The organism is Amorphus sp. MBR-141 (assembly GCF_053628695.1).
This window is the reverse complement of the sequence record NZ_JBRJGW010000009.1, coordinates 1-57671: the sequence shown is the minus strand read 5'-3', so window position 1 is coordinate 57671 and position 57671 is coordinate 1. Positions and strand designations below refer to the sequence as shown.

48 protein-coding genes and 3 pseudogenes (1 of these 51 running past the window's edge) are annotated in these 57671 nt (G+C 66.4%); 30 read left to right on the top strand and 21 right to left on the bottom strand.

Annotated elements, in window-relative coordinates; genetic code table 11:
- The 3 genes from ACSSVZ_RS13690 to ACSSVZ_RS13680 all read right to left on the bottom strand — a co-directional run.
- Positions 1–1170, bottom strand: partial view of a glutamate--cysteine ligase gene (locus tag ACSSVZ_RS13690; protein ID WP_453970845.1) — the 5' portion only. It extends 201 nt beyond the left edge of the window; only the first 1170 of its 1371 coding nucleotides appear in the window; the start codon lies at positions 1168–1170; its stop codon lies off the left edge, out of view.
- Positions 1171–1308: 138 nt separating this feature from the next.
- Positions 1309–2058 (bottom strand): 16S rRNA (uracil(1498)-N(3))-methyltransferase, encoded by a 750-nt coding sequence (locus ACSSVZ_RS13685; protein ID WP_453970843.1) that lies wholly within the window; start codon positions 2056–2058, stop codon positions 1309–1311.
- A gap of 153 nt (positions 2059–2211) precedes the next feature.
- Positions 2212–2907, bottom strand: coding sequence for a TetR/AcrR family transcriptional regulator (locus ACSSVZ_RS13680; protein WP_453970841.1), 696 nt, complete (start codon positions 2905–2907; stop codon positions 2212–2214).
- A 124-nt stretch (positions 2908–3031) separates the two neighbouring features.
- Between ACSSVZ_RS13680 and ACSSVZ_RS13675 the strand changes: the two genes are divergently transcribed.
- The 8 genes from ACSSVZ_RS13675 (at position 3032) to ACSSVZ_RS13640 (ending at position 15818) form a co-directional block, all read left to right on the top strand.
- A complete protein-coding gene (locus tag ACSSVZ_RS13675; RefSeq protein ID WP_453970839.1) occupies positions 3032–4147 on the top strand; it encodes an efflux RND transporter periplasmic adaptor subunit in 1116 nt (371 codons plus the stop codon).
- Positions 4144–5232, top strand: a complete 1089-nt coding sequence (locus tag ACSSVZ_RS13670) for an efflux RND transporter periplasmic adaptor subunit (RefSeq protein WP_453970838.1) — start codon at positions 4144–4146, stop codon at positions 5230–5232. Before ACSSVZ_RS13675 ends, ACSSVZ_RS13670 begins: the two co-directional genes overlap by 4 nt.
- Positions 5229–8327 (top strand): efflux RND transporter permease subunit, encoded by a 3099-nt coding sequence (locus tag ACSSVZ_RS13665; RefSeq protein ID WP_453970836.1) that lies wholly within the window; start codon positions 5229–5231, stop codon positions 8325–8327. The genes ACSSVZ_RS13670 and ACSSVZ_RS13665 overlap by 4 nt, the downstream gene beginning before the upstream one ends.
- Before the next feature lie 153 nt (positions 8328–8480).
- Complete coding sequence (gene xseA / locus ACSSVZ_RS13660; RefSeq protein ID WP_453970834.1) at positions 8481–10055, top strand: exodeoxyribonuclease VII large subunit; 1575 nt, start codon at positions 8481–8483, stop codon at positions 10053–10055.
- Positions 10056–10209: 154 nt separating this feature from the next.
- Positions 10210–11364 carry an acyl-CoA dehydrogenase family protein gene (locus tag ACSSVZ_RS13655; RefSeq protein ID WP_453970832.1) on the top strand — a complete coding sequence of 385 codons (1155 nt, stop codon included), beginning with the start codon at positions 10210–10212 and terminating at the stop codon, positions 11362–11364.
- A gap of 144 nt (positions 11365–11508) precedes the next feature.
- Complete coding sequence (locus tag ACSSVZ_RS13650) at positions 11509–12336, top strand: universal stress protein (RefSeq protein WP_453970831.1); 828 nt, start codon at positions 11509–11511, stop codon at positions 12334–12336.
- 216 nt (positions 12337–12552) lie between these two features.
- A complete protein-coding gene (locus tag ACSSVZ_RS13645; protein WP_453970829.1) occupies positions 12553–15273 on the top strand; it encodes a GNAT family N-acetyltransferase in 2721 nt (906 codons plus the stop codon).
- Positions 15273–15818 (top strand): DUF1499 domain-containing protein, encoded by a 546-nt coding sequence (locus tag ACSSVZ_RS13640; protein WP_453970828.1) that lies wholly within the window; start codon positions 15273–15275, stop codon positions 15816–15818. Before ACSSVZ_RS13645 ends, ACSSVZ_RS13640 begins: the two co-directional genes overlap by 1 nt.
- On the opposite strand, the gene ACSSVZ_RS13635 is transcribed toward ACSSVZ_RS13640, so the two are convergent.
- The 3 genes from ACSSVZ_RS13635 to ACSSVZ_RS13625 all read right to left on the bottom strand — a co-directional run bounded on the left by ACSSVZ_RS13635 (position 15815) and on the right by ACSSVZ_RS13625 (position 19176).
- Positions 15815–17353 carry an ArnT family glycosyltransferase gene (locus tag ACSSVZ_RS13635; RefSeq protein ID WP_453970825.1) on the bottom strand — a complete coding sequence of 513 codons (1539 nt, stop codon included), beginning with the start codon at positions 17351–17353 and terminating at the stop codon, positions 15815–15817. The two genes, ACSSVZ_RS13640 and ACSSVZ_RS13635, sit on opposite strands and share 4 nt — an antisense overlap.
- Before the next feature lie 2 nt (positions 17354–17355).
- On the bottom strand, positions 17356–18678 hold the full coding sequence (locus ACSSVZ_RS13630; RefSeq protein WP_453970823.1) for an NCS2 family permease: 1323 nt from the start codon (positions 18676–18678) through the stop codon (positions 17356–17358).
- A gap of 63 nt (positions 18679–18741) precedes the next feature.
- A complete protein-coding gene (locus ACSSVZ_RS13625; RefSeq protein WP_453970821.1) occupies positions 18742–19176 on the bottom strand; it encodes a PaaI family thioesterase in 435 nt (144 codons plus the stop codon).
- A gap of 50 nt (positions 19177–19226) precedes the next feature.
- Between ACSSVZ_RS13625 and ACSSVZ_RS13620 the strand changes: the two genes are divergently transcribed.
- From ACSSVZ_RS13620 to ACSSVZ_RS13605, 4 genes are all read left to right on the top strand, one after another.
- Entirely contained in the window at positions 19227–20069 is an 843-nt protein-coding gene (locus ACSSVZ_RS13620; RefSeq protein WP_453970820.1) for a 23S rRNA (adenine(2030)-N(6))-methyltransferase RlmJ, read from the top strand.
- Between the two features lie 84 nt (positions 20070–20153).
- Positions 20154–20621 carry a hypothetical protein gene (locus ACSSVZ_RS13615; protein ID WP_453970818.1) on the top strand — a complete coding sequence of 156 codons (468 nt, stop codon included), beginning with the start codon at positions 20154–20156 and terminating at the stop codon, positions 20619–20621.
- Positions 20567–21328: a ribonuclease T2 family protein gene (locus tag ACSSVZ_RS13610; RefSeq protein ID WP_453970816.1), complete on the top strand. Its 762-nt coding sequence runs from the start codon at positions 20567–20569 to the stop codon at positions 21326–21328. The genes ACSSVZ_RS13615 and ACSSVZ_RS13610 overlap by 55 nt, the downstream gene beginning before the upstream one ends.
- Positions 21329–21333: 5 nt before the next feature.
- Entirely contained in the window at positions 21334–21891 is a 558-nt protein-coding gene (locus tag ACSSVZ_RS13605; RefSeq protein WP_453970815.1) for a hypothetical protein, read from the top strand.
- Here the strand turns inward: ACSSVZ_RS13605 and ACSSVZ_RS13600 are convergent.
- Positions 21873–22487 carry a hypothetical protein gene (locus tag ACSSVZ_RS13600; protein WP_453970813.1) on the bottom strand — a complete coding sequence of 205 codons (615 nt, stop codon included), beginning with the start codon at positions 22485–22487 and terminating at the stop codon, positions 21873–21875. The genes ACSSVZ_RS13605 and ACSSVZ_RS13600 overlap by 19 nt on opposite strands.
- Before the next feature lie 123 nt (positions 22488–22610).
- Here ACSSVZ_RS13600 and ACSSVZ_RS13595 point away from each other — a divergent pair, with 123 nt between their 5' ends.
- From ACSSVZ_RS13595 to ACSSVZ_RS13580, 4 genes are all read left to right on the top strand, one after another.
- Complete coding sequence (locus tag ACSSVZ_RS13595) at positions 22611–23810, top strand: site-specific integrase (RefSeq protein WP_453970811.1); 1200 nt, start codon at positions 22611–22613, stop codon at positions 23808–23810.
- 85 nt (positions 23811–23895) lie between these two features.
- Positions 23896–24267 carry a type II toxin-antitoxin system RelE/ParE family toxin gene (locus ACSSVZ_RS13590; RefSeq protein ID WP_453970810.1) on the top strand — a complete coding sequence of 124 codons (372 nt, stop codon included), beginning with the start codon at positions 23896–23898 and terminating at the stop codon, positions 24265–24267.
- Positions 24267–24632 carry a helix-turn-helix domain-containing protein gene (locus tag ACSSVZ_RS13585; protein ID WP_453970808.1) on the top strand — a complete coding sequence of 122 codons (366 nt, stop codon included), beginning with the start codon at positions 24267–24269 and terminating at the stop codon, positions 24630–24632. The genes ACSSVZ_RS13590 and ACSSVZ_RS13585 overlap by 1 nt, the downstream gene beginning before the upstream one ends.
- Positions 24633–24807: 175 nt before the next feature.
- A complete protein-coding gene (locus tag ACSSVZ_RS13580) occupies positions 24808–25032 on the top strand; it encodes a hypothetical protein (protein ID WP_453970806.1) in 225 nt (74 codons plus the stop codon).
- A gap of 720 nt (positions 25033–25752) precedes the next feature.
- Here the strand turns inward: ACSSVZ_RS13580 and ACSSVZ_RS13575 are convergent.
- The 3 genes from ACSSVZ_RS13575 to ACSSVZ_RS13565 are packed head-to-tail and all read right to left on the bottom strand — an operon-like array spanning position 25753 to position 27754.
- Entirely contained in the window at positions 25753–26805 is a 1053-nt protein-coding gene (locus ACSSVZ_RS13575) for a replication protein RepA (protein WP_453970804.1), read from the bottom strand.
- An 11-nt stretch (positions 26806–26816) separates the two neighbouring features.
- Positions 26817–27098: a hypothetical protein gene (locus ACSSVZ_RS13570; RefSeq protein ID WP_453970802.1), complete on the bottom strand. Its 282-nt coding sequence runs from the start codon at positions 27096–27098 to the stop codon at positions 26817–26819.
- Positions 27095–27754, bottom strand: coding sequence for a nucleotide-binding protein (locus ACSSVZ_RS13565; RefSeq protein WP_453970801.1), 660 nt, complete (start codon positions 27752–27754; stop codon positions 27095–27097). Before ACSSVZ_RS13565 ends, ACSSVZ_RS13570 begins: the two co-directional genes overlap by 4 nt.
- 438 nt (positions 27755–28192) lie before the next feature.
- On the opposite strand from ACSSVZ_RS13565, the gene ACSSVZ_RS13560 reads away from it, so the two are divergent.
- The 6 genes and pseudogenes from ACSSVZ_RS13560 to ACSSVZ_RS13535 form a co-directional block, all read left to right on the top strand.
- Positions 28193–29404, top strand: coding sequence for an ABC-three component system protein (locus ACSSVZ_RS13560; protein WP_453970800.1), 1212 nt, complete (start codon positions 28193–28195; stop codon positions 29402–29404).
- Positions 29405–29407: 3 nt separating this feature from the next.
- A complete protein-coding gene (locus ACSSVZ_RS13555) occupies positions 29408–29920 on the top strand; it encodes a three component ABC system middle component (protein WP_453970798.1) in 513 nt (170 codons plus the stop codon).
- A complete protein-coding gene (locus ACSSVZ_RS13550; protein WP_453970796.1) occupies positions 29917–31863 on the top strand; it encodes a DUF3732 domain-containing protein in 1947 nt (648 codons plus the stop codon). The genes ACSSVZ_RS13555 and ACSSVZ_RS13550 overlap by 4 nt, the downstream gene beginning before the upstream one ends.
- A gap of 634 nt (positions 31864–32497) precedes the next feature.
- A complete protein-coding gene (locus ACSSVZ_RS13545; RefSeq protein ID WP_453970794.1) occupies positions 32498–34054 on the top strand; it encodes a type IV secretory system conjugative DNA transfer family protein in 1557 nt (518 codons plus the stop codon).
- 32 nt (positions 34055–34086) lie between these two features.
- Positions 34087–34464 (top strand): hypothetical protein, encoded by a 378-nt coding sequence (locus ACSSVZ_RS13540; RefSeq protein ID WP_453970793.1) that lies wholly within the window; start codon positions 34087–34089, stop codon positions 34462–34464.
- Between the two features lie 373 nt (positions 34465–34837).
- Positions 34838–35459, top strand: a pseudogene (locus tag ACSSVZ_RS13535) (IS3 family transposase); the annotation flags it as partial.
- 512 nt (positions 35460–35971) lie between these two features.
- Here ACSSVZ_RS13535 and ACSSVZ_RS13530 read toward each other — a convergent pair.
- The 4 genes from ACSSVZ_RS13530 to ACSSVZ_RS13515 all read right to left on the bottom strand — a co-directional run bounded on the left by ACSSVZ_RS13530 (position 35972) and on the right by ACSSVZ_RS13515 (position 40042).
- Positions 35972–37285 (bottom strand): TRAP transporter large permease, encoded by a 1314-nt coding sequence (locus ACSSVZ_RS13530; protein WP_453970792.1) that lies wholly within the window; start codon positions 37283–37285, stop codon positions 35972–35974.
- Complete coding sequence (locus ACSSVZ_RS13525; RefSeq protein ID WP_453970791.1) at positions 37285–37797, bottom strand: TRAP transporter small permease; 513 nt, start codon at positions 37795–37797, stop codon at positions 37285–37287. The genes ACSSVZ_RS13530 and ACSSVZ_RS13525 overlap by 1 nt, the downstream gene beginning before the upstream one ends.
- An 80-nt stretch (positions 37798–37877) precedes the next feature.
- Positions 37878–38855 (bottom strand): TRAP transporter substrate-binding protein DctP, encoded by a 978-nt coding sequence (dctP, locus tag ACSSVZ_RS13520; RefSeq protein WP_453970789.1) that lies wholly within the window; start codon positions 38853–38855, stop codon positions 37878–37880.
- Between the two features lie 299 nt (positions 38856–39154).
- A complete protein-coding gene (locus ACSSVZ_RS13515; protein ID WP_453970787.1) occupies positions 39155–40042 on the bottom strand; it encodes a DMT family transporter in 888 nt (295 codons plus the stop codon).
- Between the two features lie 173 nt (positions 40043–40215).
- On the opposite strand from ACSSVZ_RS13515, the gene ACSSVZ_RS13510 reads away from it, so the two are divergent.
- Positions 40216–40707 (top strand): MaoC/PaaZ C-terminal domain-containing protein, encoded by a 492-nt coding sequence (locus tag ACSSVZ_RS13510; RefSeq protein WP_453970785.1) that lies wholly within the window; start codon positions 40216–40218, stop codon positions 40705–40707.
- Positions 40708–40779: 72 nt separating this feature from the next.
- Here ACSSVZ_RS13510 and ACSSVZ_RS13505 read toward each other — a convergent pair whose 3' ends face one another.
- Positions 40780–41775 (bottom strand): 4,5-dihydroxyphthalate decarboxylase, encoded by a 996-nt coding sequence (locus tag ACSSVZ_RS13505; RefSeq protein ID WP_453970784.1) that lies wholly within the window; start codon positions 41773–41775, stop codon positions 40780–40782.
- Between the two features lie 799 nt (positions 41776–42574).
- Between ACSSVZ_RS13505 and ACSSVZ_RS13500 the strand changes: the two are divergent.
- The 7 genes and pseudogenes from ACSSVZ_RS13500 to ACSSVZ_RS13470 all read left to right on the top strand — a co-directional run.
- Positions 42575–43168: pseudogene (locus ACSSVZ_RS13500) on the top strand (aldehyde dehydrogenase family protein); the annotation flags it as partial.
- Between the two features lie 172 nt (positions 43169–43340).
- The gene (locus ACSSVZ_RS13495) at positions 43341–44108 is read left to right on the top strand and encodes an alpha/beta fold hydrolase (protein ID WP_453970782.1); all 768 of its coding nucleotides are present in this window, start codon (positions 43341–43343) and stop codon (positions 44106–44108) included.
- A 27-nt stretch (positions 44109–44135) separates the two neighbouring features.
- Positions 44136–44945, top strand: coding sequence for an enoyl-CoA hydratase/isomerase family protein (locus ACSSVZ_RS13490; protein WP_453970780.1), 810 nt, complete (start codon positions 44136–44138; stop codon positions 44943–44945).
- Positions 44945–46111 (top strand): thiolase family protein, encoded by a 1167-nt coding sequence (locus tag ACSSVZ_RS13485; protein ID WP_453971067.1) that lies wholly within the window; start codon positions 44945–44947, stop codon positions 46109–46111. The genes ACSSVZ_RS13490 and ACSSVZ_RS13485 overlap by 1 nt, the downstream gene beginning before the upstream one ends.
- Before the next feature lie 25 nt (positions 46112–46136).
- Entirely contained in the window at positions 46137–47678 is a 1542-nt protein-coding gene (locus tag ACSSVZ_RS13480) for a bifunctional 3-(3-hydroxy-phenyl)propionate/3-hydroxycinnamic acid hydroxylase (RefSeq protein ID WP_453970778.1), read from the top strand.
- A gap of 4 nt (positions 47679–47682) precedes the next feature.
- Positions 47683–49347, top strand: coding sequence for an AMP-binding protein (locus ACSSVZ_RS13475; protein WP_453970777.1), 1665 nt, complete (start codon positions 47683–47685; stop codon positions 49345–49347).
- A 192-nt stretch (positions 49348–49539) separates the two neighbouring features.
- On the top strand, positions 49540–50451 hold the full coding sequence (locus ACSSVZ_RS13470) for a PaaX family transcriptional regulator (protein ID WP_453971066.1): 912 nt from the start codon (positions 49540–49542) through the stop codon (positions 50449–50451).
- Between the two features lie 264 nt (positions 50452–50715).
- Here ACSSVZ_RS13470 and ACSSVZ_RS13465 read toward each other — a convergent pair.
- The 6 genes and pseudogenes from ACSSVZ_RS13465 to ACSSVZ_RS13440 form a co-directional block, all read right to left on the bottom strand.
- A pseudogene (locus tag ACSSVZ_RS13465) lies at positions 50716–51814 on the bottom strand (IS630 family transposase).
- 79 nt (positions 51815–51893) lie between these two features.
- Positions 51894–52648 (bottom strand): IS5 family transposase gene (locus ACSSVZ_RS13460; RefSeq protein WP_453970775.1). Its coding sequence is split into 2 segments (ribosomal slippage): positions 51894–52315 and positions 52315–52648, totalling 756 coding nucleotides; the frame shifts between segments, so codons are not numbered across the junction.
- A 109-nt stretch (positions 52649–52757) separates the two neighbouring features.
- A complete protein-coding gene (locus ACSSVZ_RS13455) occupies positions 52758–54506 on the bottom strand; it encodes a relaxase/mobilization nuclease domain-containing protein (RefSeq protein ID WP_453970773.1) in 1749 nt (582 codons plus the stop codon).
- A gap of 18 nt (positions 54507–54524) precedes the next feature.
- A complete protein-coding gene (locus ACSSVZ_RS13450; protein ID WP_453970771.1) occupies positions 54525–55208 on the bottom strand; it encodes a plasmid mobilization protein in 684 nt (227 codons plus the stop codon).
- A 536-nt stretch (positions 55209–55744) separates the two neighbouring features.
- Positions 55745–57178 carry an alkaline phosphatase D family protein gene (locus tag ACSSVZ_RS13445; protein ID WP_453970769.1) on the bottom strand — a complete coding sequence of 478 codons (1434 nt, stop codon included), beginning with the start codon at positions 57176–57178 and terminating at the stop codon, positions 55745–55747.
- Between the two features lie 233 nt (positions 57179–57411).
- Entirely contained in the window at positions 57412–57564 is a 153-nt protein-coding gene (locus tag ACSSVZ_RS13440; RefSeq protein ID WP_453970767.1) for a hypothetical protein, read from the bottom strand.
- Positions 57565–57671: the final 107 nt, after the last annotated feature.

Here is a 57671-nt window from a genome sequence, read left to right as displayed (position 1 = left end):
GGCGACCTCCAGCACCGTCCGCCCGGCGACGGTTGCCTGCAGCCCCTCGCGCGGAACGGCGTCGCGCAGCGTCTGCCGGTCTTCCTCGGTCCAGTCCTTCACCAGCTGCCAGGTCTGGTCGAGGATGCCGTCGTCGTAGAGAAGACCCACCCAGAGCGCCGGCACCGCGCAGATCCGCCGCCAGGGACCGCCGTCGGCGCCGCGCATCTCCAGGAACTTCTTCAGCCGGACCTCGGGGAAGGTGGTGGAGATGTGGTTGGTCCAGTCGCCGATGGTCGGAAGTTCGCCGGGCAGCATCGGCAGCTTGCCCTCCATGAACTCCCGGAACGTGTGGCCGGTGACGTCAACGTAGCGGTCGCCGCGCTTGACGAAATACATCGGCACGTCGACCACCCAGTCGACGTACTGCTGGTAGCCAAAGCCTTCGTCGAAGGCGAACGGCAGCATGCCGGTGCGGTCGGGATCGGTGTGCTTCCAGACCTCGGAGCGGAACGACAGGAAGCCGTTGGGCCTGCCGTCGAGGAAGGGCGAGTTGGCGAACAGCGCGGTGGCGATCGGCTGCAGCGCCAGGCTGGTGCGCAGCTTCTTCACCATGTCGGCTTCGCTGGAGTAGTCGAGGTTCACCTGGATGGTGGCGGTCCGGTACATCATGTCGAGGCCGAGCGTGCCGACCTTCTTCATGTACGCGGTCATGATCTCGTAGCGCTGCTTCGGCATGCGCGGCATGTCCTCGCGCGACCAGGTGGGCGCCACGCCGATGCCGAGGAAGCCGAGGCCGAGCGGCTTGGCGATCTCGCGCACCTGGGCGAGGTGCGCGTTGGCCTCGCGGCAGGTCTGGTGGAGCGTTTCCACCGGCGCGCCGGAGAGCTCGAACTGGCCGCCCGGTTCCAGGCTGATGGCGCCGCCGCCGATCGGGTCGACGAGGCCGATGATGGCCTCGCCGTCGTGGATCGGTTCCCAGCCGAGCAGCGATTCCATGCCCTTCAGCAGCTGCGAGATGCCGCGCGGTCCGTCGTAGGGGGCCGGCTTCAGGGTGTCGCGCACGAACCCGAATTTCTCGTGCTCGGTGCCGATGCGGAACGCCTCGGGCGCCTTCTCGCCGTCGGCGATCCAGGCGGCAAGGGTATCCCGATCCTGGATCGGCGTGTCGTCAGTCGTGTCGCGCGCCATCTAACTTCCGGCCATCTATCGATTTGGCGCCGGACATTAGCCGGGCCGATCCATCGAAACAAACGAGTTCTCGCGCACCGATCCGTGAGGAAATCCGATCGGTCGCGAGAGCGGAAAGACCAAGCAGCAAATCCGGCGTCAGCGCCAGTCCCCGAGGGCGGTCTGTACGATCGCAAGGGCTGCTACGGCTGCGGTGTCGGCCCGCAGGATGCGCGGGCCGAGCGAAATTGCGGTGACGGACGGGTGCCCCAGGAGCATGGCGCGTTCGTCCTCCGAAAAGCCGCCCTCCGGACCGATGAGCAGCGCCAGTGGCCCCGCTGCCAGCCCCGACAGCGCCTCGACCGGGTTGGCGACGTCAGTGCCTTCGTCGCAGAAGATCAGGCGCCGGCCGGGCTCTTCGGTGTCCCAGCTGGACAGAAGGCGGTCGAGGCGGGCGGGCTCGACCACCTCGGCAACGGCGATCACGCCGCACTGTTCCGCCGCCTCGATGACGTTCGCGCGCATCCGCTCCACGTTGACGCGGCTCGCCTGGGTATGGCGGGTGAACACCGGCATCAGCCGCCCGGCGCCCATCTCCACGGCCTTCTGCACCATGTAGTCGAGCCGGGCGTGCTTCAGCGGCGCGAACAGGTAGGAGAGGTCGGGCAGCGGCTCCTGGGCACGCAGCTGCTCCTCGCAGGCGAGCGTCGTCGCCTTGCGGGCGATCGAGGCCACGCTCGCGCGCCATTCGCCGTCGCGGCCGTTGAACACGAGCACCGTCGCGCCCTCGGCGAGCCGCATGACGTTCTTCACGTAGTTGGTGCGGGCGGCATCCAGCGCGATCCGGGCATCGGGCCCGAGCGGATCGTCGACGAAGAGGCGCGGCGTCGTGAAGTCGGTGCGGGCCATGGCGGACGTTCCGGGTCCAGGGGGGATCGATGCGGGCGGCCGGCGCCCGTGCTTGCGCGCCGTCATATGCCAGAGACGGCGGGGGCGGAAAGGGCGGGCGATCCGAAGCCGTTTCTTATCCGTCGGCTCGAACGGATCCGAGCGGGACATGCTCTAGCTTGCCGAAGCGGCAGGCCGATATCCGCGCACGAACAGCGCCACGCCGCTCTCGATCATTTCCGAAATCTGCCGTTCGGACAGCGGCGCGAATCCCAGCAGCCCGCAGAGCTGGATGTCGGTCGACACCAGCTGGAGAAACTGCCGCGCCGCGAGCGCCGGATCCGGGACCACCAGATCGCCGCGCGCGTCGGCCGCCCGCAGCAGGTCCTCGAGCTTCTCGTGGGCGAGCTTCGGACCGGATTCGTAGAAGATCTCGCCCAGCTCCGGAAACCGCGGGATCTGCGCGATCAGGCTGCGATAGAACGCCAGCCCGTCGCACGACGCGAACACCTGGATGAACTGCCGGGCGACCGCGAGAAGGACCTCGGCGATGTCCTGGGAGGGGGGCAGCGACGACCAGATCAGATGCTCGGTCTGCCGGCACTTGTCGCTCACCAGCGCCGCGAACAAGGCCTCCTTGCTCGGGAAGTAGACGTAGAGGGTGGCCTTGGAGACCGCCGCCGCCTTGGCGATGGCGTCGGTGCTGACGGCGTCGTAGGGCTGGCTGAGGAACAGCTGATAGGCGGCGTCCATCAGCTGCCGGACCTTCGGGTTGTTCCGGTCCAGCTCCGCCAGGTGCCGCATGTACTCGGGCGCGCTGCTCGGTCGGGGTTGTGCCTCGGGGCTCCGAGGATCCGCAAGATTGGCCATCGAGGATCGCCTCCCAAAAATTATTGAACTAAACCGTTTAGTCAGAGATTGACACGGCGCTCCGGAGTGGTCAACTAGATCCAGACTAAACGGTTTAGTTCGATCCTGGACTGGAGACGCCATCATGCGCTTGGGGAGACCGCACCGGAACGGCGCCCGCCGACGGCTCGGGCGCACGTGCGCCGTCGTGGCGAGCGTTGCGCTGCTCTCCGCCTGCGGGCCGGAAGAGGCCGCGGCGCCGCGAGCGCCCGAGCGCGTGGTCGTGCAGGTGGTCTCCTACCAGCCGGTGTCGCGAACGATCTCGCTGGTCGGCACCGTGACGGCCCGGTTCGAGAGCAATCTGTCGTTTCGCACCGCGGGCCGGATCGCCGAGCGGGACGCCGGCGTCGGCGACCACGTGAAGAAGGGCGACGTCCTGGCCAGGCTCGAGACGAAGGAGCAGCAGGCCGATCTCGACATCGCCCGGGCGACGCTGAAGGCCGCCGAAGCCACCCTGGCCCAGGCGCAGAGCAGCTTCAGCCGGCAGCAGACGCTGATGAAGAAGGGCTTCACCACCCGCAGCAGCCTCGACGAGGCGCAGGAGCGCCTGCGGGTTGCCGAGGGGTCGGTGGAGTCCGCCAAGGCCGACATCGGCACGGCCGAGAACGAGCTGTCGTTCACGACGCTGAAGGCGGACGCCGACGGGGTGATCACGGCCCGCGACGCCGAGGTCGGCCAGGTGGTGTCCGCCGCCCAGGCGGTCTTCACCCTGGCGCCGGACGGCGACCGCGACGCAGCCTTCGACGTCTACGAGGCCCTGGTCACCCAGCCGCCGCCGGAAGGCCCCATCGAGATCCGGCTCCAGTCCGATCCCGAGGTAAAGGCCACGGCGACGGTGCGCGAGGTCTCTCCCACCCTGGACCCGGACACCGGCACGATCCGCGTGAAGATGTCCCTGACCGATCCGCCCGCGGCCATGGGGCTCGGCGTCGCGGTCATCGGAACCGGCCACTGGCCCCCGCAGCAGCTCGTGTCGCTGCCGTGGACGGCGCTGACGTCGAGCGGGGGCGCCCCCGCCGTGTGGGTCGTCGATCCCCAGACGGCCCGCGTTTCGGAGCGCCAGGTCGTCGTCGAGCGCTACCGGACGGGCGAGGTGCTGCTCAGCGGCGGCCTGAACAGCGGCGAGACCGTGGTGATCCGCGGCGGCCAGTTCCTGCGCGAGGGACAGACCGTCCTGACCGAACCGGAGGCTTCCTCATGAATCCAAGGCACATCCTCGTCGGTCTCGTCGCGCTCTGCGCGGTGGCCGGCCTCTTCGGCTGTTCGGAGGGCGACGCGGACCGGGAGCCGGCGATCCGTCCGGTCCTCTCCGAGCTGGCGGCGCTGCAGCCCGGCGACGTCGAGAGCTTCACCGGCAAGGTGGAGCCGCGCTTTTCGCACGAGCTCGGCTTCCGGGTGCTCGGCCGCGTCGTCGCGCGCAACGTCGAGGTCGGCCAGCAGGTGAAGGCCGGAGAGGTCCTGGCTTCGCTCGATTCCCGGGCGCTCGAGCTCGCCGTCCGGCAGCTGGAGGCGGAACTCGCCAAGGCCAGGGCGCAGCTCGACAACGCCGCGGCCACGAAGGACCGCAAGACGGCGCTGTTCAAGGTGAACGCCGCCTCCCAGGCCGAAGTCGACACGGCCGAGGAGGCGCTGGCCGCCGCGAATGCCTCCGTCGTGCAGGGCCAGGCCCGGCTCGACAAGGCGAACGAACAGCTCTCCTACACCCAGCTCAGGTCGCAGACGGACGGCATCGTCACCGCCGTCAGCCTGGAGGTCGGGCAGATCGTCACCCAGGGGCTGACGGTGGTCACCGTCGCCCAGGCCGACGTGCGCGAGGCCGTCGTCGACGTCCCCGACGAGATCGCGCAGACCATCCGGCCGGGCGACGCCTTCACCGCGCGGCTGCAGGCCGATCTCGACCTCTCCGCGTCCGGCCGGGTGCGCGAAATCGCGCCCCAGGCCGACGAAGCGACCCGCACCCGGCGGGTCCGGATCACCCTGGACCAGCCGGCACCGGCCTTCCGGATCGGAACGAACGTGCGGGTGACGCCGACCCATGCGTATGTCTCGCATGTCGGCCTGCCGCGCTCGGCGCTGCTCACCGAAGACGGCCGCACCTTCGTCTGGATCGTCGACGCGAAGGCCCTGACCGTGTCCCGGCGGCCGGTGGACATCGCCGGAGATCCGGCCGGCGGTCCGGTCCGCGTGACCCGCGGCGTCGACGTCGGCGACAGGGTCGTGACGGCGGGCGTCCATTCGCTCAGCGAGGGCCAGAAGGTCCGGATCGATGCGGGGATGGTCCTGTGAAAGGCTTCAACCTCTCCGACTGGGCGCTCCACCACCGCTCGCTGATCTGGTTCTTCATGATCATGGCGTCCGTTGCCGGCGTGCTCGCCTACTTCAATCTCGGGCGCGAGGAAGATCCCAACTTCACCATCAAGACGATGCTGGTGTCCGCGGCCTGGCCCGGCGCGTCGCTGCAGGAGATGTCCACCCAGGTCACCGACCGGCTGGAGAAGAAGCTGCAGGAGATCCCGGTCCTCGACTATACCAAGAGCCTGACCTCGCCGGGCAGCACGACGATCTTCGTCAACCTGCTGGACACGGCCCAGGGCCGCGTGGTGCCGGACACGTGGCTGCGGGTGCGCAACATCCTTTCCGACATCAAGGGCGACCTGCCCTCGGGCGTCCAGGGTCCGTTCTTCAACGACGACTTCGGCGACGTCTTCGGCAACATCTATGCCTTCACCTCCGACGGGCTGACCCAGCGCCAGCTGCGCGACTACGTCGAGGCCGCCCGCACCGAGATCCTCAACGTCCCCAACGTCGGCAAGGTCAATCTCGTCGGCGCCCAGGACGAGGTCATCTACCTGGAATTCTCCACCCAGCAGATGGCGGCGCTCGGGCTCACCCAGGACACCATCGTCACTGCGCTGAGCGCGCAGAACGCGGTGGCGCCGGCCGGGACGATCGAGGCCGACGGAGAGCGGGTGTTCGTGCGGACCAACGGGCAATTCGCGTCCGAGAAGGATCTGAGCAAGGTCAATCTCTGGATCAACGACCGCTTCTTCCGGCTCTCCGACGTGGCGACCATCCGGCGCGGATACGAGGACCCGCCGAGCTCCCTGTTCCGCTACGACGGGCAGCCCGCGATCGGTCTCGCCATCGGCATGAAACCGGCCGCCAACCTCCTGGAATTCGGCGAGGCGCTGACCGAGAAGATCGCGAAGATCGAGTCCGAGCTGCCGATCGGCGTCACCATCAGCAAGGTCTCCGACCAGCCGCAGGTGGTCGAGGAAGCCGTCGGCGGCTTCGTCAAGGCGCTCATCGAGGCGATCGCCATCGTGCTCGCCGTCTCGTTCATCAGCCTCGGCTTCCGCGCCGGGCTGGTGGTGGCGCTGTCGATCCCGCTGGTGCTCGCCATCACCTTCGTGGGGATGGAATATCTCGACATCTCGCTGCAGCGGATCTCGCTCGGTGCGCTGATCATCGCCCTCGGCCTGCTCGTCGACGATGCCATGATCGCGGTGGAGATGATGGTGTCGCGGCTGGAGGTCGGCGACACCCTCGAGAAGGCGGCGACCCACGTCTACACCTCGACCGCCTTCCCGATGCTGACCGGCACGCTGGTGACGGTGGCGAGCTTCATCCCCGTCGGCCTCAACGACAGCGCCGCCGGCGAATTCACCTTCACGCTGTTCGTGGTCATCGCGATATCGCTGATCGTGTCGTGGATCGTCGCGGTGGTGTTCACGCCGCTGCTCGGCGTGAACCTGCTTCCGAAGACGATGAAGAAGCATCACGACAAGCCCGGTCGCGGCGCCCGGGTGTTCCGCTGGCTGCTGACCTTCTGCGTCCGCTTCAAATGGCTGACCATCGTCGCGACGCTGGCGATGTTCGCGCTCGCCATCTTCGGCATGGGCTTCGTCCAGCAGCAGTTCTTCCCCTCCTCGGACCGCCCCGAGGTGATCGTCGACTGGACCGCGCCGCAGAACGCCTCCATCAACGAGACCAGGGCGCAGATGGACCGCTTCGAGACCTCGCTCGAAGGCGACGACGACATTCTCTTCTGGTCGTCCTACGTGGGCGAGGGCGCCCAGCGCTTCCTGCTGTCCTACGACGTGCAGCCGGCCAGCCCGAACTTCGGGCAGATCGTCATCATGACGAAAGGCGTCGAGGCCCGCGACCGCGTCATCGCCCGGCTCAGGGATCTGGGAGAGACGGATTTCGTCGGAACCGACGTCTTCGTCCACTCCCTCGATATCGGGCCGCCGGTCGGGCGCCCGGTCCAGTTCCGGATCAGCGGTCCGGACATCCCGAAGGTCCGCGCCTACGCCCAGCAGGTGGCAAGCATCGTCGGCGAAAACCCCAACACCGACCGCGTGACCTACGACTGGAACGAGCCGGCGCGGGTGGTGAAGATCGACATCCGCCAGGACAAGGCCCGCCAGCTCGGGGTCACCTCCAGCGACATCGCCTCGGTGATGAACGGCATCGTCGGCGGCTCGACCGCCACCCAGATCCGCGACCAGATCTATCTCGTCGACGTCGTCAGCCGCGCCATCTCGTCGGACCGGTCGTCGATCGAGGCGCTGGAGAACCTGCAGATCCCCACCAAAGGCGGCCAGTCCTTCCCGCTCGCCGCGATCGCGACGTTCCACTACGAGCAGGAGCAGCCGTTCCTCTGGCGCCGCAACCGGATCCCCACCCTCACGGTGAAGTCCGCCATCTCCACCTCGGTGCAGCCAGCGACGGTCGTCGCGCAGCTGGAACCGAAGCTGAACGCGCTGAGGGCGGAGCTCCCCGACGACTATCGGATCGAGACCGGAGGCGCGGTCGAGGAGAGTGCCAAGTCGCAGGGGCCGATCGCGGCAGTCGCGCCGCTCATGCTCATCATCATGGCCACGCTGCTGATGGTCCAGCTCCAGAGCTTCCAGCGCATGTTCCTGGTGGTGGCGGTGGCGCCGCTCGGCCTGATCGGCGTCGTCGCGGCGCTTCTCCCGTCCGGGGCGCCCCTCGGGTTCGTGGCGATCCTCGGCGTGCTCGCCCTGATCGGCATCCTGATCCGCAATTCGGTGATCCTGATCGTGCAGATCGAGCACCTGATCAGCACGGGCGAGGAGAAGTGGGACGCGGTGATTTCGGCGACCGAACACCGGATGCGGCCGATCATGCTCACGGCGGCGGCGGCCTCGCTGGCGCTGATCCCGATCTCCCGCGAGGTGTTCTGGGGGCCGATGGCGTATGCGATGATGGGCGGCATCATCGTCGGCACGGTGCTGACGCTGCTCTTCCTGCCGGCCCTCTACGTCGCCTGGTTCGGGATCAAGGACCCCAGCCGCGGCAAGACACGCCGCGGCGAGGTGGCGTCCGCCGATCACGCCGACCCGGCTTCGGCCTGATCGGCCCGGCGGCCCGCCGGAGGGGAGAGGAACGACCGGCCGTGCGCGCCTGCGCCGGCCGGAGGCATCGCTCTCGCCGCAAAGTCCGCTAGGCTGGGGGCGGGTCGGATCCCCGATTCGCCCGTTGAGCCCGACCGATCGCGGAAGAAGCCGATGGCGCCTGAAAGCCCGACAACGCTTGCCTCGAACGCTGCAGAATTCACCGTCTCGGAGATCTCCGGCGCCATCAAGCGTTCGGTGGAGGACAATTTCGGCTACGTGCGGGTGCGCGGCGAGATCTCGGGCTACCGGGGTCCGCACTCGTCGGGCCACGCCTATTTTTCGCTGAAGGACGAGCGCGCCCGGCTGGAGGCGGTGGTCTGGCGCACGGCGTTCTCCAAGCTCAAGTTCAAGCCCGAGGAAGGCATGGAGGTGATCGCCACCGGGCGCATCACCACCTTCCCGGGCGCCTCCAAATACCAGATCGTCATCGATGCGATCGAACCGGCCGGGGCCGGGGCGCTGATGGCGCTCCTGGAAGCGCGCCGCAAGGCGTTCACCGAGGAGGGCCTGTTCGACGCCGAGCGCAAGGTCAGGCTGCCGTACCTGCCGCGGGTGATCGGCGTCGTCACCTCGCCCACAGGCGCGGTGATCCGCGACATCCTGCATCGGCTCACCGACCGGTTCCCGGTGCACGTGCTGGTCTGGCCGGTGCGGGTGCAGGGCGAGGAGTCGGCCGGCGAGGTCGCGGCCGCGGTGGCCGGCTTCAACGCGCTGGCCCCTGGCGGCGCGATCCCGCGGCCCGACGTGCTGATCGTGGCGCGCGGCGGCGGCAGCCTGGAGGACCTCTGGGGCTTCAACGACGAGAAAGTGGTGCGCGCCGTCGCGGCGTCGACGATCCCGGTGATCTCGGCGGTCGGCCACGAGACCGACACCACGCTGATCGACTTCGTCGCCGACGTGCGCGCGCCGACGCCGACGGCGGCCGCCGAACTCGCCGTGCCGGTGCGCTCCGAACTCCTCGCCGTCGTCGACGACCGGGCGCGGCGGCACTTCGCGGCGCTGCGGCGGCTGCTCGACGGGCGCCGCTCGGAACTCAGGGCCCTGTCGCGGGCGCTGCCGGGCCCCGCCGACCTGGTGGCGCCGTCGCGCCAGCGCTTCGACCTGGCCAGCACGCGCCTGTCGAACGCCCTGTCGGCGGCGGCGTCGGCCCACCGGCTGGCGTTGCAGAAGTCCGCGGCGCGGCTGCGCCCGTCGCTCCTGAGCCTGCCGGTGCGCCGTGCCCGGCAGGAGCTCGACACGCTGCACGCGCGCTCCGGCCAGCGCCTCAGGATCGAGACCCAGCGTGCCCGCCGCCAGTTCACCCAGTGCGGCGAACGGCTGACGCCCACAATTCTCGTTCGGTCGGCCCAGGCGCACCGCAAGGACCTCGACGAGGCCGGCGGCCGGCTCCAGCCGGTCTATCGGCGCACCGTCGCCGCGCGCCGCGACCGGCTGGAGGCGGCGTGGAAGCTGGTGGAGGCGCTGTCGCACCAGGGCGTGCTCGCCCGCGGCTTCGTGCTGGTGCGCGACGGCAAGGGCAAGGCGGTCACCCGGGCCGGCATGGTCGCCTCCGGTGAGGCGCTGACGCTGACGTTCGCCGACGGCGACGTGGGCGCGGTGGCGGCGGGCCCGGCCGCGGCGCGCCCCGCGGCGAAGCCGAAGCGCGCGGGCCCCTCCGATCCGGGCGGGCAGGGCCAGCTTCTCTGAGCCCGGCCGGTCCGGCCCGCACGACGGCTCTTGCCCCGGAGGCTCCGAAGGGGTCTTCTCGCGTTCGTGCATGGCAGGGACGCCGCGAGAGCGTCCGCCGTCCGGACCAGGCGGGTCCGCCGGGCGGCAACCGGCGGGAGGAGACGGGACGCCCATGGATTTCGCCCTGTCCGAAGAAGACGCGATGATCGCCGAGACGGCGCAGCGCATGGCGCGCGAGCGCCTGGCGCCGCTGGCCGAGACCCTCGACCGGGGCGAGGGCCGCGACGCCTTCCTCGGCAACCTCAAGCGCCTCGCCGAGCACGGCTTCATGGGGCTCAACGTGCGCGCCGACTATGGCGGCTCGGAAGCCGGGACGACGGCGTTCGCGCTGTCGATCGAGGCGTTCGCGCGCGCCTGCGCGTCGACGGCGGTGACGGCGTCGGTCACCAACATGGTCGGCGAGATCATCCAGGCGGTGGGCAGCGAGGAGCAGCGCCGGCGCTATCTGCCGCCGCTCTGCGACGGCACCTACGCCGCCGGCGCCTTCTGCCTGACCGAGGCGGGCGCCGGCTCCGACCCCGCCGGCATGACCACCCGGGCCGCGATGGACGGCAACGAATGGGTGCTGAACGGCGCCAAGCTCTACATCACCTCCGCCCCCTATGCCGGCGTCTTCGTGGTCTGGGCGGTGACCGATCCGGACGCGCCGAAGGGCAAGGGCATCTCGTGCTTCCTGGTCGAGGCGGGGACGCCCGGCCTGGTCATCGGCAAGGCGGAGAAGAAGCTCGGCCAGGCCGGCTCGGCCACCTGCGAGGTCGCCTTCGAGGACTGCCGCCTGCCGGCCGACGCGCTGATGGGCCGGCAGAACGACGGCTTCCGCATCGCCGTGTCGGAGCTTGCCGGCGGCCGCATCGGCATCGCCGGGCTGGCGCTCGGCATCGCCCGGGCGGCGATGGACGCGGCGATCGCCTACGCCCGGGAGCGCCGGCAGTTCGACCGCACGATCGCCGACATGCAGGGCATCCAGTGGATGATCGCCGACCGCGAGACCGAGCTGGAGGCGGCGCGGCTGCTGATCCTGCAGGCGGCGTGGCTGAAGGACCAGGGCAGGCCGTTCGCCCGCGCCGCCTCGATGGCCAAGCTCTACGCCAGCGAGGCGGCCCAGCGCGCCACCTACACGGCGCTGCAGATCCACGGCGGCGCCGGCTACCTGACCGACCATCCGGTCGAGCGCCACGCCCGCGACGCCCGGATCACCACGATCTACGAGGGAACCAGCGAGATCCAGCGGCTGATCATCGCGCGCGACATTCTCGCCGGCGCCTGAGCGGAGACCGGCACCGGGGGCGGGTCGCGCAGTCGGATGTTGATCGGCGTCAAGGCAGGGCCCATCGTTCGTTTCTAGACCCGAACCATACCCCCGCTCGGGAGATGATCCGGGCGCAAGGCAAACGGGATCAGGAGAGGGAAAATGCAGATCAGAGACATCGTTGTCGTGACCGACCTGTCGGGCGACCAGAAGCCGGCGCGGCTGGCGGTCGATCTCGCCGAAAAGACCAACGCCCACGTGACCGGCCTCGCCCCGGTGCTCGAACCGATCACCCCGGCCTATCTCGCCGGCCCGCTGCCCGCCGACATCCTCGACCGCGCCCGCGAGGCCTCCGAGGAGGTCGCCGACAAGGCGCTCGCGACCTTCAACGAGATGGTCCGGGTGCAGGGCGTCAGCGGCGAGGCGTCCCGCTTCCGCCTCATCGAGGGGGCCGCCTCCGGCCTGATCCACCGGGTGCGGATGTCGGACCTGGCGGTGATCGGCCAGGATGCGCCGGACTCCACCGAGCCGGCCCGCGCCGCGCTCATCGAGGCGCTGCTGTTCGAGACCGGGGTGCCGGTGATGGTGGTGCCGTACATCTCCAACGGCAGCTTCGAGGCGAAGCACATGATGGTCGCCTGGGACGGCAGCGTCACCGCCTCCCGCGCCGTCCACGCCGCCCTGCCGCTGATGAAGCTCGCCGGCAAGATTTCGGTCGTGGTCGTCGAAAAGGGCCAGCGCTTCGCCGGCGAGCCGGGCGCGGATGTCGCGGTCTACCTGTCGCGCCACGGCCTCAACGTCAGCATCGAACAGGTGCCGGCCGTCTCCGGCGACGTCTCCGCCGCGCTCCTCAACTTCGTCTCCGACCGGGGTGTCGACGTGGCGGTGATGGGCGGCTACGGCCACAGCCGCTTCCGCGAGTTCGTGGTCGGCGGCGCCACCCGCGGCATGCTCGACGCGATGACCGTGCCGGTGATCATGGCGCACTGACGGCGCCCGCCGGACGCCCGGCCCGCGTCGCCTGGACCCCACAGGCCCCGGCGATGCCGGCCGGGCGGCGCGGTGCCCCCCGGCCGGGCCGCGCGCCCTGCCGCCGTCCCTTCGCGGCATGATGCGAAGGCCCGAATGCGATAGTCTGCACGGCGGGCCCATCGGGCCGGGAGGCGGACCGATGGCCGGGGGCCGGTCGGTGTTCGGGGAAGCGGCATGACGATCCTCAATCTCGATGCGCTGTTCCGGCCGGGCTCGGTGGCCCTCGTCGGCCCCAGCCGGCTGGAGGACGGGCGGCTGGCGCTGTTGGCCGACCGCCTGTCGGCGACGGCCGGCCCGCGCTGGGCGATCGGCATCGGCTCGGCCGTGGCCGGCTTCGAGCCGGCGCGCGTCGGCGACCCCGGCGTCCGCCCCGACCTGGCCCTCTATCTCGGCGGCCCGGAGACCGCGGCGGCGACGGTGGCGGCGCTGGCCGAGGCGGGCACCCGCGCCGTCGTCGCGCTGTCGCCGAGCTACGATGCCTGGCCGGAGGCGGTGATCGCCGCCACGCTCGCCGCCGGCCGGCGGCACAATCTGCGCCTGGTGGGGCCGGGCAGCCTGGGCGTGCGCGTGCCCGGCGCCGGCTTCGATGCCTCGCTGCTGGTGCACGACGGCCGTCCCGGAGACCTGGCCCTCGTCGCCCGCTCGGGCGCGGTGGTGAACGCCACGCTCGCCTGGGCCGAACGCCACGGGGTCGGGTTCTCCGGCGTGGTGTCGCTCGGCCAGAAGGCCGACGTCGACGTCGGCGACCTCCTCGACTGGTTCGCCATGGACGGCCGCACCCGGGCGATCCTGGTCCACGTCGAGACCATCACCAATCCGCGCAAGTTCATGTCGGCGGCCCGCGCCGCGGCCCGCACCAAGCCGGTGGTGGTGGTGCGCTCCGGGGTGACCCGCGACCCGCCCCGGGCGCTCGACACGCTGTGCGGCCGGCTTGCCCCCGGCGACCGGGTCTACGACGCGGCGTTCGCCCGGGCCGGCTTCGTGCGGGTCTGCGACATCGACGAGCTGTTCGAGGCGGCGGAGACGGTCAGCCGCTTCCGCGCCCCGTCCGGCGGCCGGCTGGCGGTGGTCGCCAGCGGCCGCAGCCTCGCCTCGATCGCCGCCGACAGGCTCGCCGCCCGCAACGGCCAGCTGGCGGCCCCCGGAGAGGCGACCCTGGCGGCGCTCGCGCCGCTGGTCCGCCGCAACATCCAGGCGGCGAACCCGGCCGTCCTGGAGGACGACGCCGCGCCGGCAACCCACGCCGCCGCGGTGGCCGCCCTGCTCTCCGACCGCGAGGTCGACGGCGTGCTGGCCGCCGCCGCGCCGACGCCGTTCTCGCCGGTGGCGCCGCTGGTCGACGTGCTGATCGAGACGGCGGTCGCGCATCGCCGGCAGGCGCTGCGGCCGAAGCCCATCCTCGCCGTCCTCCTCGGGCTGGGCCCGGAGGACGAGCGCCGGCTCAGCGAGGCCGGCGTGCTGGTGCGCAGCTCGCCCGATGCGGCGATCCGCAGCTTCCAGCATCTGGTCGGCTACGGGCGCGGGCAGGAACGGCTGATGTCGACGCCGCCGGCCGGGCCGGCGATGGAGGCCCCCGCCATCGGCGAGGCGCGGGCCCTCATCGGCGAGGCCCTGGCCGCCGGCCGCACCCGCCTCACCGATACCGACGGGCGGCGGCTGCTCCGGGCGTTCGGCATCGAGACCCTGGATCGGACCGTCGCGCGGACCCCGGAAGAGGCACGGGAGGCGGCGCGCCTCTTGCTGGCGCACGCCCCGCGCTGCCGGATCGGACCGGCCATCGACGAGGGCGGCGGCGGGCGCCTGGTCGCCGTCGAGGTCGAGAGCGCCGTGGGCGCGGAACGGCTCGCCTCCTTCATCCTGTCCGGCGGCGCGTCCTCGTCGGCAACGCCGCTTCCCCAGGCGGTGATCCTGGAACCGGCGCTGGTGCCTGGCGCCACCACGACCCTCGTCGCCGGCCTCGTCGACGACCCGGCATTTGGGCCCGCGATGGTGCTCGCCCATGCGGGCGCCTCGGCCTCGGCGGCACCGGTGTCGGTGGCGCTGCCGCCCCTCGATCTCAGGCTGGCGGCCGAAATGGTCGACCGGCTGGAAATCGGCGGGCTGCTCTCCGGCGACGCCGAGGCCACGGGCGGCGACCGGGACGCGCTGCTCCTGCTGCTCGTCCGGCTCGGCCAGCTGGCCGCCGAATGCCCGGAAGTGCGCGCCATCGACATCGAGACGCTGGTGGTCGGCGCGGGCCATGCGCGGGCGGCGGACGTGCGCGTCCATATCGCCCCGCTGGTGGCCTCGCCCGGCCGCCTGGGCCATCCGCGGCTGTCGATCCGCCCGTATCCGAGCGGCTGGCAACGCCGTCTGATCACCCGCGACGGCGCGACCCTCGACATCCATCCCATCCGCCCGGAGGACGAGCCGGCCTACAAGGCCTTCCTGGAATCGATCGATCCGGAGGACCTGCGCCTGCGCTTCTTCGCGCCGCTGCGCCACATCGGTCATGCCATGCTCGCGCGGCTGACCCAGCTCGACTACGCGCGGGCGATGGCCTTCGTCGCCAGGGACCCCGCGACGGGCGAGATCCTGGGATCGGTGCGCCTCCATGCCGACCCCGATCACCGGGTCGGCGAATACGCCATCCTGCTGCGCTCGGACCTCAAGGGAAAGGGCCTCGGCTGGGCGCTGATGAGCCTGATCATCGAGTACGCCCGGGCCGACGGTCTGGACGAGATCGTCGGCGAGGTGCTGCGGGAAAACACCACCATGCTGGCGCTCTGCACCGCGCTCGGCTTCCGCGTCACCCCGGTGGCCGACGACGAGGGACTGGTGGAGGTGCGCCTGCCGGTGGCCCGCACCGACATCGTCTTCCACGAGGACCTCCGCCACCTCGCGTCGCCGTCGTGATGGCTGCGCGCAGGCCGGCGGAGCGCGCGAGATGGGCTCTCCTGGCGGCGCTCGGTGTCGTCGCCGGCCTGGTCGTGCTCGACGGCGCCGGGTTCGGGCGCGACCGCATCTGGGTGATGGTGGCCGGACCCGCCGATCTGGGCCCGGTGGATTTCGCCACGCTGCAGCCCGGCCCCTATCCCAACCACTTTCTGGTCTGTCCGCCGGCGGTCTGCAAAGCCGGGGTGTCCCATGCCGACGCCCCGGTCTTCGCCGTGCCGGCCAGCCGCCTGATGGCGGCGGTGGACGCGGTCGCGGCGGCGGAGCCGCGAACCCGGCGGGTGGACGACGGCACCCATCCCCTCGGCGCCCGCTACGTGGTGCGCTCGCGGGTGATGCATTTTCCCGACACGGTGTCCGTCGACGTCGTGCCACTGGACGACGACCGGTCCACCCTCGCGGTCTATGCGCGCTCCCAGCTCGGCTCCGACGATTTCGGGGTCAACCGACGACGGATCGAACGCTGGCTGGCCGAGATCGGGGCGCGGGCAGGGGCGGCCGGCTAATTCGACGGACAGCTCGGCGGAATGCGGCCGAGCCAGGCCTTGCCCTGGTCGGAGACGGCGCCGCGCACCAGCGGCCGGTCGACGACGCGGATGGCCTCGATCGGCAGCTCCGGGCCGAGGCTCTCCGGCGTGATCGGCACCGTGGAGACGACCAGCGCGCCGCTGCAGCGCACCTCGCGGGCGTTCGTCCACGGCGACAGATGCGGGCTCGCCTCCTCGAAGACGTTGACCGTGTGGCCGAGGTCGAAGGCGAGCGAGCCGCCGAGCTGCCGCCCCTTCTGGATGCCCTGGGTGACGATGGCGCGCAGCGGTCCGCTGCCGGTCTCCGCCCAGTAGGTCTCGGCGACCCGCGCCATCGCCGGACCGTCGAAGTCGGCGTAGGCGGGACGGGCCTGGGTGACCGGCGACAGCAGCCGGATCGCGGCATAGCCGACCGCGAAGACGCAGGCGAGCGCCACGATCGCGATCCGCAGCCGCCGTCCGCCAGCCGTCGCTCCGGCGCGGGCCGCCGCCACCGCCCACCACAGCGCGAACGACGGGGCGATCGGCGTCAGCCAGTGCGACTTGGCGTCGACGCCGAACAGCAGCGCGGCCAGTGCGATCACCAGGAACGGACCGAGCGCCGCCCAGGTGACGAACACGCCGGCGGGGTCTCTGGGCCCGGCGAGCAGCAGCGCCCGGGCTGCGCGGGCGAGCGCGCGGGGATGCGGGACGGCGGCGAGCGCGATCGCGATCATCGGGGCGATGGCGCCCAGCGCCGCGCCGGTGAAGGCGGCCGTCGAGGTGAGGTGGTGGACGAGCCCGCGCGCCTCCGTCCGCACCGCCCAGCCGAGCGGCGAGGCATCCTCCAGCGCCAGCGCCGCGATCTGCGGCGACAGCGCCAGCGCGCCGGCCGCGACCGCGATCCATGGTCCCGCCGTCAGCAGCTGGCGCCGCCACGCGGGCACGATCAGGAAGGCGATGCCGAGGCCGGCGACCAGGTGCAGGATGGCGTACTTCGCCCACAGCCCGCCGGCGACGGCCAGCCCGAACGCCAGCCACGCCCACCAGCGGCCGGTGGAAAACGCCCCCCATGCGGTCGCCAGCGTCAGCCCCCAGAACAGCATGACGCCGATGTTGTGGTTGAGCTCGATGGGCGAGATCGTGAGATAGGGCGACAGCAGCCCCATCGCCGCGGCGAGCAGCGCCGCATGCCGCCCGGCGGTGGCGTTGGCGACCCACACCGCGCCGGCGAGCCCGCCGAGGGCGAGCGCCTGGGCGATCGCGTAGAGCGTCTGGTAGCGCACCGGCCCGGTCAGCCGGGCCATCTCGGTGAGCCACAGGGTGAACGGCGGGTGGCGGGCGTAGACCAGCCGCCAGTGCTGGCCGCCGATCGCGCCTTCCGCCACGTCGAGGCGGATCGATCCCTCCAGCAGCGAGGGCAGCAGGATCCAGACGAGCGCGTGCAGCAGGAACACCGCCGCCACGAGGACGACGACCGTGCGGGCGGTGTCGGGGCGTGCGGAGGCCGCCCGGCCGGGTGGGGTGACAATCATGCTCAGCCGTAGATGAAGAAGGCGCCGAAGACCACTGCGATCACGACCACGCCGGGCGAAAGGTCGCCGATCCGCCCAGAGAAGAGCTTGACCATCACGTAGGTGACGAAGCCGAGGCCGATGCCTTCGGAGATCGAGTAGGTGAACGGCATGCCGAGGGCGCAGACGGCGGCGGGGGCGACTTCCGTCGGATCCGTCCAGTCCATCTCGGCGAGGCCCTGCAGCATGATGGTGGCGACGAACAGCAGCGCCCCCGCCGTCGCATAGGGCGGGATCGCCGCCGCCAGCGGCGAGAACAGCAGCGCCAGCGCGAACAGCGCGGCGACGGTGACGCCGGTGAGGCCGGTCCGGCCGCCGGCCGCCACGCCGGTGGCGCTCTCCACGTAGCTGGTGGTGTTGGAGGTGCCGACGAGCGAGCCGATGACGGTGGCGGTGGAATCGGCGAACAGCGCCTGGCGCATGCGGGGAAGCCGGCCGTCCTTGTCGAGGAGGCCGGCCCGCGAGGACACTCCCAGCAGCGTGCCGGCGGTGTCGAACACGTCGACCAGCAGCAGCGAGAACACGACGATCCAGAACGTGCCGGTGGCGACCCTGGCGAAGTCGAGGGCGAACAGCGTCGGCGTCGGATCCGGCGGCAGCGAGACGACGCCACCGAACTCGACGAGGCCGAACGGAACGCCGAGGATGGTGACGACCAGGATGCCGATGATGGTCCCGCCGACGAGGCCGATGGCGTTCAGCGCGGCGATCAGGGCAAAGCCGACGAGGGCCAGGATCACCGGGGCGGAGGCGAAGTTGCCGGCGGTGACCAGCGTCGCCGAGCTGTCGACGACGATCCCGGCGTTCTCCATGGCGATGAGGCCGAGGAACAGCCCGATGCCGGCGGAGATGGCGCGCTTCAGGTTGGCCGGGATCGCGTCGATGATGATCCGGCGCAGGCCGATCAGCGAGATGGCGACGAAGATCACCCCGGAGCAGAACACCGCCGCCAGCGCCTCCTGCCAGCTGAAGCCGTCGGCCAGCACCACGGTGAACGCGAAGAAGGCGTTGAGCCCCATCCCCGGCGCCAGCGCGATCGGGTAGTTGGCGGCGAACGCCATGATCAGCGTGCCGGCGATGGCCGCCACCGCGGTGGCCACGAACACCGGCCCTTCCGGCATGCCGGCCGCCGCCAGGATGCTCGGGTTCACGAACAGGATGTAGGCCATCGTGAGGAAGGTGGTGATGCCGGCCAGGACCTCCGTCTTGGCGGACGTCCCGTGCGCGGTCAGGCCGAACGCACGGTCGAGTCGGCCGAGCGGCCGGTCCTCGTGGGCAGGGGGCATGGGGCGATCTCCTGGCCGGAAGGGTCAGAGGGAGGCGCGGCGAGGCGCCCCCCGGCGGTCAATCTAGCCCTGTTTGCCGGGCTCGCCGAGCAGCGCATAGGCGGTTTGCACCGAAACCGCGGGACGGGCGTCGCCTTCGGCGCTAAGCGTGATCCGGCCGAACGCCATGGTGCGCCCGAGGCGGATGACCTCCGCCGTGGCCAGGGTCGCCGTGCCCGCGATGGGCCGCAGGAAGTGGGTGGTCTGGTCGACGGTGGTCATCGGCCGGTAGGCCTTCGACGCGGCGCTGACGGCGAACACCATCGCGGTGTCGGCGAGCGCCATCAGCGCCTGGCCGCAGACCACGCCGTTGTCGCGGGTCAGCCGCTCGGAAAACGGCATGCGCAGCACCGCGTCGCTCTCGCCGATGCGCTCGATCGTCAGGTCCAGTTCCTGGATCCACGGCGCGAACACGCGCTTCAGAAGATCGGTTGCGGCGGCGGTGTCGAATGTGCTCATCAAGGCGGTCCCCCTGTGCGTCCTCCGCGGCAAACGGAAGTCTCCTGTCCATGAACTACCGTCACGCCTACCATGCGGGCAATGTCGGCGATGTGCTCAAGCACATCGCGGTGGCGCGCATCGTACGCTACCTGCAGAAGAAGCCGGGGGCGATCCGGGTGATCGACACCCATGCCGGCATCGGCCTCTACGATCTGGCCGGCGACGAGGCGACGCGGACGGGCGAGGCGGAGCGCGGCGTGGTGCGGGTGCTGGCCGCGGATGCCCCGGCGGAAGTGGCCGACCTGATCGCGCCGTGGCGGGAGGTGGTGGAGGCGGAAAACCCCGACGGGACGCTGCGCCTCTATCCCGGCTCGCCGTGGCTGGTGCGCAAGCTGCTGCGTCCCCAGGACCGGCTGACGGTGGTCGAGCTGCACCCGGCCGACGCGGAGGTCCTGAAGGAGCTTTTCTACGGCGACGTGCAGGTGCGCGCGGTGGAGCTCGACGGCTGGCTGGCGCTGAACGCCTTCGTGCCGCCGAAGGAACGGCGCGGCCTGGTGCTGGTCGACCCGGCATTCGAGGTGCCGGGAGAGGTCGCGCGCCTCGCCCGTCGCCTCGCCAAGGCGTGGCGCAAATGGCCGACCGGCGTCTATTGCGGCTGGTATCCGGTGAAGACGGGGTCCGAGAGCGAGGAGATCCTGGCGATCCTCTCCGAGGCCGGCGTGGCCGAGCATCTCGTCGCCGAACTGACGGTGCGGCGGCCGGATCCCGATGGACCGATGGCCGGATGCGGGCTCGCCATCATCAACCCGCCGTTCACGCTCTCCGGCGAGCTGGAGCTCGTGCTCGGCTGGCTCGGCACCGTCCTCGCGCAGGGGCCTGGCGGTGGTTTTCGCGTCACACACCACGCCTAGTCTCAGGCTGCGACGCCCGGAGCCTTGATTCTCCCACCCCCTTCCCGCATCGTCCAGGCAACATATCCGCGTCTGGGGGCTACCATGTTCGTCCGTTTTGCCGCTGCCGCATGTCTCTCCGCCATGATGTTCGCGCCGGCGATGGCGGCCGATCCCTACGTCGTCGTTCCGGCGCCGACCTATCGTGTGGCGCCCGCCCCGGCGCCCGTCGCCGGGCCGCTGCCGGCCTGCGCCGACCAGAAGGTCGTGAACGCGGCGCTGAAGTTCACCAACAGCGCCGAGCCGGTCTACCGGGTGGAGCGGGTGGCGGCGATCGACAACGTGTTCGAGCAGAAGCTCGACGTGGACAATCCGAGCCCGCTGGCGCGCCGCTACTGCAGCGGCCGCGCCGTCTTCGAAGACGGCCGGGTGACCACCGCCTACATCCGGCTGGAGGAGCAGGGCGGCTTCGCCGGCTTCGGCTGGTCGGTCAACGTCTGCCTCGAGGACTACGACAAATGGCGGGTCTACGACGGCTTCTGCCGTACGGCGCGCCCCGCGCCCGATCGCTGAGCCGCGCTCCGCACCATCGCCGGATGGGCTGCGTCCGCTCCGGACGGGCCCTTGCGGCGTTTCTGGCCGTCCTGCTGGCGATCGTCGGTGGGGCTGACGTCCGCGCCGACAATCGCGCCGACCACCGCGCCGGCGACTTCGACTTCTACGTCCTCTCCCTCTCCTGGTCGCCGAGCTACTGTGCTGCGGCGGGCGACCGCGCCGATCCCGACCAGTGCGCGTCCGGCCGCCCCTACGCGTTCGTCGTCCACGGGCTGTGGCCCCAATACGATCGCGGCTATCCCGAGCACTGCGCCACCGGCTACCGCCAGCCCGACCGCGCCCTCGTCGCCTCCATGCTCGACGTCATGCCGAGCCGCAGCCTGATCCGCCACGAGTGGACAAAGCACGGGGCCTGCGCCGGCCTGTCGCCGCAGCGCTACTTCGCCGCGACCCGGCGCGCCTACGAGGCGGTCGTCATCCCCGAGCGCCTCAAGCGGCTGGAGAAGACCATCGTCGTCGATCCCGAGGTGCTGGAGCAGGCCTTCCTCGCGGTCAACGCCGGGATGCCGGCCGACGCCATCGCGGTCACCTGCGGCGGCAACAGGATCCGCGAGGTGCGCATCTGCCTCACCAGGGACCTGACCGGCTACCGCGCCTGTCCCGAGGTCGACCGGTCCGCCTGCCGCCGGCAGGACCAGCGCATGCCGCCGGTGCGCGGGGAGTGACCGCCATGAAGCCGAGCCTGCTTGCGCTCATCGCCCTGCCGCTGCTGGCCGCTCCGGCCGCCGCGCAGACCGACGCGCCGCCGCCCGCCGCCGAAGGGGCACCAGCGGGTGCCGATCCGTGGATGGCGGTGCCGGAGCCGGTGATGATCGAGCACCTGACGGTCGCCCGCTGCGAGGACCCGCTGTCGGACGCCTTCGCCGCCGTGCCGCCGGTCACCGGCCAGCTCTCGGCCGCCGCCACGCTCTACGCGATCCCGTGCACGGCCGGGGCGAGCCGGCCGACCTACCGGCTCTACGTCCACGAGACCGGCGAGATCGAGGGCGTGCACCCCACCTTCGTCGCCGTCTTCACCCGCGACCACGGCTGGCAGGGCACCGAGCTCGTCCGCAACGCCCAGTGGGACGCGGACGCGGCCCGGCTGGTCGCCGAAGGCCCGGTCGACGCCGACGGCCGCATCGGCGTCGGCATCTGGTCGTGGGGGGCCTTCCGGCTGAAGATGGAGCGCTTCAGCCTCATCGACGCGACCGGGGCCGCAGAGACGGTCTACGCCGCGCCGGAGTGAGCCGGCCGCCAGACGGTCTGGGTGATCGACCAGTCCGGATCGAGGATCGTTTCGGGATCGGACACCAGCCCGTGCCGGGCGAGAACGGCCTCGGCCTTGCCGCTCGCACAGTCGGAGAACAGCGGCGTGCCGCCGGGCAGCGCGACGCCCTTGGCGCGGGTCAGGTGGAAGGCGTCGTAGCCGTACGCCAGAAAGATGTCGAAGACGCCGCGGCCGCCGGGCACGCCGATCGCGCCGCCCTGCGGCAGCACCGTCGCCAGCATCTCGGGGATGCCGGCGATCTGCGGCGACCACCACCAGCCGTCCCCCCGGCGCTCGATGCCGTGGGCGCGGGCGGACACCACGATCCTGAGCCGCCCGGACCGGTTCGGCGTCACCTCGTGCGATGTCCGGCCGAGCAGCACCGCGTTCATGCGGTCGAGGCCAGCCTGGAAGACCCGCCGGTCGGCCTCGTTGCGCAGCGCGTCGGGCATGGTCCCGTGCGCGTCGGCGATGCGGTCGTCGTCGGAGACGATCGCAAACCCCTCGATCGTCCAGCGCGGCGCCTCAGGTCGCGAACTTTCTGCTTTGCTGTCGTCGCCAACAACGGTCAGCATGATTCATTTTATCTTTCAATGGTTTGATCTGAAAGCGCTGTTGGGGGCTGTTGGCAATCAGGGACAGAATTTGTTATCTACTGTCCCTAAATTGTCCCTATCTTATCAGACGGCGAGAGATCGATGGCCACAATCGAGAAACGCAAACAGACCGATGCTGGTGAGACTTATTATCGGGTTCGGGTCCGGATCCAAGGCTTCCCGGAGAGACAGAAGACATTCAAGCGCCTAACTGACGCCAAACTCTGGGCGCAGCAGACGGAGGCTGCGATCCGCCGCGGCGAGGTGACGACGAATGTTGTCGCTACGACGAAAGGAAAGACCCTTTCGGACGTGATCGCGCGCTATCGACGGGAGATCCTGCCCCACAAGGCGGCCACGTCACAGCGCGTAGCCGAGAGCTATCTGAAACACTGGGACGCGGTGCTGGGCGGGTACGCCCTGACTTACATCACGCCTGATCTGATTTCGGAAGAGCTCGGGAAACTGGCGGCCGCCGGAGACATGCGGCGCAATCCGAAGGGTCGCGGCTCCGCAGCGCCGCGACCTAAGAGCCGAAAGACCCAAAAGCTCTATCGCGACATGCTGGGAGTGTTGCTGAAGAACGCCAAATCCTGGGGCTGGGCCACTCAGAACCCAATGGACGGCGTGAATGCGATCACGAACATCCGAGATGAACGCTCCCGTTTCCTGAGTGATGACGAGCGAACGAGGTTACTTGCGGCCTGTCAGGCGACCAGCAATGACTATCTCTTCACAATCGTCGTGTTTGCCCTTTCGACCGGTGCCCGCAAAAGCGAGATCCTGGGCCTCACGCTCGCGGACGTGAACCTGCGACGCAGCACGGCTGTCTTTCGGGACACCAAAAACGGCGACACGCGCGCCACACCCCTTGCCCGCCATCTCCGAGAACTGCTGACCGAGCAGATCGCCAAGGCGAACACGCTGTACGATGCGTTGCCGCACCATCCGCCTACGCGATGGCTTTTCCCGCGCGCCGATGGCCTGCAGCCGATCAATATCCGGGCGGCTTGGGAGGGGGCTCGCGACAAGGCCGGCCTCGTCGACTTCCGCTTTCACGATCTGCGCCATTCCACCGCAAGTTACCTGGCCATGAAAGGGGCGAGCTTGGTGGAGATCGCCGAAGTGCTGGGCCACCGGACACTCCAGATGGTGCGCCGCTATGCACACCTGTCGGAAAGCCATGTCAAAGGGCTGGTGGACAGCCTCGGCGAGGACCTCTTTGCGTCAGGCGACGACGAGCGCGAGCCAAAGCGAAAACCCGCCGCTGACGCAGAGATAGACGAGGTCCGTGCGCCCTAGCTCTGGCTCGTCGGCATGCCCATCCGCGAGAAGTGCCCCAGAATTATGATCTTGAAACCATATGCCTCGAAAACCATAATAAGCTGTGGAATGGGATGTGCTCTTTCATGAGGCACTCGAGGGAGACTTCACCGAGCTGCCGGAGGCCGTACAGGACGAGTTGCTCGCCCATGCGGAGCTGTTGGTGGCCTTTGGCCCAAGTCTCAAACGTCCCAGGGCGGATACGCTGAAGGGATCCAGGCACGCCAATATGAAGGAGCTTCGGTTCGACGCAAACGATGCCGTCTGGCGTCTGGCGTGTTGCCTTTGCGTTCGACCCGGAACGGAGGGGCATCCTGCGGGCCGCGAGCGACAAGTCCGGTCAATCGGAAAGCGATTCTACCGCCGGCTGATCGCCACGGCAGATGAGCGATTCGAAAGCCATCTGTCCGGACTGAGCAAGAAAGGAGGTCGATGATGGCGGCCACGCTGAATGAGATGATGGATCGCCTTCCATCCGATCGCCGGCAGAAGGTAAGGGTGCGGGCGGAAGAGCTCATTGCCGAAGAACTGACGCTCTGCGATCTGCGAAAGGCACATGACCTGACGCAGGAGCGGATGGCGGAACTCCTGGATGTCGGCCAGGATAGCGTTTCCCGGCTGGAAAAGCGCTCCGACCTCCTCCTGTCCACCCTGCGCGGCTATGTCAGTGCTATGGGCGGCACGCTGGAACTTGTCGCACGGTTTCCGGACCGTCCCTCGGTCGTGCTCTCCGGGCTGGCGGGTCTTGATGACAAGCCCGCCATATCAAAGGACAAGCCACAGGATCGCGCCGATGGATGAAGTCGATTTTTGCCGCTGGAGGAACCCTGGTTAGGAGGCTTTCCAGTGCCGTTCTAGCTCAACCTTGAATTTCAGGGCGATTTCGGATATATATTCCAATGGCGACGCGTGCTGTCGTCGCTGGCCTCGCGGCCTTTTCTTTCTTCTTCTCTTTCCCAAACCTTACGAGGGACCGATGAACGAGGGAGACGGTCGCGTCGACCACACGAAGCTGCGAACGGTCAAACAGATTGTCGCTGAGGCGCCCTGGATGACTGAAGGCAAGATGCGGTGGTGGCTCTTCCACCGCGACGCCAACGGCCTTGATCAGTCCGGCGCCATTGTTCGTGTTGGAGGACGCATCTATATCCACGTTGACGGTTTTCAGGCTTGGCTTGCTGAGGGATCTCGCGCCGCCTGACCCAAAATCCGGGGCCCGCTGCAAAGCGGGCCCTTTTTATTTTAACAGACGAAAAGCAATATCTGCCGCATATGTGATCTTATCTGTTGTCTTATAGGTAGAAGATATCTGTTCTAACTATATGCGGCTTGCCAGAGACCGCGCTCATCAACGAATTCCGCCTCGTCAGCGTACCCTACTCTGCGTGATGATCGTACCGTTGTCTGCGCGACCGCGTACCCTGGTCTGCGTAGCTCTTGGAAAGATTGTACCCTTGTCTGCGTAAGGGCGTACCGAAGTCTGCGTTGGCACCCCCGAATCCGGCGGATTTCCGCACCTGCGATTGAACGTCGGTGTACCGTAGTCTGCGCAGGGGTTTCGGGCGCCACGGGAGCTCGGCGGAGGCAACCATCGGCCAAAACGCGCGCCTGGGTCTCCTGCGAAGGCCGCGCCCAAAAACACACCGCCAGCGTCAGCACGGCCGACATCGCGCGCCGGCATGAAGACGCGCCGGCTGCTATTTGCCGCCAGCCACCTCCTCGTGTGGCAGACAGACATGATGAGGCAACCATCGTGGGGTGCGGTGGTGGACCTCCGGCGTCTCGGATCTCAAAGCGTGCTGTCGTGCTTTCGGGCTGTCGTGCCAGCAAGACCTCTTGCTTTCGTGCTTGAACGAAAGCCCGTCTCCTGACAGCCGCTCTCTGCCGCCGCCGTCTTCCCTCAGCAAACGAGCCTTGTCGGCTACTTCCCCTTCGGCGGCACGAAGAGCTCGTCGGTGCGGCTGGGCGTCATGAGGAGGCCCCGCTCGTCCAGGCGGATGCGGAGCCTCGGGAAGGCGGCTCGGATCTGGGCGATGTCCTCGGCAAAGTCCTGCTTGAAGCGCCGGAAAGTTTTGACGTCCCGGCCGAACTGATCGGCCAGAGGCCGCCAGGCGAGGCGATAGGGGCGTTTCACGGTGGGAAGCCTGTAGGAGAGCCACAGGATGATGTCGATCTGACGCGCCGAATGGGCAAAGGCCCTGAGGGCCCGGATATCGACGGGGAGCGCATGGGACTTCAGCGACTGGAAGAAGCCATCGTCGAGGGTGAGCGTCGAGTTCCACAGCATGCGCTGGGCCGGCGATCTCGGAAGCCAGAGGTCGAAGGAACTGATGGGCTGACTGTTGAGGGTGCGGGCTTCGGTGCCACTCCACAGGCCAAGCTGGATCCGTGAGGCGGCGATCCGGTTGAGCTGCTCCTTGAACTGGATGATCGTGCCCCGTCGCCCGCCGGTCACGGCAAAGCCGAGATCGCGGATGAAGGCGCTCATGGAATCGCCGAGGTCGATGGTCCGCGTGTTCTGGCGCACCGCCATGGTGCAGATGTGGAGCATCAGCAGCCGGGCCTTGGGGCCGTACGGAACACCCTGACGCACCATGGCACCGGTATAGGGATCCTTCAGGTAGCCCGGCTGCACGACGAGCGAGCTGCGGCCATACTCACGCACCACGTCCTGGTGGTCGTCCTTCGGACGCCGATAGGGCAGCCCGCAGAGCGCAATCACGCTGTGGATGTGGTGGCGGTCCGCATCAGCCAGGGGACGGGCTGCGATCGCCTCGCGGGTCCGATCGATCCGGCGGGCGACCGGGCTCATCGCCGCCTGGCGTGCCGCACTTGCGTTGCGCTCCCGCTGCTCCTCGACAAGCGAGCGCGCGAGAATGTCTCGCATCCGCCCGGGCGCCAAGGCCTCGAGACGCTGCGCAAGATCCGGATCGAGCGCGACACCGTCGATCTGGGTGCGGACAAGCTCCTGCATCTAGCCAGCCCTCAACCGCGCCGGGCGCGGAACTCGGCCAAAAGCTCCTGCAGAAGGGCTGATTGGGTGACGCCGTAGTCGAGGGCGGCCTGTTTGAAGTCGCGTTTGAAGCCAGCCGGCACCTTGAAGTTCAGGGCGACGGTCTCGGCCGGATCCGGGCGCCGAAGCGTCTCGCGAACCGCCTCACGCCCCGGCGGCCGGCCCTTGCCGGGGAGACCAGCCCTGGCGGCCCCGTCAGCTGCAGTCACAGGCGTCTGCGTCTTCGGCGGAGGGAGATCGAGCGCCATCGTCATGCGACCGCCATCTCGCTGGTCGTGACGGCCATGAGCCGAGCGGCGATCGCCGCGGCAACCTCTTCGGCCCGTTCCCGCAGGGTCGGGAAGAGAACCTCCGTCAGCGCACCTCCCTGGTCGGCGATGCGACGATAGGCTGTGCGTTCGGGCAGCGAGCCCGACAACACCAGATAGCCGGCATCGGCAACGTACTCTCGAGCCTCCTCGATCTCCCTGGGTCGATCGCCGACCCGGCAGAGCGCAATGGCGATCCGCTCAACGGCAATGCCGGCGCCGACCAGTTCATGGGCAAGCAGGACCGTCGGGCGAAGGTCGTCGAGAGAGAGCCCCGTCGGCAGCACAACCAGGTCCGACGCCTGGGCAATCGCCTTGGTGCCCTGCATGGAATGGGGCGGCGCGTCGAAAATCAGCAGATCCGTCTCTCCGGCCCTCGCCAGCACCTCCCTGGCGGTGCGCGCGGGCGCGACAGAGATTGCTGGCAGGCGCCCCGCCTCGGTCCGCCGCGACGCCCATTCGGTGCTTGTGATCTGTGCGGTATCCAGGTCAGCGATGGCGACCCGCCAGCCGCACTCTGCAAACTCTCGCGCCATCAGTCGGGCGAGCGTGCTCTTGCCGACCCCACCCTTCTGTGACACCAGTCCAAGTCTTTGGGTCATTGACTGATCCCCTTCTTGTTTTCGTGCTTTATTGCTTATCCTGTATTAAAGATAGCACGATAGAAATATATATATTGAATTAAATTATATTTTTATTCAGAAGCAATCGCCTAATGTAGTGTTGGCGAGCGAGCTTGCTCTAACCACCAATTGCGCAGGCTCCCGAGGGACGTCAGAATCGAGGGCATTATCGCCGCTTCGCCGAAACGGGTAGCAGTCGCTACGATAGGAATCTCTCAGTTTCCGGATCGCGCTATAAGCCAACATGCGTGCGCGCCGGCAAGAAAACATTTGCCCCAAGGCTACGTCCTCAGCGGTCAGCGTTTCCCATCTCGCGAGATGCCAAACCGTACCTCTGGATGGCGAGAATGCTAGTTGCGATTCGGAAGATTGCCATATATCTAAGATGTAGGAGCCTTCAACCAAGGGGAGATTCACTTGGCTACTGGTTCCTCGAGCTTCAGCGCTGCCCCGTCAGCTGCCGGATACCTGTATCAGGCCCGGTTGGCGCTGGCGATGTGCTTGAAGCACGTGAACGCCGGATCTTGCATCGAGATTGGCATTGAGCGACTTGACGATGTCTCGTTCGAGAGCGACGGCACGGCGCTGGAGCTTCTACAGGCCAAGCATCACATCGACCGGGTCGCCAGTCTATCGGATAAGAGCGCCGACCTATGGAAGACCCTACGGATCTGGAGCGAGTTAGCGGCGACTGATCCCACAATGCCGGCTCGTACCCGCTTTGTACTCATTACCACGAGCTCAGCGCCTCAGGCCAGTGCGGCGTCCATGCTCCGTCCCACAAGCACCTACAGTTCCGGCGTAGGACGCGCACCAAAAAGCGCAGCAGCGGTACTTACGTCGATTGCCGAGGCCGGCGACAATCAGAGCCTCAAAGCTGCGCATGCGTCCTTTCTTGCACTGAACCCGGCGATGCGAGCATCGCTGCTGAGTTCGGTTGAGGTCTTGGACAGCCAACCGCTTTTGATGGACTTGGGCGAGGCTATCGAAAGCGATCTTCGACTTCTCGCCCCACGCGGACAAGTGACTCTGGCGCGTGAGCGGCTCGAGGGATGGTGGTGGCCGCGGGTATGCAAAGCCCTCATGGAACGGCCCAGCGGCGCGATATCGATAATGGAAGTTGAAGCGAAGCTCGACGACATTCGCGACGGATTGAAACGCGCCGCATTGGTGGCTGATCAAGAGCACGCGGATCCGCCAGTCGAGGAGATCGCGGACTATGAGGGGCGACCGTTCGTACGGCAACTCAAGGCCATCGGTGTTGGCAGCAACAGAATAGAATACGCCAAGCGGGACTATTATCGGGCGTTCACTCAGCGGTCGAAGTGGGTGCGCGAGCACCTTGTGTTCGACGGCGAGATTGCGAAGTACGAGGTGACACTCATCGAAGAGTGGCAGCCCCGATTTCAGCAGATGCAGGAGAAGCTCGTCGCCGAAGAGCTACCGTTAGCCACCCAACATGTTGCCGGCCAGGATGTCTACAATTGGATCGAAGCTGAGGCTCGCTTCCCGTTCCGATCCGTCACTCACCGCTTTCTGACCGTCGGATCCTATCACATGCTCGCCAACGACTTGAGAGTCGGATGGCACCCGGACTACGTGATTGTGTGTGCCACGGAGGATGCCTGATCTATGGCAACCTCACGCTGGAGCTTGAGCTGGCGGAATCGCCCGGCAGAAGAGGCGGCCCTGCTGAACCCCGCTTTTTGCGGGGAACTGATCGCCCGCGCGACTAAGGACTATGAGCGCCTCCGAGGCTTACCCTTTCCGTTACCCCTCGCGTTTGTGGTGCTCCCGCTGGTCCTCCACCCGCCTACCCTCGCCGCATTGCCGGGCCGGGCGGACACAACCTTCGCGACCTGGTCGGCGGACAATGAAGCCATCCTAGCAGAGCTTCCAGAACGCACGCTACAGCTGAGGCCCATCAGCCGCGAAGCCTTGCTGTTTATGACCCAACATAGAGCGCTCGCAGTTGGATCCGGTGGTCTGCGGACGGGCGTGAAGCCACTTAAGCTCTCGGCTAAGCCGCCCGTCAGCACACCCGCCGTTGATAATATCCGCAGAGCCGCCGCCCTCCTTGGGCGTTGGTTCGGCAGCCAGGGAGCGTCCGCGCAAATCCTCCAGACAATAGGCGTGACGCCGTGACCCTGCAGCTTCGAGCGATAGCGATCTATTCTCACACTGGAGAACGACGCGACGTCGAATTCACCCTCGGACGCCTCAACGTCATCACCGGGGCCGCAAAGACCGGGAAATCGGCACTCCTCGAAATCGTAGATTACTGCTGGGGGCGGGACGAATGCACAGTGCCAGGGGGCGAAGTTCGGCGCAGCGTATCTTGGTTCGCAATTTTGCTGGATCGGGACGGCGAGGGCATCCTTATTGCGCGACGCAACCCTGGCCCCGCCGGCAAGGCCGGCGATGAGATCTTTTTCGCGCGGGGTATAGAGGGCTTCCCCGACAGTCCGGAGGGATTCGTAAAGAACGTGACCGGCGACGGGCTGCGCAATCACCTGTCAGGAATCCTCGGCATTGCCGAAAACAAGTACGTGCCGGAGCCCGGGGCTACGCGCATTCCACTGGAGGCCTCTGCCAGCCAGGCCATCTTCTTCTGCCTGCAGGCTCAGGACGAGATCGCCAATCGCCGACTGCTCTTCCACCGCCAAGGTGAGCAGTTCATCCCGCAGCATATCAAGGACACGCTTCCCTATTTTGTCGGCGCAATGGGGGAAGATCACTACCTACAACGCATGCGCTATGACGAAGCCCGGAGGCGGCTTCGTAAGCTTGAACGTGAATACGCCGAGGCCCGCTCACTAACGAACGAGGCGACGGGCACCGCCCGGGTGCTGCTGCAGGACGCTAAGAGGGTTGGTTTGCTTCCACTCGAGGCCTTCGGCGAGACGTCTGCGGATATCCGGGCGCTGCTGGCGACCGCCGCAGCGCCGCGCGAACTTGCATACGCCCGCAACGATGATCCAGCGACGGATCTTGTCGACCTTGAGAACCGAAGGCGCCGCCTGCGCGGAGAAATGCAGGAAATTCGGGATGAAATCGCCGAAATTAACCGTCTTGAGCGGGAAGCTTCAGAGTTTCAGACTGAGGCTAGAGAACAGGAAGCGCGCCTAGTCTCAATCGGCCTTTTATCTGACGACAGTGGCGATACCGAATCCTGCCCACTTTGCGATAGTCACCTGCCTACACCTATTCCGTCGGTCACAGAGATCAGGCGAACCTTAAGCGCGCTCGAAGGACAGCTCCAGTCGGTGAACCGGGACAATCCTCGCCTACAGTCCCGCCTAGCGGAGCTTGAGGCCCAGCGCAACGCCGTCGACGACGAACTACGGAACGTACAAACGGACATCATCGCGCGAATCTCCGCAAACGAGCGGCTTCGGATCGAGCAAGACCAATTCACCGAGCAAGCTCGGATGGCTGGGCGTATCGGCTACTATCTTGAGAACGCCCAGACGGTCGCTTCAGACGATGGGCTTCGCCTCGCCATCGCTAGGGCGCGGGCCGAGGTCGCCGAGCTAGAGCAACTGCTCGACCAAGAGGCGATAGAGGAGCGCCTCACGACCGCTCTCGGCCTCGTCGGCCGAGACCTGACTAAGTACGCCCGCGACCTCGACCTAGAGCACGGCGAGAACGCCTTGCGCTTGGATCGTAAGAATCTGACTGTGGTCGCTGATACGATTGACGGACCTTTGGCTCTCCCTCAGATCGGCAGCGGCGAAAACTGGGTGGGCTATCACGTGGCAGCCCACCTCGCGCTGCATGGCCTATTCCGCGCGCGCAATCGACCGGTCCCGGCGTTTCTCATGCTGGACCAGCCCTCGCAGGCCCATTACCCGCCTGACCGAGACGTTGGGGAAATCGACGGCAGAAGCGACGAGGACCAGGCCGCTGTGGCCCGGCTTTACCGATTGCTATTTGAATACTGCAATGCGCATCATCCTGGTATGCAAATCATCGTGATGGATCATGTCGAATTGCTAGACGACTGGTTCCGAGACGCCATCGCGCAGCGCTGGCGTGATAACATCAAGCTCGTGCCCCCACCTTGGTTACGACCGGCTTCATCATGAAGGCTGGTGTCTTAGGCGCAGCCAACCCGTTCAAATGACTCCATCGCTCCGCATTGAGTTCATCGCCAGAGTACGGCAGTCAGCCATCAAGCGTCCGCGCAAACCCGCCGAACATGAATGGCGACCATCAAAGCGTCAGGCGAAGCAGTATGAGACGACAGCTCAAGGGCAGCTTAGCCAAGTCCTCTACCAGGACCTGACGAACCTCAATCGGCCAACTGTTGACGCACGATAGCGAATTCCAAGGCATTCGGCTTTCTCGCCGCTTGCTGATCACGGTTGCGGGGAACGCCGTCAGTCAGCCGGGCGTGCATTCTTTGGCCCGAGCCCGAAAACACGCGGGTTGCTCTGCCCGGAGGACTGCCGCAAATCCGCGCAAACACGCCTCCCCCAAGTGGGGGTAAGGCGCATACTCTCTTTCGGGAGATGTCAGGTGTTGATCAGGATTGGCGGTCCATAAACAGGTGTTGCCAGCCGCTCGGGTTGCAATAAACGCCGGGAACGCGACGTCTGTATTCGGCTGGCAACATCTTCAAGCCTCTCGCAGTTCTCTCATTTCCGCAAGCAAAAGCCGCCTCCATTCGTGCCGCCACCCATAAGCATGTGGTTGCAATAAACGAAGGAGGCGTCGCCGATGCACGCTCTGGCCTTCCTGTGGGCTTTGCTGGTGCGAGCCCCCGTGCGGTTTCTCGGCCGCACCCTGGTGGTGCTTGCGGGACTCTCGCTCGTATTCGTCTGGGGCTTGGTCCCCGTGATGGTGGTATTTGGTCTTGTTCTTGGCGCCGGACTCTGGCTCCGGATCCGCCGGCACCGACGATGGGCCACCCTCCATGGCTCGGCCCGCTTTGCCACGCGCCGCGATCTGGATTTCCACGGTCTCCGCGGCCGCCGCGGACTCATTCTCGGACGAACTGGTCGGACGTTCCTGCGCTTCGATCGACCGGGGCATTTGCTGACCTTTGCGCCGACCCGTTCCGGCAAGGGGGCGGGCTCGATCATTCCCAATCTTCTGGACCATCCGGGATCGGTGTTCGTCATCGATCCGAAGGGCGAGAACCATGCGGCGAGCGCTGCCTTCCGGGAAAGCCTCGGCCGCGTGCATGCCATCGCCCCCTTCGACCGGCAGGTGGAGACGTCCCGGTTCAATCCGGTCGACTTCATCCGGGTTGGCGAGGCGGAAGAGATCGACGACGCCACCCTCATCACCGACATGCTGGTCACCTCCAGTGGTCCGGAGACCTTCTGGGACAGCGAAGCCAAGGCGCTGATCACCTGCCTGCTCCTCTACGTGGCTCACGCCCGCACCGGGGTGGAGCGGACGCTCAGCCACGTCTGGACGCTTCTCATGCGCGATCAGGACGGGTTCGAGGACCTTCTTGAGGAGATCCTCGCGTTTGATCATGCAGGAATCGCCGCCATGGCACGGGGCTTTTCCCAGAAGGAGATCCGCGAGCGCTCCGCCGTGATCTCTACGGCCCAGACCCATATGAAGATCTGGAAGAGCCCGCTGCTCGCCCGGGCGACCGAAGCCTCCGACTTCATAATGGAGGACCTGAAGCGGAGACCGACCAGCCTCTACCTGATCCTGCCGCCGGAGCTGCTGGAGACCTACCGTCCGTTCGTCCGTCTGTTCGTGGGGTTGGCGCTCGTGGCCACGACCCGGGCTCGCACTGCCCGGCGCGAGCCCGTCGTCTTCTTCCTCGACGAGACCGCGGCCCTTGGACGGATGGAGCCGATCGAGGCCGGCATCGGCTGGCTGGCCGGCTATGGCGCCAGCCTGTGGCTGTTCTTCCAGGATCTCGACCAGCTGATGCAGATCTACCCGCGCTGGCGCTCCATGATCGCCAACTGCGCAGTCCGCCAGGCCTTCAACGTCACCGACTACGCCACCGCCGCCGAGCTTTCCAACATGCTCGGCACGCGCACCGTGATTGCCCCCAGCATCAGCCGGGCAACGGCCGGACCGCTGTCGCTGCTGCCCAACCACTTTTCCACGAGCGAGGGGCTGCAGGCGCGCAAGCTGATGACGCCGGACGAAGTCATGGCCCTGCCGACCATCCACCAGCTTCTCTTCGTCCAGGCCTGCCCGCCGATCCGGTCGCGCAAGATCCGCTGGTTTGCCGAGGAGCCGTTCCGCGCCCGCAAGGCGCTCGCGGAACGGCGGGCGGAAGCACGAAAGGACGACAACTAGAAAACCAGAAAGCAAGATAGGGAGAGACCGCTATGGACCCGAACACCAATCCCAACACCGCCGCCACCTGGCAGCTGTTCACGATGATCGCGGTTGCGGCCGCCGTCTTCGGCGTGACGATCGGCCTGGCCACGGCCAAGCCGCCACCGAAGCTGCCGCCCTGCAACGCCGACGAGGGTCGGCGGATCGTTCAGGCGGGCTATGCCGCCGAGAACGACGATCTCGCGGTCTTCGGCCTCCACTCCATCAGAGAGGTATGGAGCATTGCCGACGGCGCCGAGCTGCGTCGTTGCACGGCGATCGCCATCACCGATCAGGGCGAGCGGACCCTGCACTTCGTCGTCGGCTGGATCGACCGGGCAGACGAGATCGCATTCTGGGGACGACCGTCGGATCGAGGCGCGAGATAAGCTGCGAGTGTCCGGCGGTTCGGTGACGGAAATTAAAGAATGTCTTCTGAATGGGACAAATCTAGCACAATTCGCACCGAGCTTTACGTCGTTGATCGATCGAGAGAAATCGGCTGTAACCGAGGCAGTCATTCCACCGACTTTCTTACCTAGACCTGATTCGCAAACATCCGGAGTCGCTATGCCCCGACACCTCAACCGACCGCACGCTGCTTCTAATCGTAGGAGGGGGGGTAGGCAAAGCGACGAGGGCCTGTCGAAGGGCGTTATTCTGGCCGCGGCGATCCGGCTTATCGACGAGGAGGGCTGAGGTCGTGCCGGTTTTTGAGACAGGGGCATAAGGTGGATCTTCCGATGATAAGAACGATCCAGCATGAAGACACGCAGACAGGTTACGGCCGAGTTCAAGGCGAAGGTTGCACTTGAGGCGATCCGCGGTGAGCGGACGATTTCGAAGCTGGCGTCTAAGTATCAGCTTCACCCCAACCAGATCACCCAGTGGAAGCGGCATGCCGTCGAGAACTTGGCCAAGGCGTTCGACGAGAAGGCAACGGATGCACAGGTCGGCCGGGAGGCTGAGGTGACGAAGCTGCACGCCAAGATCGGCCAGCTCGTTGTCGAGCGCGAGTTTTTGGTCGAGGCCTTCGATCGCTGAGCCTGGATCGGAGGAGACTGATGATTGACCCCGATCACGAACGGCTCTCGATCCGCCGTCAATGCGAACGAGTCTCGATCTCGCGGGCCTCGTTCTATCGACAGCCGGCGGGCGAGACGTCCGAAAACCTCGAACTGATGTGCCTCATCGACGAGGCCTTCATGGAAACGCCCTCGTATGGGTCGCGGCAGGTGGTGCGGCATCTGCGTCGCCGGGCTGGTGCGTCGGCCGCAAGCGGGTCCGGCGGCTGATGCGCAGAATAGGCCTGTCGCCGATCTACCAGGCACCGAAGACCAACGAGCCGCATCCGCAGCATCGCAGCTATCCTTACCTGCTGAGGCAGCGCCACGGCGAAATCGCCATCGACGCGGTCCGGGAAGTCGGGCCCGCGGCGCCGCGCGGCGTCGGCGAACACCGCCTCTCCCTGACCGGCAGGGCGGTCGAGGCGCATATCGGCCGCGACGATCCATCCGTCGTGCTCGACCAGGCCTTCGCCGCGTCCGGTGAAATCGACGACGGCCAGTCCCAGCGCCCCCTCCCGCCGCCGGGTCACCGCGGGGGTGAGCCGGGGGCGGTCATCGCCGCAGCCATGGCGTCTAGCGCAGCCTCGGGCGGCGGGCTTCAACTCATCGGGGGGACGGAGGCCTTTTCCGCACGAGTCGCGAAGAAGGCTGGCCGCATCGGCGTCCCGCCGCAAAGCGTGCGATTCTCGGGGGGCCGAACTGAGACATCACTGTTGTCGGGCAGGGCATGATCCCGTTCGCCAAATATTCGGACCGCCCACTCAAATCGCTTGGCCGGGAAGCCGTCGAAGTCGCGATCGCCGACGCCTCGCTATTCGGAATTGGCCACTTAACGACTAGGTGCCAGTATGCTTGTCAGATCTGGATAGATAATGATCAGCCCAATCAGCAATAAAGTACAGAGAACATAGGGAAGGGCCGCCAGACTCACCTGCCAGAGAGTCGTGCCGCGCGGCGCCACGCCTAGGAGCACGAAAAGGCAAAGGCCGAAGGGCGGCGTTGCGAGACTCATCTCCAGCGCGATCAACATCAGAATCGCAAACCAGATGAGATCGAACCCGAAGACCTGCGCGAGCGGAAAGAAGATCGGTATTGTCAGCATCATTATCGACACCGACTCCATCAGCATTCCGAGGAAGAGCAGCACTAGCAGCATGACGAGGATGACGACAATCGGCGCAACGTCCAGCGAGGTCGACCATCGGATGAGCCCTGCAGACGCGCCAGATAATGCCAGGAGCTGACTAAAGGTCGAAGATGCCATGATGATGAGAAAGACCATCCCGCTCACCTTGACCGAATTGAGCAAGGCGCGCTTTAGCGCTGTCCAGGTTAACGCCCGGAACATGGCTGAGACGATGAGGACGCCGAGGACGCCGAACGCGGCCGACTCAGTCGGTGTCGCGACACCGAGCAGGATGAGGCCGATGACCATGAACACCACGATTCCCATCGGCAGCAAATTCGCTACGATCAGCAGCAAGGATCTCGGGAGGCTCACCTTCTCGTGGGCATATGAGGGAGCGGCCTCGGGATCGATGCGCACCGAGACAAAGACCACAAAGACGTAGAGTACGGCGAGGATGATGCCAGGGATGATGGCAGCAATCAGGAGCCCGCCGATGTCCAGGCGCGCTAGGCTGCCGAGAAGGACCGCGAGCGAGGATGGGGGGATGATCGCGGCTAGGCCGCCGCACGCGACGATCGGTCCGAGCGCCAGATGGTCCTTATAGCCCCGTCGCTTCATCTCGGGCAGAAGTGTGGCGCCGAGCATCGCCGTGTTCGCCATGCTCGACCCTGACAGGGTCGCAAACAGCGTGCCGCCGCCGATGGTGAGATAGGCGAGGCGCCCCTTCACCCGACCCATGATCTTGTCGAGCACGTCGAAGACGCGGGTAGCGATCCCGGTGTGGAAGAAGATCTCACCCATCAGGACGAAGAGCGGCACGGTGACGAGCGAGAAGGAGCTGACGGCGGTGGTGGCGTTGGCCACGAGCTGCTTTAGCCCCGCCTCGGGTCCGATGAACACCATGACACCGACGATGTTGGTGAGGATGAAGGCGAAGGCGACCGGCAGCGACGTCGACATGAGGATGAGGACTGTCCCGACGAGGAACAGGCCCGCCATGTACCAGTCCATCATCACAGGCCCTCCACCCGCTGCTCCTCGTCGTCCTCTCTCCTGAAGCGGACGGCATGGCCGATGAATTCGATGGCGCATAGGCCGAAGCCCACGGTCAGCGCCGCGAAGAGCGCCCAGCGCGGAACGGCAATGGCGCGGATGTCCATTTCGCCGCGCAGCCACGCCTCGTAGCCCATCAGCACCGAATAGTAGCAGACGACCAGGCAAACACCCGCACCGACGCAAGCAACAACTAGCCGCAGGGCGGCAAATGCCCGGGGAGGCAGCGTCCGCAGCAGCACCTCGATCCTCACATGGCCGTGGTGCCGCACCAGATACGGCGCGATCACGACGGTGAGGACCAGCATTGCGTGCTCGCTGTAGGCCGTTGTGCCGATCGGCGGCTGCAGGCCCAGCGACCGGACGATCACGTCGTAGACGACGGCCAGGAAGACCAGGGTTATCGTGCCTCCGGCCACGGCGACACAGCCCACGTCGATCACGTGGTCATAGGCAGTCTTTATGCTGGACACGAGCTTTCACCTCTGAGCGGTAGAGGCCAGCCGCCAGGTCTCGCTGGGCTGGCCTCTCAAACGAGACATGTTGGTCGGGGCTACTCGCTCAGTGCCTCGCGAAGGCGCTCAACGTTCTCCGGGCCGCGTTCGCCCAGCCGCTTCCAGACAGCGTCGTGGGCGATCTGGACGTGCTTCTTTGCGGCCTCGCCCTCGAGTTCGATGAACTCAATTCCGGCCTGTTGAATCTTGCGCTCTTCTTCGGCGGCGTATTCGCGGTAGGATCGCATGGTCTCTTTCTCGTGAGCAATGGCTGCGTCGGTCAGAATCTTCTTCGCGTCGTCAGGCAACGTGTCCCAGCGGTCGGCGTTGATCAAGATCAGAATATCTAACTGCCAGACGGCCGGGCCAATGCGATAGTTGATGTAATCATCAACGCGGAGATCAGTGAAGCTGATCGCGGACGTGCCGAGCCCCTCGATCATGCCGCGTTCAAATGCAGTGAATACTTCATGAAGGGGCATCATCAAGTTCGTTCCGCCGAGTTCCTCAAACCATTCTTTGTAGGCAGAGGCGGATCGCAGCTTCACGCCAGTCAGGTCCAAGGTGCCATCCTGGTTGAACTTCGGCTTGTCGCTCAGATAGATGTAGAAACCGAGGCCGCCGCTCTGCCAGGCGAGGATCCGCGCGTTTAGCTTATTGCCCCAGATCTCGTTCAGGATATCGAGCGCGCCCGACTCTCGCGCCTCGACCGGGTTCTTCTCCGACGCATAGAGTGCGTCCGCCTCGGGCACGACGCCGTTATAGTAGGCTGCGGCACCCATCTGGATGTCGAATACGCCGTTGCGGATCGCAGCGTCCTGCTGCTGCGTTGGCACCACCTCGGGCCCGCCGACATGCTGGATCTGGACGACGCCCTTGCCAGCTTCGTTTACCCGGTCGACGAATTTCAGGTACTGCTGGGTGAACTCAAAATTGTCTGGCCACGCCGACACCGAGCGCAGGACGACCTCCTCCGCAGAGGCGGGTGCTGACAAGGCTCCTAGCAGGGCCAGGCAGGCAAGTGTTCTCTTGATCATGTTTCGCTCCCTCGTTTGCGTTGCTTCGTTTGATTGGCGGCCGTCGAGCGAGCGCCTGGAAGGCTCATGCCGCCGGCCCGACACCACGCCCGCGTGAATTCGAACGGGTCGACGCGAATGTCATCCAAATTCCTCCCGATCACGAAGCGGGCGACTGCCACGGGCTCAGTGCAACGGAAAATAGACACTTTGATAGATAACATGTCAACAGAGGGCATGTGGTGTAATGCACTTGTTGCGCGCTACGCCGTCTCAACCCCTGATGCGGGACCCCTCCACACCCGATCCCGTCCATAGGACTATTGGCCCGAAGCCGCGCGCCCGCCCCGTGCCCGCGCCTGGCTGAGCACGACACCTGCCAGCACAACAGCTCCGCCAAGGAGGACGCCCTCCTCGACAGGTTCGTGGTAGAGGATCGTCCCGGCCGCGGTGGCCAACGGCAGCCGCAGGTAGTCGAAGGGGGCCACCTGGGCGACGGTGGCCAGACGCAGGGCATTTGACAGGCAGAAATGCGCGCTCAGCGAACACAGCGCCAGAAGAACGAGAAACGGCACCGCCGCGAGCGGCACAGGCAGCCAGTCCGTCAGGCTCAGCACCAGGCTCAATGGGCTCTGGACGATGCACATCCAAAACAGGATCGCGAGCGGCGCTTCGGTCCGCGCGAGAATCCTGGTGCTGAGCCAGGTGCCAGCGAATCCGAAGGTGGCCAGAAGGATCGCTACCATCCCCAGGGTGAGGGACGCCGCCCAAGGCTGCAGGATTACCCCGATCCCGGCGAGCCCAAGAAGGACGCCCCCGACCTGCCTCGCGTTCGGTTGTTCACCGAGGATGAGGGCGGCGAGCACCACGCCCCAGACGAGCGCAGAGAACTCCACGGCGAACACCGTGGCCAGGGGAACGGACGCTACGGCGTAAATCCAGCCGAGCTGCGCCGCGAGGTGGATACCGTTGCGCAGGACATGCATCGGAAAGACCTGCGTGACCAGCCCCTTGCGGATGTCGCGGCCGAACTTGAATAAGGCCACCGCGACGAGGACCGGAATGCCGCCGACGCTGCGGAAGAACAGGATCTGGAAGACCGAGAGATCTCCCGCCAGCGCCCGGACGACGAGTGCCATGGCGGTGAGCGACAGGATGCAGCCGATCATCCACAACGCGGCCCGTTTCCGCTCTCGCGGGTTCGACACGTGTTTGCCTCTTAATAGCTGGGAGCCGGTGGGCGCGAGCGTGCGTCGGCGGCGGCGGGTGGCCTCAAGATAGGTGCCGGTGACTTGAAGCCAACGATCTTGACGGATAACACTTATCCTAAATGATCGTTATCTGTATCGCCCGAGACCCACCCTACCGAGGAGACGCACGGATGGAAGTCCTGCCCATCACGACCGAGGGAACCGGCCCGCTAGGCTTCCTGGAGGACATCGCCGCCGGGGAGCGCCGACGGCTCGGCTCGACGGAGATGCTCCCTTCGGCCGTGAAGGAGTTCGCGCAGGCGCTCGATCCGTTTCCGTTCCACCTCGACGAGGAGTTCGGCCGCTCGTCGATTTTCGGCGGGATGATCGTCAGCGGCCTGCACACGCTCGCCGCCACGCATGCGCTGGCGATCCGAAGCGGGTTTCTCGACGCCCGCACCGTCGTCGGCGGCGCGGGCCTCGACGACGTGCGCTTCTCCAGGCCCGTCTACCCTGGCGACATGCTGACGGTGGACGTGGAGATCCTCGAGGTGCGGCCACCGCGCCGTAAGCCGTTCGGAATCGTACGCATCGCCTACGAGGTCTGCAACGGCGCGGGCGAAGCCGTGCTCACCTTCACGGACAACCAGGTCGTCAAGTCGCGACAGGGGGCACCGGCCTGACCACCGGGGCTGGCACGGGCGGTGGTCGGCGGCCTGTGGCACGGCCGGAGACGGGCCCCAGCCGCCGCGCCTTCAGACCGGCACGTCAGCCAGGCTCTCCTCCGCGAACAGCTCCTCCGGCGACAGGTGGCGGTGGCAGACGCCCTGTTGGTAACCGAAGCGTAGGAAGGCCTCAATCGTCGCGCGATTGTGGTGAAGCCCGTACGGCCAGGGACCAGCATCCTCTGGAAACAGGCTCTTGGCCTGCTGCGCGAGGTTCATGATCCAAGGCAAGGGCACGTGCGCCGCGGTGAGGTCCATCAGGCGGCGGAGGCTCCGCTCCTTCGCCTCCTCGAACGCGACAAACAAATTCCGCGAGATCCACCGGTTGGCCTCGTACGCGTCCCTGCGGATCGCGACCGTGTGCATGATGGGAAAGATATTGGTCTCCCGGTAGTATGCGGCCTCGGCGGCGGGATAGTCCTCGACGAGGTGACGCAGCCCGCCGTAGCCTCGCGTGAAGGCGCTCGGCGGCCTGGCGGTGATGACGGCGTCGATCTCGCCCGCGCACAGGAGATCGTTGAGGCTCCTGTCGGCGACGGGGGTGATGCCTATCCCATCGGGAAGGCGCAGCTTCGAGGGCTCCTGCCGCCCAGGATCGTTCACCCCGCCCTGGGCCCACTTAATCGAGGTCAGGTCGATCCCAACGGTCTCCGAAAGCCAGCCACGGACGTAGATGCCCGCCGTCTGCGACCACTGCGGGATTCCTATCCTCTTGCCGGCGAGGTCCTCGAGGCGGCGCACCGGGCCGTCCTCGCGGACGTAGATGCTTGAATGCCGGAAGACGCGGGAGGGGAAGGCTGGAATGGCGACGAACCGGTCGTCGCCGCGCGAGATCGCGGAGGTGTACATGCCCATCGACAGTTCCGACACCTCCCATTCCAAGCGGTCATGGAACCGGAAGAAGATCTCCTCCACGTCGTAGTTAAGCACCGTGAGATCGATTCCCTTGACGCAGACGCGACCGTTCGCGAGATCCCGCGTCTGATCGTAGTCGCCGAAGGCTGCCGTCAGTCGGATGTCAGTCATCGTCGGTCTGTTTCCCCTATGGAAGTTGCCGTCCCGTCCCGCCCGTCCGTCGCCGAATCCCGAGGCGGGCGGCCTCGGCGTCCGTCCGGCCCGGCAGGCGTTGCGCCCGCCGTCGTCTCGTGCTCGCGGCAGGGCGGTGCATCGGCCCCGCTGAGCCGAAGGCGCCGATCCGGCTCTATCCAAACCAGGCATAATATGCAACATGCAATATCGATGGACTGTCAACTTTTGTGCCATCCTCCGCTGTGCTGCGGCATCGGCTCGCAACGTCAGTCACGGGGCACCCGTCACGGCCGGACGAGGATGCCCCGGAGCCGCCACAAGAGGTCAGCCCCCGGAGAGGCGATCCCGTGGACACGGAATAAGACGGCATCGTCATCGGATCGGGCAGGACGGGCTGATCCTCGGCGCGTATCTCGCCCGCTGCGGGCTGAAGGTCGTCGTGCTCGAGCGATGGCTCGTCTCCGGCGGCGGCTGGAGCACGCAGGGGGGACGCTTCCCGGCATCTATCACCAGCTCCATTCCGTGAACCACTTCTCCATCACGCAGGCGCCGTGGTACCGCGATCTCGGGCTCGACACAGATGTCCGCTACGTTCGCCAGCGCTACGATTGGGCACTTCACGACGGGTGCACATGTCGAGCGGATCATCGTGAAGAACAGCAGGGCGACCGGCTGCGCCCTGCCTCCTCGCCCGACGTGGGCAAGATCGCGCTCATCGGCAGCGTGAGCACAGGCCGGGCGATCCTGCGGGCCAGCGCGGACCACGTACGGGAGACGGCCCTAGCTCGGCGGCAAGAACGCGCTGGTCGCCTATTCGGACGCCGTGGCCGAGGCGATGGTCCGCGGCATGAATTTCAGGTGGTGCAACCAGTCTTGCGGTTCGACCAGCCGGGCCTTCCTGCACGAGGCGGTCGCCGACCGGGTGCTCAATCGGGCAGCGGAGCTTTGCCGCGACATCGTCCCGGGCAACCCGGTCGATCTGGATACGCGCATGGGGGCGCTGATCTCCGCGGAGCATGGCGACCGGGGCGAGGCCCATGTCGAGGAGGCGCGCCGCGATAGCGCCAGGATCGTCGTCCGCGGCCGGCGGCCGCAGGAGTCCGGATCGACAGCAGGCTTCATTTACAATGCCACCATCGCCGACGGTCTCTCTGCAGACATGAGAATTGTCCAGGAAGCGATCTTCGGCCCGGTGCTCTGCGTGCGGCGGCGGCGCGACGAGGACGAGCTCTATACCGAGGTCAACGGTGTCGGCACGCACGTCCAGAGGCGTGAAGCAGACCTGCATCGGCCGCGAGAAGTCGCTCGAGGAGCTGCTCTCCTACACCCGGATCAAGACCGTCAACGTCATGGGGTGATCCGCCGGCCGGCGGCATCGATCCCGGGCTGAGCCGCGCCTGGGTCCTGCCGCGTCTCGAGTGTCAGGCTATCCGCGGTCACTTGAAAGGATACGATCAAAACAGTTGACGCATATTATGACATACTGTTATGTATTAGGCCAATCGAATGCCGGCGTCTCGGACGGTTCCCGTCGCGACACACACAGAGGTTGCCAGGTCAAAATGCGGAATCCGCCCTTCCTAGCGCGCACCGGACTCGCAGTCTTTCGACGCGGCAACGGGAGACCCGTCGTCTTTCTTCACGGGTGGTGCCTGAACAGTTCCCTGTGGACCTACGCGGAGGAGAGCCTTGCGGGGACCGCGGAGACGCTGAGCCTCGACCTTGCGGGATTCGGCCGCTCCTCGCACCTGCCGGGCCCCTACGGCATCGCCCGACATGCCGCCGACCTGCTCGAAGCGCTCGCTGAGCTCGAGCTTCGCGACGTCGTGCTCGTGGGCTTCGCCTACGGCGCTGCGGTCGGCCTAGCGGCGGCGGCTGAGGACGGCACTCGCATCTCTGGCATCGTCTCCGTGGGCGTACCGAGCGCGGCGGCGAGCCTGCCCTATGAACGCATGCCAAAGGCGATGCGGCGGGACTGGCCGGAGTTCGCGCGCAGGTCCGCCGCCGCCCTGTTCCACAACGAGCAGAGCGACGCGACCCGCCGCTGGGTGGAGGACATGTTCAGGTCGGCGCCGCTGACCCCCGCGCTCGAGGTCGTGGGCGAACTCGCGCGCTTCGAGCCGGTCGACGTCGCCGCGAAGGTCTCCTGCCGCCAGCTCTACATACACGGCGCGGACGACCCGGTCGCTTCCGTCGCCACCGGCGAGGCCTGTGTCCGCGCTAGCCGCAATTCCGCGGTGTCCGTTTTGGATTCGTGCGGGCACCTAATCCCGATCGACAGCAAGGACGCCTTTCACGGGGCCTTGGCCGAGTTTCTGGCGGGTGGCTAGCCCGCACAACAGAGAGGCAACGACCACATGAGCAATGCAGACGACCTCATCTTGGTCGCCGACAACGCCAACGTGCGCACCTGGTGCATGAATTTTGCGCCGGTCAATGCGCTGCATCCCGACTTTCTCTCGGCATTCGAGCGGCGCATCGCTGAGGCGGAGGCCGACGGGTCGGTCGCCGCGGTGGTGCTGACCAGCGCCCTGAAAGTCTTCTCGGGCGGCGGGGACGCCGGCTGGATGGCCTCGGTCAAAGACGAACTCGGTCCAGAAGGGCTGGTCGACGAGTTCAATCGCACGATGGACCGCTTCCGCCGCGTCTGCGTGTCGCTCCGGCAGGCGCCCTTCCTCACGGTCGCGGCGATGAACGGCCACACGCTGGCCGGCGGGCTCGAGTTGGCCGCGGCGTGCGACCTGCGGTTCTGCTCGACCTTCGAGCGCCTGCAGATCGGCGTGCCGGAGATGGACCTGTTCGGGGCAATGCCGAGCGGCGGCGGCGGGGCCCAGTTCCTGGCGCGGCTGCTCGGTCCGACGAGAGCCCTCAGGTTCATCCTCGACGCGAAGCCTGTCGGCCCTGCGAAGGCGCTCGAGTTGGGGCTGGTCGAACAACTCTTCGAACCCGACGCTCTTCTGCCCGGAGCGGAGGCCTTCGCCGCCGATGTGGCGCGCAAGGCCGGGCGCATCGGTGTGAGCGCGGCGAAGAGGGCCGTCTTCGGCGGTGCGGAGCTGCCGCTCGGGGCGGCCATGGAGCTCGACCGCAGCGTGCACTGGGACTGTATGCGGCGCGGCAACTTCCTGCCCGGCGTCGAGGCCTTCACCCAGAAGTTCGGCAAGTCGTGATGGGCGCCAATCCGGATATCGTCGGGGTCGGCATGACCCGTTTCGGCAAGCATCTCGACCGGTCGCTGGCCGATTTGGGGGGGGAGGCCGTCGACGCCGCGATGCGCGACGCCGACGTATCGCTCGGCGATATCGACATGGCGTTTGTCGCCAATGCCATGTCCGGCGTCGTCACCGGCCAGTCGAGCGTCGTCGGCCAGACCATGCTGCGGGCGAAGGGCTTCTGGGGCATCCCCGTCTACAACATCGACAATGCCTGCGCCGGCTCCTCCAGCGCGCTCAACCTAGCGGTCCAGGCCATTCGTGCGGGGTCCGCCAGAACCGTCCTGGTCGTTGGCGCGGAGAAGCTCTACAGCGCCGAGCGAGTGCGCGCGTTCCGCGCGCTCAACGGTGCGGTCGACAGCGACATCCTGAAGACCAGCGGCATAGATCCCGACGCGGGCAGCGTCTTCGTCGCCTCGATCTATCCTAAGCGGATCGCTGAGTACGAGCGCTGCTACGGCCTCGACCCCAACGCGATGGCCGCGATCTCGGTGAAGAATCGCAGGAACGCCGGAAGCAATCCGGTGGCCCAGTACACCGATCCGATCACCGAGGAGGACGTGCTCTCCTCCCGCTCCATCGTGGGTAGCCTCACGGCCCTCATGTGCGCGCCCATCGGAGATGGAGCGTCCGCAGTCGTGGTCACCTCCGACAGGAGCGTCGCCGCCAGATGCCAGCCAGTGCGCATCGCCGCCAGCGTGGTGGGCATGGGCGGGGGCGGCCAAGCCGCCATCCGCAGGTTGGCCGGGAGGGCATACGAAGAAGCCGGGCTCCACCCTGGCGATGTTGACTTAGCGGAGGTGCACGATTCGATCGCCTTTAACGAACTGCTTGCGAGCGAGGAGCTCGGTTTCTGCGGACCAGGCGAGGGGGGAGCGCTGGCTCTCGCAGGGGAGACGTCGTTCGGCGGCCGGATCCCCCTCAACACGAGCGGCGGGCTCGAGTCTCGCGGCCACCCCGTGGCGGCAACCGGCCTCGCCCAGATCTACGAGCTCGCCCTGCAGCTTCGCGGCGGGGCCGGCGAGCGCCAGCTAATCTCTCCAGCCGTCGGGCTAGCAGAGAACGCAGGCGGATTTGCCAGGGACGATACGGCCGCCGTCGCGATCACGATCCTGCGTGTGTGAGCCCCAGACAATTGAGCCCCAGATAATGAAGACAGATGTAATAATTGTAGGTTTCGGACCGGTCGGCGCGGCGCTTGCGGGCCTTCTCGGTCGCCGCGGGCTCAGTGTCGCCGTCATCGAGCGCGACACGAACGTGTTCCCGCACCCCCGAGCGGCCCATATCGACCACACCGGGCTCCGGCTGCTCCAGGAACTAGGCTGCCTTGATGAGGCGCAGCGCCCCATGATCCGCAACAGGCGCCTTGACCTGGTGGACGCGCGGCACCGCGTCCTCGCTTCCGTGCCGGCAGATCAACCTTCGGTATCGAATCTGCCGGCGAGTATGTACTTTTATCAGCCGGACTTCGATAGAATTTTGCGGCGGACCGTCCAGGAGATCCCGAACTGCGAGATGCATCTCGGAGAGGAGTTGCTGGACTTCGAGCAGTCCGCCGAGGGCGTGAAGGTCCGCAGCCGCGGGCGCGACGGTGTGGAACACGTCCGCGAGGCTTCGTGGATGGTCGGGTGCGACGGCGCGTGGAGTCCGGTGCGGGAGCAGTTGGGTATCCGGCTGGAGAGCCTCGACTTCGACGAGCAGTGGCTGGTTCTCGACCTGAAGCTGAACAGCCCGCAACCCGGCGTCCCCGCGGATCGCGTCGTGCAGGTCTGCGACCCCGAGCGTCCGCATCTCACCACGCCGATCGCCGAGGGGCGGCAGCGCTTCGAATTCATGCTCATGCCCGGAGAGGATCCTGCGCAGATGCAGCAGCCGGGGCGTGTGAAGGAACTCTTGGCCAGCTGGATGCCGGCCGACGCGTTCGAGATCGAGCGGTCAGCAATCTACACGTTCCACGGCCTCGTGGCCGAGGAATGGCGCAAGGGCAGGGTGCTGATCGCCGGAGATGCGGCCCACCAGATGCCGCCCTTCCTGGGGCAGGGCATGTGCTCGGGGCTCCGCGACGCGTCGAACCTCGCCTGGAAGCTCGATATGGTGGCTAACGGGCAGGCTGAGGATTCGCTGCTTGCGACCTATCAGGCGGAGCGCGGACCTCACGTTCGTGGCGTGGTCGAGGTCGCAATTGCGTTCGGGCGCATCGTCTGCGAGCTCGATCCTGAGAAGGTCCGCGAGCGCGACCGCTATATGCGCGAAGGCGCCCCCACGCGCGGCATGACCTTCACGCTGCCGCGGCTCGAGGACGGGCTGCTCGTGCTTGACGGAGGCGGGTCGCTCTTCGTCCAGCCCTCGATCGGCGGACGATGGCTGGACGATATCGTCGGACAGCGCTTTCTAGTCGTGGGACGCGACCGAGCACGTCTCGGTGACGCTGCCGCGTGGTGGGCGAGGCGCCTCGGCGCCTTCGTCACCACGCTCGACGAGCTGCCCGACGACGGTACCATCGCGCGTTGGCTTGACCGCAAGGGGGCCGGCGTCGTCGTCGTCCGGCCCGATCGCTACGTGCTTGGCGAGGCAAGTACGCTCGACGAGATCACGGCGGAGGTGAAACAGGTGTTCGGTGGCGGTGCGAAGGTGTATTCGGATTCTGAGAAAGCGCTGCTGGCGGGACCTCCCGTGATGCGCTGGGAGTAGTGTTGTGGCGAACCGAGACAATTACACCCCGCAGGCCGCAATCGCGGCGGAATGGCTCGTGCCAGAGAGCGCTCAGCCGGACTATCTCGAACTCGATGCGCTGTCCCTCGAGGGCTCGGCTAATGCCGCAGATTGGATCTGCGATCGCCACGTTCGTGGCGGTCGCGGCGGCGAGATCGCCGCGGTCGACGCAGAGAGTGGTCGCAGCTTCACCTATTCCGAGCTCGCAAGCCTCAGCGACGACATGGCCCGGCGCCTCCGGTCGCAAGGTATTCGGGACGGCGACCGCATCGGCGTGCGCTCCCCCAATACGGCCGAAGCTCTCGTGGCGATGCTGGCGGTCCTAAAGATGGGGTGCGTTTTGACCCCGGTGCCGCTCTATGCAAGACGCGACGATCTCGGTCATCTGCTGGATGACGCCGAACCGGCACTCCTTCTCGTGCACGCTTCGGAGGTGGCGCCTAACGAGATATCGGCGGCCGTCGAAGGTCGTACCGTCCGCAATGTGCTTTGCTTCGGCTCTTGCGATGTTGAGGCCCCATTCACCTCGGTTGGATCGCTCGAGGCGGACGGATCGCGCCCGGTCCGTGAGGGGACCGCCGATACACTGGCCATTCTATGGCACACCGGCGGAACGACAGGTAAGCCAAAGGGATGCTATCACACGCATCGGCGCTTCATCCTCGGCGGCATCGCGCTCGGGCGCGCAACAGGAGCTGATTTTGGGCAACGCTGGTCAGCCGCCGCGCCCATCGGTCATGCGCTCGGTCTCATTCATCATACGATCTACTCGGTTATGAACGGTGCCACGGCTGTATTCATTCCCAACTATTCGAAACCGGACGCCGTGCTCGAGGCAATCCAGCGCTACGGTATCACTACAATGACCGGGCTTTCCTCGACCTGGGCGAAGATGCTGGAGGAGATCAACCGGTCGGGGCCCTACGACTTGTCGTCGTTGCGGCAGTGCTATGCCATGTGGCAGTCGGCTTCGGCGTCGAATGTGTACGACGGCTGGATGGACCAGGGCGTGCAACTGTTGAACAATTTCGGCAGCACCGCGTTCGGCACTTGGCCTCTGGTGCCGAGGGTTGGACAGCCCTCGCCGAGGGCATCGCTGGGGAAACCTGCACCCGGGTATATCATTCAAGCAGTCACGGTCGAGGACGGGAATATTATCCCAGTTCCCGAAGGGCAAATCGGTCGCATGGCCGTCAAGGGCCCCACCGGTTTGACCTACTGGAAACGTCCGGAGATGCAGGCTCGTGATGTATTGGAAGGATGGACCCTGTGCGATGATCTCATCAGGTTCGACGAGGAGGGCAACGCCGCCTATTGCGGGCGCACCGACTATATGATCTCAACAGCGGGCAACAAAGTTGCACCTGTCGAAGTAGAGCAGGTCCTCGCGGAACATCGACTCGTTCGGGAAGTTGCCGTCGTTCCTGCGCCGTGCCCTACGAAGCACGAGATAGTGGCGGCGTTCGTGGCCCTTGAACGCGGCGTATCAGGCGACGATGCACTTAAACGAGAACTTCGAGAGCACGTGAAGGAAAGGCTCGCTTTCTACAAAGTTCCGAGCGTTGTTACCTTCGTCGACGCGCTTCCACGCGATGCGGTTGGAAAGGTTCAGACGGGGCTGGTGCGGCAGTGGGCGGCTGCGAAGTAGGAAGCACCTAGTCGTGGTCGGTGCCTTGTTGATCGGGAGTTAAGGCGGACGCAAAGAGGCCTCATCCGAAAACGGAGGCCTCGTTCTTTTGGGGCAGTGTTCGTTCCGTTCTGGTTCGACCTTTAGGCTGCTAGTTTTTGAGGAGGTTCGTAGCCTGCTCAGGTTGGAGGATTCGTTTTGGGGCAGAAGCAGGTGTCGCTCGACGAAGGGGGGGATCCGTTTTTCGCCCCTGCAGTAGCAGAACAGCCTGGACCTGCAGTGCGATTTGGTACACTTCAGCCGCAGGAAGTAATATTAGGGCTATTAGGCGAGTATGTGAGGGGGCGAGAAGAAGTATGGTCTGGAGGCCTTGTGCAGCTCCTCGGCGATCTTCAATTTTCGCCCGCCGCATCGAGGATCGCGCTCAATCGCGTAGTTGCCAGAGGGCTCCTCGAACCTTCCAAACGCGGGCGATTTGTGTTCTATCGCATCAGTCGTCGCCTTGAGGCCGTTCATAAGGAAGGCAGGCGCCAGATGTTCTCACGGAAAGCGGAAGTTGAATGGGATGGAGACTGGACGCTCGTTTGGTATTCGGTGCCGGATAAGCATCGACTCGAGCGGGGCCGATTGAGCCGTTGGCTGAATTTTCGCGGCTTTGGAACGCTTCAGGATGGTACTTGGATCGCTCCAGGTAACCGTGAACAGGATGTTCTTCCGCTCCTGAGCGAGCTCTCGCTTGAGCCCTACGTCGTGACCTTCGTCGGCAAGCTGTCCCTCTCGCTTGATGCCCATAAAGTGATAGAGCGGGGCTGGAAGCTTGAGGATCTAAAGAGGATGTACAAGATCTTCGTCGATCGCTTCTCTTCCTATGCCGAGAAGGACAGCCTTGCGCAATTAACTGAAAGGGACGCGTTTGTCTTGCGCACGCGCCTGATTGAAATGTTTCGTCAGACCGTCGTTCAGGATCCTGAACTGCCCGAATCTGTGCTTGGTGTGGAATGGAAGCGGAAGGAAGCGATCGACATCTTCCAAGAACTCCAGAGGGCGACCTCTTTCAAGGCAGTACAGTACTTTCGAGAGACAGCAGTCGGATCGAAGGTAGCGCCGAATGTGAAGCGTGGATGAGTTTGTGTCAATTGTCGGTGGCCTGCTACCGGTATTTCGGACACGCAATTACAGTAGCTTCACTCGACCTCGGCCGGCGGGATGTTACCGATGGGCACCATCAGCCTGCGATTGTTGAACCGATCGACCCAGGCGAGCCCACCCCGTCGGGACGCCAATCCTCGTCCGGGAGTATGTGTTGCGGGACGCGACCGGCCAAGCCTTGGTCTGCGGAATGCGCCAATTTCCGCGAGCAGTGTCAGATCTCGTACTAGTCATATGAATCTAAAGTTCGCTGCATAATGAATGTTCGGCGGTCTGGCAGAAGCGCTTGACCGGGCTGAGTATCTCGTCAGCGGATTTGGTCCAGCGATACGGTGTGGGACTTTCGTTGTGCTGCTCGATGAAAGATCTGATATCCCGCTCGAGTTGGGATGTGGAGGTATGGACACCGCGCCGCAGCTGCTTGCGGGTAAGCTCGGCGAACCAGCGCTCGACCTGGTTGATCCACGATTCCGAAGTCGGCGTGAAATGGACATGATAGTGCGGCCGCCGAGCGAGCCATGAGCGCACCAGTGCGGTCTTATGGGTCGCGTAATTGTCCATGATGATGTGGACATCGAGATCGCGCGGCACCTGCGCGTCGATCTGTTTGAGGAAGTCCAGGAACTCGGCCGCGCGGTGCCGTTTGTAGCATTTGCCGATTACGAAGCCAGAGGCGACGTCAAGCGCGGCGAACAGCGATGTCGTGCCGTGACGGACATAGCTGTGGGTGCGGCGCTCGGGCATGCCAGGCATCATCGGCAGGACCGGCTGCTCGCGGTCGAGCGCCTGGATCTGGCTCTTTTCATCGACACTCAGCACGAGGGCACGATTGGGCGGCGACAGATAGAGCCCAACGATGTCGCGGACCTTGTCAACGAACAGCGGGTCGCTCGACAGCTTGAACGTCTCAGATCGATGCGGTTGCAGCCCGAAGGCAGTCCAGATCCGCCGGACCGTGGTATGGGAAAAGCCGGTCGCGCCAGCCATGGAGCGGATCGACCAATGGGTTGCATCGGCCGGCGTGGAGCGCAGCGTGCGCTCAATCACAGCGGCGACCTGATCGTCACTGATCGTCCGCGGCCGCCCAGGCCTCGTCCAGCAGGCCTTCCACGCGGTCCTTCAGAAACTGCCGCCGCCACTTCCCAACCGTGTGCTCATGCACACCCAACTCGGCGGCAACGAGCTTACTCTGGATGCCATCGGCGCAGCGAAGGATGATCCGGCATCGCTCTGACATCGACCGCGCAATCCGCCGTCGGCGCACCTGCCGCTCCAGATACTCGCGCTCCTCCGGCTTCAAAACTAAAGGTTCTGTCGGTCGGCCACGTGCGTTCGCCATGCCGTTCTCCTCGTGAACGAGCCGCAGTATACAATGTGACTTACTTCAGTTCCAGATGACTAGGCTCAGGACTCATTGATCAGAGCCAGAAGATGACGGCGGCTGCGATGCAGATGACCGAGAAGAAGGTGTGGGCGCACCGGTCGTAGCGTGTTGCGATGCGCCTCCAGTCCTTAAGCTTGGCGAACAGGTTCTCGACCTTGTGGCGCTGGCGGTAAAGCACTGTGTCGTAGGCGAAGGGGACTTTGCGGCTCTGGCTCGATGGGATGCACGGCTTGATGCCTCTGGCTTCGAGTTCGGCGCGGAACCAGGCGCTGTCGTACCCCCGATCGGCGATCAGGTGGTCGGCCGGAGGCAAGGCGTCTAGCACGAGACGGGCGCCCTTGTGGTCGCTCATCTGACCTTCCAACAGGAGCAGGATGATCGGCCGTCCATCACCGTCGCAAACGGTGTGGAGCTTCGAGTTCAGCCCGCCCTTGGTTCGCCCGATACGGCGGGGAACATCCCCTTTTTTAGCAGGCTTGCCGCCGTCCGGTGGGCCTTCAGATGCGTCGCGTCGATCATGATGCGCTCGGGTTTCGGCCCCTCGCCGGCGAGACCCGCGAAGATCCGGTCGAACACCCCCATGCGGCTCCAGCGGATGAAGCGGTTGTAGAGCGTCTTGTGCGGCCCGTAGCCCTCGGGCGCGTCTTTCCATTGAAGGCCATTGCGGATCACGTAGACAATCCCGCTTACCACCCGCCGGTCATCGACCCGCGGCACCCCATGCGACAGCGGGAAATGGGGCGATATCCGCGCCATCTGGCGCTCGCTCAGCAGAAACAAATCACCCATCACGGCCTCCTCGTCGGAGAGCGTGAATCACATCTCAATGGAAATTAATAGGTCCTGAGCCTAGGTCGAGGAGGATGATCCTGGGATATGAGCATTCCACGGCTCGGCGTTACCGCCCTCGGCCGCGTTCTCTTTCCCTCTCCCGCTCATGGTGTCGTCGCCAGGCACGATGGAGCTGTTCGACGCGCTCGTCGGCAAGCTGGCTCTTCTCGAACATGCGATGATTGACCCGGTCGAGGGCGCGGGCGCGAATGCGGATCGAGCGCCGGAGGTAGCGCTTCACCTGCGCGCGCTCGCCGACCTGGGCCTGGAGGTGGCGGAAGTTCGAGCGCACCCGGTCGGCGGCGTGGCGGGCCTGCTCCATCTTGTGCCGGGTGTCCGCCAGCTCCGCCTGGGCGTCGCGCCAGCGGGTCCGGGCTTTTGTGAGCGCCTCCCAGCTCTTGGCCGTGGGGCGGCCTGATCGGCCCGCCTTCGTGTCCCGGCTCAGGCTGCCGAGAAGACCAGGCCTCTTGCCGACCAGCTCGGCCGCGTCGCCAACGCCGAGCTCCCGCTCCAACGCCGTCCAGCGCGTGTGGGCTTTGGCCGGGTCGGCAAAGAGCCTCTTCATGTGAACGAGCATGCGGTCGTAGGTCACGACTTCGCGGCCGCGGTTGCGATCGAGTTCGAAGGATCGCTTGCGCGTCGTGCGGTCCGCCCGTTGGATCTGGCGCTCCGAAGCCGTCAGCGTCTCGTCGAGGAGCGCCCAGCGTCGGTATTCGAAGTCGGCGGCCTCAACACGGTGAAGGCTGTCCAGGTCGCCGTGCTCGTTGCCCGTCGATCCGCTCCCGGCGCGGTCACGATCCGTGCCGGCTTGGTGCGCGCGATCTCCCGTCCTCCGTTCGGCATTCGATCCGTCCCGTTCGCGTTCGGCAACGAGGCCTCTTGCCTCGCGCGCATAGTAGTCGGCGAAGCGCTCGCCGAATCGGTCTTCCAGCTCCTTCAGGCGGATGGTCTTGCCGAGTTGGGAGAGCTTGGCATAGGCGCGGCCGTCGGTGACGATCAGCCCCTGACCCTTGGCGCGCAGATAGAGGCCCTGGGCGGCCAGCCGGCCACTCAGGCTTGCCCAACTCGTCTCCTCGCGGAAGGCAGGGGCAAGGCTGGTCTTGAGCTCGGCGAGCGCGTCCCGGTCGAACGGCGCCTTCGGCTCCCGGCCCTCACGCTGCGCGGTGCGGTATTCGCCATCGGAGACGGGTCCGGTGCGATCGCTGTCTCTGCCGGGCTCCCGCTCTCGGCTCCGTTCCTTGAGCGCATTGAGGCCGCGCTCCTCGGCGATCTCGCGGCACAGCGTGGTGAGCCTGCGCCCGATGTTGCGTTGGCTCCAGGCTCGGCCCGTCTCGGGGTGAACCCGGTTCACCAGGAAGTGGAGATGGGGATGCTTGCGGTCGCCATGGGCGTAGATCAGCATCTGATGGTCGTTCAGTCCGAGTTTCTCGGCGAGTTCGCCGGCGATCTCCCGCATGGAGTCCTCATCGACCCGGCCGCGGCGGGCGTCCTTCGGGTCGAACGCCACGATGAAGTGGAGCGCCGGCTGGCGTACCCGCTGGGACCGCTCGGCGGTGATCGCCATGATACGGGCAGCCTCCTCCGGTTCCGTCGTGCCGAGCCCACGCTCCTCGACCCAGAGCACCCGCTCGCCACGCGCTTCCGGGCTCGACGTCTCGCCAAGGCGACCGTCGTCGCCGCGTCCGCCCGAACGTCCCGCACCGCGCTCCGACTCTCGCGCCCGCTCGGCCTCGCGATGCTTGCGGGTCTGGCCCGCCAGATAGAGGGCCGCCGCCCGGAAGCTCGCCGGCTGTTGCTTGCCCACCTTGAACCGCATGACCGATCGCCTCGCCCGCTACCCGGAGCCGGCCCCGGACCCAGCCTCTGCCGCCCAGACGCAGTCCTCGAGCGGCTGGAGGGCTGCGGCCACGGCCTCAAGCACGTCTGCCTCTTCCACCTCGGTCACGGCATGGCCGGCATTGGCGCGGTAGGCGAGCGCGTTCAGCAGGTGACCGGCCCGGTTGATCGGACCCAGCAGCTCTTCCATGGCCTCGACCCGATCCCCCGCCCGGACGCAGTCGCGCACCAGGATCACCGCCACATGGGTGCGCCATTCCAGATAGTCGGGATCCCCCAAGCTCGTCGCGAGCTGGCGGAAGTTCGCCCCCATGGACTGAAGCTCGTAGACGACCTGCTTCAGTGCCTGCGGTGCTGCCGACCGACCCCGCGGCCGGGCCCCGGAGAGCACCAGGCGCACATAGCGACCGAGGCTCATGCCGCGATCCCGCGCAAGCGACCGCAGCCGATCCAGCTCGGCCACCGTCATCCGCACCCGGATCTTCGCGTCGGTCTTCAGCCGCTCGAACTGGCGCCGGTATGGCCGGCGCCGCGCGCCGGCCAGGACCGCACGGACATAGTCCGCAACCGCCATGCCGCCACGCGCGGCGCACTCCGCGATGAAGGCGCGCTGGGAATCCGGAAGCCGCACGTCCAGGATGGCCGCCTGGCGCACCTCCGCGGCAAGCGCCCTACGCCCCATGACGCACCTCCGGGACGCGCCTCGCGTCCCCAAGATCCGTCCCGGCTTGAGCCCCCGTCAGGGGGCGAATGCCGGACAGGTTGGCCCGTTTATGAGCCGTCACCGAAGCCAGTCTCTGGCGAGGGGATGCGAATAAATGTGGGACAACGTACATCTTGCCTCCCGCATACGACTGATGTTTATCCTGAATCTGTTATGGGTACTCAGGACAAAAACCGCAATACGGGTGCGAATAGTTTATTCAATACTTAACGAATACGCTCCACAATGTCCAGTACCGTCTCCGCAATGGCCAACGCGGGTCAACGAAACAGAAAGCGGCAGCCCCCGCCTGTACGCCAGGACAGCCCAGTCGGGGCCGCGGTGCAGACCCGTAGCAGGCGCTTTGCCCAATGAAGATTTGCCCGACCGCGTGGAAGCAGCGGCCCCACAATCTCGCTGCCGGCTGCAGAGCTCCGACGGTTCTAACTTGCTCTTTCTGGCTTGGGTTCATCTGCTGGCTGAACTTGGCCGGACGGGTCTGGAAGATGTCCCGTTCAGATGTCGAGGGCCGGGGTCGGGCCGGAAGTTTCCAGCTCCCACCAGGCGCGCCATGCGTGGTTCTGGCGCTCGAGGACGAGATAGTTGCGCTCGGCCACGAATCGGGTCGGCTGTCCGGGCAGGCGCGCGATGCGGATCGGATGCTCGGGGAGCGGATCCTCGCCCAGCCAGGACAAGGCCCCGAGGACGCGTGCCCATGCCTTCGGCGGCGCCCGGTGCGCGATCCCGGAAGCCACCAGCTGGTGGAGTTGGACATTGTCTCCCAGATCCAGTACCGCCCGTGTGGCCAGATGGATCTCTCCCGAGATGGCGGTCACCTTGTGGCGATCCCTGTGCGCCATGTCCCGCACCAGGCGCAGCATCCGTCTCCATTCGTCGCGATGCGCGCGACTTTGCCACTGGTCACGCAGGTCGTCCTCGTATTTCTGCATGTGCGGGACCGCCATCATTGCGGTCTCGATCAGCGACAGGCGAGGGCCGAGCAGCGGAACGCTGGACATCAGAAACGTGTGCCCGTGCAAGCGGCGCGTGCCCTCCGCCTCCATCATCGCCCAGCCGCCGGAACCCATGACCGCCTGCCGCGTACGCTCCGAGCGTAGATCCGGCGCGAGGATGCGCAGGTCATCGGTTTCGATCGCCCAGCCCAGGTGCGTGCCGGACGGATCGGCGAAGCGGGCCGGAAGATCGCCGTCGATCGCTGCCTGCTGAAAGATCAGGAAGCTTTCGCGTGCAACGCCGAACAGGAGCTGACCGACCGGTGACGAGGTCCTGGAACGCCGCAGCGATCCCCAGCCGTCGCAGATGTCGTGATCGTCCCACTGCATCAGTGACGGCACGCGCGCTGCGAGCCACGCGAACTGCGGCGCGGCGTACAGCGCGGCGTAGCGCTCGAAAAACCGTTCACGCAGATGGTGTCGAAGATCGGCGCGAGCGGCCGGAGACGGGTCTTCCGGCAGCTGCTCCGGCCACCCTTCGCTCAGGTCGTGTCCGCGGGTGACCTCGTCGGCATAGACCTGGTCGCCTCCGTGCAGCATGAGCGCGAAAGGCCGCCTGCGGTGTTCGTCGCGCAGGCGCGCCCACATGACGTTGCGTTCGGAGCCCTCACGGCCCAAGTCGCCCACCTCTTCCCCATTGCAGGAGACGTAGGCAAGACGCATGTCGCCCGTCAGGTCGCCGGCGACGTCGTACGTTTCTCCGTTCCACGTGTAGTCGGATGGCCGGTTCGCCGGCAGGGAGAACCGCGCGCGCCAGACGATGGCGTTGTCAAACTCTGCGATTGGCGCAGGGGGCACCGTGAGCGCCGCAAGCTCGATCGGTGCGGGCGCATCTTGCTTTCCCGTGATGAACAGGGCGGACAGATGCAGCCAGCCTTCCGAAGCCTCGTCGAGGAAAAGGATGGGGCCGATGGCGGGGACGATCTTCTCGGACATGCGACGTCAGCTATTGTGGCCAAGCCGGCATCACAAGGTAGAATCCGAATCCGGCGCGGCGTGCTCTGCCGACAGGCTCCTCTTTCCGAACGGGTGCGAAGCAATGACCCGTGCTTCAGCCCGGACCCTTCTGGGCAACCCGACGGCTACCCCCGCGCAATCCGACCCCGTCTCACGGTGGACGCCAGACGTCGACCGCCCCGCAAATGCAGAGCGGAATCGAACCGTGCTACTTACGGCTGACCAAGATGCAGCCGGTGCTCACCGATATGATAGGTGCTGAGATCGTGCTCTTCGCCATCGGCCGGGCCGAGATCAGGTGTCGCGCCCGCCTTGAACCGGGTAAGCGCGACCGCCTCGGGGTCGCGCACTTCGTCAGTCAGCACAACGTAGCGGTAGTGGCCTGCTCCCCGGCAAGTGGCCACTGTTGTGAGTTAGATTTCGGCTCCAACATTGGAGCTGAGAATGCCGAAGAAGCGCTATTCCCCTGAAC

Excerpts from the sequence above, each read along its gene's own strand:
- ACSSVZ_RS13605 (WP_453970815.1), top strand. The coding sequence starts at position 21,334 with ATGAAGCCGAGCCTGCTTGCGCTCATCGCCCTGCCGCTGCTGGCCGCT.
- ACSSVZ_RS13620 (WP_453970820.1), top strand. The coding sequence starts at position 19,227 with ATGAACTACCGTCACGCCTACCATGCGGGCAATGTCGGCGATGTGCTC.
- ACSSVZ_RS13640 (WP_453970828.1), top strand. The coding sequence starts at position 15,273 with ATGGCTGCGCGCAGGCCGGCGGAGCGCGCGAGATGGGCTCTCCTGGCG.
- ACSSVZ_RS13485 (WP_453971067.1), top strand. The coding sequence starts at position 44,945 with ATGGGCGCCAATCCGGATATCGTCGGGGTCGGCATGACCCGTTTCGGC.
- ACSSVZ_RS13575 (WP_453970804.1), bottom strand. The coding sequence starts at position 26,805 with ATGCAGGAGCTTGTCCGCACCCAGATCGACGGTGTCGCGCTCGATCCG.
- ACSSVZ_RS13495 (WP_453970782.1), top strand. The coding sequence starts at position 43,341 with ATGCGGAATCCGCCCTTCCTAGCGCGCACCGGACTCGCAGTCTTTCGA.
- ACSSVZ_RS13585 (WP_453970808.1), top strand. The coding sequence starts at position 24,267 with ATGGCGGCCACGCTGAATGAGATGATGGATCGCCTTCCATCCGATCGC.
- ACSSVZ_RS13655 (WP_453970832.1), top strand. The coding sequence starts at position 10,210 with ATGGATTTCGCCCTGTCCGAAGAAGACGCGATGATCGCCGAGACGGCG.
- ACSSVZ_RS13685 (WP_453970843.1), bottom strand. The coding sequence starts at position 2,058 with ATGGCCCGCACCGACTTCACGACGCCGCGCCTCTTCGTCGACGATCCG.
- ACSSVZ_RS13450 (WP_453970771.1), bottom strand. The coding sequence starts at position 55,208 with ATGGGGCGTAGGGCGCTTGCCGCGGAGGTGCGCCAGGCGGCCATCCTG.
- ACSSVZ_RS13505 (WP_453970784.1), bottom strand. The coding sequence starts at position 41,775 with ATGACTGACATCCGACTGACGGCAGCCTTCGGCGACTACGATCAGACG.
- ACSSVZ_RS13480 (WP_453970778.1), top strand. The coding sequence starts at position 46,137 with ATGAAGACAGATGTAATAATTGTAGGTTTCGGACCGGTCGGCGCGGCG.
- ACSSVZ_RS13595 (WP_453970811.1), top strand. The coding sequence starts at position 22,611 with ATGGCCACAATCGAGAAACGCAAACAGACCGATGCTGGTGAGACTTAT.
- ACSSVZ_RS13490 (WP_453970780.1), top strand. The coding sequence starts at position 44,136 with ATGAGCAATGCAGACGACCTCATCTTGGTCGCCGACAACGCCAACGTG.
- ACSSVZ_RS13455 (WP_453970773.1), bottom strand. The coding sequence starts at position 54,506 with ATGCGGTTCAAGGTGGGCAAGCAACAGCCGGCGAGCTTCCGGGCGGCG.
- dctP (WP_453970789.1), bottom strand. The coding sequence starts at position 38,855 with ATGATCAAGAGAACACTTGCCTGCCTGGCCCTGCTAGGAGCCTTGTCA.
- ACSSVZ_RS13625 (WP_453970821.1), bottom strand. The coding sequence starts at position 19,176 with ATGAGCACATTCGACACCGCCGCCGCAACCGATCTTCTGAAGCGCGTG.
- ACSSVZ_RS13545 (WP_453970794.1), top strand. The coding sequence starts at position 32,498 with ATGCACGCTCTGGCCTTCCTGTGGGCTTTGCTGGTGCGAGCCCCCGTG.
- ACSSVZ_RS13445 (WP_453970769.1), bottom strand. The coding sequence starts at position 57,178 with ATGTCCGAGAAGATCGTCCCCGCCATCGGCCCCATCCTTTTCCTCGAC.
- ACSSVZ_RS13555 (WP_453970798.1), top strand. The coding sequence starts at position 29,408 with ATGGCAACCTCACGCTGGAGCTTGAGCTGGCGGAATCGCCCGGCAGAA.
- ACSSVZ_RS13530 (WP_453970792.1), bottom strand. The coding sequence starts at position 37,285 with ATGATGGACTGGTACATGGCGGGCCTGTTCCTCGTCGGGACAGTCCTC.
- ACSSVZ_RS13635 (WP_453970825.1), bottom strand. The coding sequence starts at position 17,353 with ATGATTGTCACCCCACCCGGCCGGGCGGCCTCCGCACGCCCCGACACC.
- ACSSVZ_RS13645 (WP_453970829.1), top strand. The coding sequence starts at position 12,553 with ATGACGATCCTCAATCTCGATGCGCTGTTCCGGCCGGGCTCGGTGGCC.
- xseA (WP_453970834.1), top strand. The coding sequence starts at position 8,481 with ATGGCGCCTGAAAGCCCGACAACGCTTGCCTCGAACGCTGCAGAATTC.
- ACSSVZ_RS13615 (WP_453970818.1), top strand. The coding sequence starts at position 20,154 with ATGTTCGTCCGTTTTGCCGCTGCCGCATGTCTCTCCGCCATGATGTTC.
- ACSSVZ_RS13680 (WP_453970841.1), bottom strand. The coding sequence starts at position 2,907 with ATGGCCAATCTTGCGGATCCTCGGAGCCCCGAGGCACAACCCCGACCG.
- ACSSVZ_RS13570 (WP_453970802.1), bottom strand. The coding sequence starts at position 27,098 with ATGACGATGGCGCTCGATCTCCCTCCGCCGAAGACGCAGACGCCTGTG.
- ACSSVZ_RS13670 (WP_453970838.1), top strand. The coding sequence starts at position 4,144 with ATGAATCCAAGGCACATCCTCGTCGGTCTCGTCGCGCTCTGCGCGGTG.
- ACSSVZ_RS13650 (WP_453970831.1), top strand. The coding sequence starts at position 11,509 with ATGCAGATCAGAGACATCGTTGTCGTGACCGACCTGTCGGGCGACCAG.
- ACSSVZ_RS13565 (WP_453970801.1), bottom strand. The coding sequence starts at position 27,754 with ATGACCCAAAGACTTGGACTGGTGTCACAGAAGGGTGGGGTCGGCAAG.
- ACSSVZ_RS13580 (WP_453970806.1), top strand. The coding sequence starts at position 24,808 with ATGAACGAGGGAGACGGTCGCGTCGACCACACGAAGCTGCGAACGGTC.
- ACSSVZ_RS13630 (WP_453970823.1), bottom strand. The coding sequence starts at position 18,678 with ATGCCCCCTGCCCACGAGGACCGGCCGCTCGGCCGACTCGACCGTGCG.
- ACSSVZ_RS13510 (WP_453970785.1), top strand. The coding sequence starts at position 40,216 with ATGGAAGTCCTGCCCATCACGACCGAGGGAACCGGCCCGCTAGGCTTC.
- ACSSVZ_RS13675 (WP_453970839.1), top strand. The coding sequence starts at position 3,032 with ATGCGCTTGGGGAGACCGCACCGGAACGGCGCCCGCCGACGGCTCGGG.
- ACSSVZ_RS13540 (WP_453970793.1), top strand. The coding sequence starts at position 34,087 with ATGGACCCGAACACCAATCCCAACACCGCCGCCACCTGGCAGCTGTTC.
- ACSSVZ_RS13610 (WP_453970816.1), top strand. The coding sequence starts at position 20,567 with ATGGCGGGTCTACGACGGCTTCTGCCGTACGGCGCGCCCCGCGCCCGA.
- ACSSVZ_RS13600 (WP_453970813.1), bottom strand. The coding sequence starts at position 22,487 with ATGCTGACCGTTGTTGGCGACGACAGCAAAGCAGAAAGTTCGCGACCT.